The organism is Sphingopyxis sp. Root1497 (assembly GCF_001427085.1).
In the GTDB taxonomy this organism is placed as follows: Bacteria; Pseudomonadota; Alphaproteobacteria; order Sphingomonadales; family Sphingomonadaceae; genus Sphingopyxis.
On the sequence record NZ_LMGF01000005.1, the window covers coordinates 1389832 to 1445945 of the forward strand.

Genomic DNA, 56114 nt, shown 5'->3' on the forward strand with positions numbered 1-56114 from the left:
GGTGGGGCAGGCGGGGCATGGCGCGCGGATCGTCATCGGCGACCGATTCGGCGATACGGCCGACAGCTGGTTGGTCGACACGGTAGTCACCGCAGCCGAGCGGCTGGGCGTTCCGGTGTCGCGCAACCAGCCCTATGCCGGCGGACATATCATTCGCAGCCACGGCCGTCCCGATCGCGGCGTACACGCCGTGCAGATCGAGATCGACCGCAGCCTCTATCTGTGCCGCGACCGGTCGCCCGACGCCGACAAGCTGGGTCCGTTAAGCGACTGGTTTTACGGGTTGTTAGGCGATGTGGCGCGGGCCTGGCCGGGCGCCGGGGCGCTGCCCCAAGCTGCCGAATAACGACTGCCCAATAAAAAACCACCTCGTACCGGAGTACGAGGTGGCCAGGGTCCAGGGAGGACGCGCCCGCACCTTTCGGTGGGACACTGCGCCGCGATGGAAAGGGGGAAAACCACAGCGGCGTAACACCAATCTAGGGTGTATGCCGTCAGGTTACAAGGGGGTGATGATTGCAAAAGAAACTGGTCGGGGAGAGAGGATTCGAACCTCCGGCCCCTGCCTCCCGAAGACAGTGCTCTACCAGGCTGAGCTACTCCCCGACCGATCTTTGCGGACGGCCTGGGGCCGCCGCGAAGGCAGAGCGGTCCCCTAGACGTGCATCTTGCGAACTTCAAGCGCCAATCGGCATAGTCGCCATGATTGCGGCCCCTAAAGCAATCCGGCACGCCAAAAGCTGAAATGTCCATCGGCGGTAAAGATCATATGGTCCGACAGGGTGATACCGAGCAGCGCCAGGAAGCGCGCGGATTCGCGCGTCGTGGCGAGGTCGGCGTCGCTCGGGCGCGCGAGTCCCGACGGATGGTTGTGCGCCATCACGATCTGCGCGGGTTTCGCATCGAGCGCAGCACGCCAGACCGGCGGCGGCACGATACAGCGCCCAGCGCGGTCGCTTTCGGCGCGTTCGAGGCACAGCAACCGGTCGAACGCGTCGAATCCGGCGATCAGCAATATTTCGCCGTCGACCGGAAAGCAGGGGCGCAGCAGCAGCCGCGGCAACTCTTCTTCGTCGTCGCGCGGCACAAAGCCGGGCGACGCCGGCTGCGCGCCCGGCGCCTCGATGGTTTCATATCGTGTCATGACGCGCCTTCATGCGCCACCGCCGGGCAAAGCCCAAGGCAGGATTGGCCCGCAATGGAGGATCGGGGGCGAGTCTTGCCGCCTCGTCGCATGAAGCCTAGCAATGACGAGAAGCCGGGAGCGAATCTTGCCTGAGTCCATCCATTATGAACTGCAATATCTCGACCTGATGCGCCGCATCTGGGTCGAGGGCGACGAGCGCGTCGACCGCACCGGCGTCGGCACGCGCTCGCTGTTCGGCGAGACGATGCGTTTCTCGCTTGCGGACGATGCTATCCCGCTGCTGACGACGAAGCGCGTCTATTGGAAAACCGCGCTGCGCGAGCTTTTGTGGTTCCTCACCGGCGACACCAATATCCGGTCGCTGGTGGCGCAGGGGGTGAAAATCTGGACCGATTGGCCGCTTGAAAAATATCGCAAGGCGACCGGCGACGACATCAACGCCGCCGATTTCGAGGCGCGGATCATCGCGGACGACGGCTTCGCCGCGCAATGGGGCGACCTCGGCCCGGTCTATGGCCACCAGTGGGTCAACTGGCCGCGCTACGAGTCGGCGGGTGAGGGGCTGTTCCGCCGTTCGGAGCAGGGGCACAACCAGATCGCGGCGCTCATCGAATCGCTCCGGACCAATCCGGGGTCGCGGCGCCATATCTTCACCGGCTGGAACGTCGCCGATCTCGACCGCATGGCGCTGCCCCCGTGCCATATGACCTATCAGTTTCACGTCCGCAGCGATGGCGGGCTATCGTGCCTGCTCTTCCAGCGCTCGTGCGACCTCGGCCTCGGTTTCGCGTTCAACGTCTTCGAAGCCGCATTGCTGACGCGCATGGTCGCCGAGCAGGCGGGGCTGCACGCGCACGAACTGGTGTGGACCGGGGGCGACGTGCATTTGTACCTCAATCACGCCGGCCTGGTCGAACAGCAGATGTCGCGCATTCCCGGCGGGGCGCCGAAACTGCGCATCCTTCGCCGGCCTCCGAGCATTTTCGACTATAAATTCGAGGATTTCGCGGTCGAAGCCTATGCCCCGCAAACGCATATTTCAGCGCCGGTGGCGGTCTGACGCCGGCGTTGCAATCCTGTGGAGACGGTAATAATATGTCGCCACGTTGAAATATAACTAGGCGCGTCGATTCGCGCCAAAAGGGAAGAAGATATGCCCGAGACGCCTCGGATGCCGGCGAGCAACCTGCCGCCGCTGTCGCTCCATATCCCCGAGCCGCGCTATCGTCCGGGCGACACCCCCGACTTCGGCGATATCGCGGTGCCCTCCGTCGATGCGACCCCGCGCCCCAGCGAAGACACCAAACCCGATGCGATGCGCGAGCTGTGCTACGGCCTCGTCCGCGTGCTCGATTTCGACGGGGTGGCGAAGGGGCCGTGGGATCCGAAGATCGCGCCCGAGCGTCTCCGCGCGATGCTGCGCACCATGATGCTCGTACGCGCCTTCGACGATCGCATGTTCCGCGCCCAGCGCCAGGGCAAGACCAGCTTCTACATGAAATGTACCGGCGAAGAGGCGACCTCGGTCGCCTCGACCATGGCGCTCGACCGGTCGGACATGTGCTTCCCCAGCTATCGCCAGCAGGGCATATTGATCACGCGCGACTATCCGCTGATCCAGATGATGAACCAGATCTACTCGAACCGCGGCGACCATCTGATGGGCCGCCAGCTGCCGATCATGTATTCGGCACCCGAGCACGGTTTCTTCAGCGTCTCGGGCAATTTGGCGACCCAATATCCGCAGGCGGTGGGCTGGGCGATGGCCTCGGCATCGAAGGGCGACAGCCGGATCGCGACCGTCTGGTGCGGCGAAGGTTCATCGGCCGAGGGCGATTTCCACTCGGCGTTGACTTTTGCGACCGTCTACAACGCGCCGGTGATCTTCAACGTCGTCAACAACCAGTGGGCGATTTCGAGCTTCTCGGGCTTCGCTGGCGGCGAGCGCACGACCTTTGCCGCGCGTGCGGTTGGTTATGGCATTGCCGGGCTGCGCATCGACGGCAATGACCCGCTCGCGGTTTACGCCGCGACGCAATGGGCGGCGGATCGCGCACGCACCAACAATGGCCCGACCTTGATCGAGCATTTCACCTATCGCAGCGAAGGCCACAGCACTTCCGACGACCCGAGCGCCTATCGCCCGTCCGATGAGCCGACGATCTGGCCGTTCGGTGACCCGATCGCGCGGCTGAAGCAGCATCTGATCATTCTCGGCGAATGGGATGAAGACCGTCACGCGGCGCAGCGCACCGAACTCGACGATCTGGTCAAGACGACCCAGAAGCAATCGGAAAAGCTCGGTATTCTTGGCCACGGCATGCATCAGCCGTTCGAGACCATGTTCGAGGACGTGTTTGAGGAGATGCCTTGGCACCTCAAGGAACAATGCGATCAGATGCTCGCCGAGCAAGAGGCCAAATTCGGCCCCAATTGGAAGCCCGAATGATGGCCCCCGAGACTCAAGCGACCACCAAGACCATGAACATGATCGAGGCGATCAACAGCGCCATGGACGTCATGCTCGAACGCGACCCCAACACCGTGGTGATGGGCGAAGATGTCGGCTATTTCGGCGGCGTGTTCCGCGCCACCGCGGGCCTGCAGAAAAAGCATGGCAAGACCCGCGTCTTCGACACCCCGATCAACGAATGCGGCATCATCGGCGTCGCGGTCGGCATGGGCGCCTATGGCCTGCGCCCGGTCCCCGAAATCCAGTTCGCCGATTACATCTATCCGGGGCTCGACCAACTGGTCAGCGAGGCCGCACGGCTGCGCTATCGCTCGGCGGCCGACTTCATCTGCCCGATGACGGTGCGCACCCCCTTCGGCGGCGGCATCTTCGGTGGTCAGACCCACAGCCAGTCGCCCGAGAGCATCATGACGCATATCTGCGGCGTGAAGACGGTCATCCCGTCGAACCCCTATGATGCCAAGGGCCTGCTGATCGCGGCGATCGAGGATAACGACCCCGTCGTTTTTCTCGAACCCAAGCGCATCTATAACGGCCCGTTCAGCGGCTATTACGACCGCCCGGTCGAGCCTTGGTCGAAGCATGAAGCGAGCGCGGTTCCCGAGGGTCATTACCGCATCGAACTCGGCAAGGCCGCGACGGTTCGCGCCGGCGAAGCGCTGACCATCCTCGTCTATGGCACGATGGTGCATGTCACCAAGACGATCGTCGAGGAGATGGGCATCGATGCCGAGATCATCGACCTGCGCACGCTGCTACCGCTCGATATCGGGGCGATCGAGGCGTCGGTGCAAAAGACCGGGCGCTGCCTGATCATCCACGAGGCGACGCGCACCTCGGGCTTTGGTGCCGAGCTTGTGGCGCTCGTCCAGGAACGCTGCTTCTACCATCTCGAGGCGCCGGTCGAACGCGTCACCGGTTTCGACACGCCCTATCCGCACAGCCTCGAATGGGCCTATTTTCCCGGCCCGGTGCGTATCGCGACTGCGCTCACCAAGATTTTGAAGGACTGACGTCATGGCCCGCTATTCATTCCGTCTGCCCGATATCGGCGAAGGCATCGCCGAAGCCGAAATCGTCGCCTGGCATGTGAAGGTCGGCGAGCGCGTTGAGGAAGACGCCCAGCTTGCCGACATGATGACCGACAAGGCGACCGTCGAAATGGAATCGCCCGTGTCGGGTGTGGTCGTCGAACTGGCGGGCGAGGTTGGCGACCTGATCCCGATCGGGTCGACTCTCGCGGTGATCGAGACCGACGGCGATGGCGAGATCGAAGCGCCGCCCGCCGACACGCCGGTCGAGAAAGAAATCGTCGCGGAAACGCCGGGTGCCGAGGAAGCGTCGGTCGCCGAAGTCGCTGCGCCGGTTCCCGCTGCGACGCCTGCGCCGGCTCCTGCACCTGTGTTGGCCTCGTTAGCCGCGCCCGCACACGACCGTCAGGTCCTCGCGTCTCCCGCTGTCCGCGCGCGCGCCAAGGATCTTGGCGTCGATCTCGGCCAGATCCACGCCGAGGGCGACCGCATCCGCCATGCCGACCTCGACGCCTTTCTCCGCTACAGCGGCGGGCAGGGCTATCATGCCCCCGGCGCGAGCCGCGCGCGCGCCGACGAGCCGATCAAGGTCATAGGCATGCGCCGCAAGATCGCCGAGAATATGGCGGCGTCGAAACGCGCGATCCCGCACTTCACTTATGTCGAGGAAATGGACGTCACGGCGCTGGAGGATATGCGCGCCGACCTCAACGCCAATCGCGGCGGCCGTCCCAAGCTGACAATGCTGCCCTTCCTGATCGTCGCAATCTGCCGCACCATCCCGCAATTCCCGATGATCAATGCGCGCTACGACGACGAGGGCGGCGTGGTGACGCGTTATGGCGCGGTGCACCTCGGCATGGCGACGCAGACCGACGCCGGACTGATGGTCCCGGTGATCCGCGACGCGCAGGACAAGAATGTCTGGCAACTCGCGAGCGAAATCACGCGCTTGGCCGAAGCGGCGCGCACCGGCAAGGCGAAGGTCGAGGAACTGACCGGCGGCACGCTGACCGTGACCTCGCTCGGTCCGCTCGGCGGTATCGCGACGACCCCGGTGATCAACCGGCCGGAGGTCGCGATCATCGGCCCGAACAAGATCGTCGAGCGGCCCGTGTTCGACGGCGACGAGATTCGCCGCGCGAAGCTGATGAATCTGTCGATCAGCTGCGACCACCGCGTCGTCGATGGCTGGGACGCCGCGAGCTATGTCCAGGCGCTCAAGAAGCTGGTCGAGACGCCGGTTCTGCTGTTCGCGGACTAACCGCTTCCTATTTTCGTCATGCCGGACTTGATCCGGCATCCCGCTTTGCGAAACCGATCAGCGGGACCCCGGATCAAGTCCGGGGTGACGAAAGGTAAGGGGCGGCGTCGATTTACAACCCCAGCCCCTGAAAGCTCGTCTGGTCGAACTTCAGCTTGAAGGTCACATAGGCGCCCGACCGCGAATAGCGGCTGTCCTCGAAATCGCGGTCGTGGAAGCCCGAGAAGTTGTAACCCAATGTGATATTGGCGTTCTTCATCGGCGCCAGCGTGACCGTCGGCCCGCCCGCCCAGCTGACCGTGTCGCCGCCAGTGCCGACACGCACGGTGCCCGACGCGCCGACATCGATATGTTCGCCGAGGTTGAAACGGAAATCGGCGCCGAGCAGGTTCGACCAGCCCTTGACGTCGTCGGCGCCGAACTTGTCGAAATTATAGCGCGTGCCCCAGAAGAAGCCGAACTCGCCGCGCTCATACCACATCCGGTCGTCGCTGCGGCGGCCGTCCAGATCGCGATTGCCCATCGGGGTCCAGTTCACCGACAGGCTGTTGAGTGCGCGGCGGCTCGTCGCGTCGCCGTCGATGGTCAGCGCGCCGCCGCCGATCGGGCCCGGCTGGCCGGCAATGGCATCGCGGACCTTGTCCGAACGAAATTCGCTTTTGTTGAGCCATGACACGCGCGATTCGGCGGGGCGGTGCGCCCAGCTCATCTCGAAGCTCATGACCTCGGTGGTCGGCACGGTGCCGACACCGCTCGCCTTGGCGTAAGTGAAGAGCGCGCCGAGCGCACGGCCTTCGCCGAGCTGGCGGAGGCCGCCGAGCGTCAACCCGTAACGGTTCGCAAGCTCGCCATCGCGATATTCGGCGCGCCCGGTCAGCGTCCAGCGCTCGGTACGATACGTCGCGCCGGTGCTGATTGCGAGGAAGTCCTCGGTCAGCGTACCGTTTCCGCCCAGGAAACCACCCGAGGCGACCGGCTGGTCGACGTTGAGCACGTCGCCGGCGCGGATGCCGCCGAGCGTGCGATTGCCATCGACCGAAATATCGACCGTCAGCTTCTTGCCGAGCTGGAGCGATTGCGAGAGGCCATAGGCCGCGAAGCTACGCGGGCCATATTCGCCGATTTCCTGCTGGTTCGCGGTCGCGAGCAAGCGGGCACCAGCCCAAGGCGCCAGATCGAAACCGAGCCGCGCGGTGCGCGCCTTGATCGTGTCGCCGTCGGCGATCTCGTAGCTGCCGACGAGGTTGACGTCGCGGGTTACCGCGAAACGCGCGCCCAAACGGTGGCGGGTCGGGAAATCGACGCTCGCATCCTTGCCGCCGAGCGCGAACTCGGTCTGCGCGTCGAGTTCGAGGCGCTTTTCGAACAGGCGCTGGGTCGCGCCGAACTGCACGATGTTGGAGGTGTTGCCGGTGCCGTCCGACAGCCGGTCGTCGGCGTGGGTCAGCCCGGCGCGGGCGACGGTGGTGCCATTGTCATACTCGACCAGCGCGCGCGCAGCGCGACGGCGCGACCCGATGTCGAGATAATCTTCCTGCCAGGCGCTGCCGGTAACCGACAGCGTACGGGTGGCGCGCAGCCGGGCATCGACGCCGAACTTGCGCGTGCCGTCCTCGCCGCGGTTGAGCTGGCCGGCGCCGAAGCCGGTTTCGTGTTCGCGGACATAGGCGAGCACATCCATCGTGCTGCTGTGATGCTCGGCCTCGATCAGCCAGGCGGTGGCGCGCCCGGCAGCGGCGACCGCGCTGCCGGCCTTGGCCGAGGCATCGCTGACCGCCAGCTCGGCGCGGATTTCGGTGTCGATGTTCGGGCGATAGCGCGCATCGACACCGCCGAGGTTGGTCTTGGCGTTGCTGTCTTCGTCGTGGATCAGCGTCGCGCCGACGCGCAGTTTCTCGTCGTTCGACTGATAGCTGACGCGGCCGCCGGCGTTGAGCACACGCTCGCCGATGCCGTCGACCTCATATTCGGCGACGATGAACTGCGGGTCGAGCCCGGACGAGCGGCTGAGCACCGGCTCGCGGAAGCGCAATGTGCCGGCGAAATAATCGATGTCGTAATCGATATGCCGCGTCAGGCTGCGCGTATCGATAATCCGCTCGCTATGCAGCCGGTCGCGCGTCTCGATGACGATCCGCTCGCTGTTCGGCAGGATATCCTTGGCGCCCAGCTGATACGGACCGGTCAGGCCATTGCCCTGGATCTCGTCTCGGCGGAAGCGGTAGGGCGTGTCGGCGGCGAAGGCGGTCGCAGCGACGTTCGGGCCGCGATACTCGGCCTTGCCGCCGTTGAGCGCGCGCTGGTAGCGCGCGAGCTGCGGTTCCGAAATGCCGGTCTCGAAATCGCCGAACATCGCATAGAATTGCGGGCGTTCGAGCCGCAGATAGAGCTTGCGCACCGAGGCGGCGTCGTAGCGCGTCTCGTTGCGGTCGGCGTAGATGGTGTAATAGGCGCGCGGGTCGATCACGCCGCCGAAACGGGCGTCGTCCTTGTCCTTGTCGCTGTCATAAGCCAGCGTCATCAGCCACTTACCGCGCACCCGGCCCTTGGCATAGAGCGCGAGGCGCGCGTCGCCGTTGAGATCGTCGAGCGTTTCGGCCACCGGCTCCATGCGGTCGTCGAGCGTGTTGTAGCCGATCGTCCCTGCGGCGAAACCGACGACGGTCCACGGGCGATCGCCGGGATCGAGCCAGGTTTCGATCGTCTGGTTGCGCGTTACCTTGTCGTCGCGGAACGCGAAATCGATCGTCAGCGTGCCCGACGCGGTCGTCGGCTCGAGTTCGATATAGGCGATGCCGTCGTCGCCATCGATCTTCCACACCGGCCGCGCGCGCTCGAGTCCCGACAGCTGGCGCGCCTGCTGCGCATCGGCTTCGACCGCGGGGTAATAAGGGGCGGGAACGCTGAAATCGCCGGTCAGGCCGCTGCGAATGGGCTTGCCGTCGCGGTCGGTCAAGCGGACCGCAAGCACCGGGCGCGTCACGCCGTCGGCGACCAGCACCGATTTTTCGCGGATCAGCGCCGCACGCATCGGGGTGATCGAATAATGGACGCGGCGTTCGAGCGTTTCGACCGTCACGCCGTTCGCATCCTTGACCGTCGCGACCAGGCTGTTCTCGCCTTCGCGGATTTCGATGCCGCGCCACAGGCTGACCGCGACCTGGCCGTCGGCGGACTTGCTCGTGCCTTCGAAGCTCAGCGGATCGACCGGCTTGCCGTTGATCGTCAGTGCGACGCTCTGGCCCGGCGAATGCTTGATCGCGGCACGCACGGCCTTGGAGCGCGGATTATGGTCGGGGGCGGGGAACAGCCAGGCGATGCCGGGGGTCTGCCCGGTCAGCCAGTCGCGATTGGCGCCCGCAGCTTCGGGATCGCTGAGCACCACGGGCGCTTCGACGGTCTGGAGATTGGGCGCAGCGCGCGGGGCGCTGGCGATGGCGCGGAAATCGGCGCGCTTCAGCGAACCGCCGCGGCCCTGCACAAAGTGCGAGATCGCGCTGCCCGCGCTTGCCGTCGAGCGCGCGCAATCGACGGGTTCGCGGTCGAGCGGCAGCGTCGACGGGTCGATTTGCACGACATGCAGGCCCGGGCGCACGCCCTCGAAATGATAGCGGCCGTCCTGGTCGGTGACGGCATAGCTCCCGTCCTGCAGCATCACGCGCACGCCGCCGATTCCCGCGGCCTTGCCGGGGTTCACGCCGCAGCCGCCGTCGGTGATCCGCCCGATGATCGTCATCCGGTCGCCGAGTTGGTCGCGCTTGATCGACACCGTCGCCTCGGACACGTTGCTCGTCGCGCCGCGATTGTCGGTCGCGGTGGCGCGGTTGAGCGCATTTCCGGGCTGTGCCGAGACGATGACTTCGGCCAGATAGGTGATCAGTACCCGCTGAGCCGGCGCAAGCGCGGGCAGGGTGATGCTGAACTCACGACCGTTTCCGGCCACGACGGGATCGATACGCGCACCATCGGCGCGCACAGTGTCGAGGCGCAGGCGCATCCCCTTGGGCAGCGCGTCGCGCACCGTCACCACACCGGTGGCGCGTCGCGCGTCGCGGTTCGACACTTCGATCCGGTACTGGATCACGTCGCCGGGCACCGCGACCTGCGTCGAGGTGGTCTTGCGCAGGACGAGTTCGCCCCCGGGCTGGTCGACCGGGATATCGATGCGCACCGGCGCCGGATCGCTGAGCGTGAACGCCGCGCCGTAGCTGCCGGTCGTGATCGTATAGGGCAAACCGTCGTCGGGACGACGGAAACCGGCCAGAGCGGAGGGGTCGGCGGTCGATGGCGCGGTGAAGGGGGCCGGTGGCTCGACGATCAGGCGATAAGTACCGGGCGCGACAAAGGGGAAGCGATAGTCGCCGGGCGGGAAATTGTAGACGGTGCCGCCGCTGTCGGTGACGCTCTGGCCGGTGATGACGCTCGACGGATAGCTCGACACGCCATCGTCGCCGAACACGCGCGCTGGCTGGCCGGTCGCGGCGTCGACGATCGTCACGCGGCTGCCCGCGACCGGGGCGCCGTCGCCGCTGTCGAAGACGATGCCGAACGGATCGACGAGGAAGCTGATCTCGGCGGTCGCGACCAGGTCGGCCTGAACGGCGTCGCTGACGCGCATGGTAACGGTCGAGTCCGGCGCGACCGACAGGCGGCAGTCGCCCGCGACCAGCGCCGGCGGAATGCTGATCGTGTTGATGATGCCGACGAATTCGCCGCTGTTTACAGCGGTTTCGGACAAGGTGATGCGCTCGCGATCGCCATTTTCAAGCTCAAGCGTCACGTCGAGCGTGTCGCGCGCATTGGGATCGCTGTTGGCGGCGGCCAACGTCACGCCGACCACGAGCACTTCACCGGCGTGAAAACGTCCGGTCGGCTCGAGCGAGGCGGGATCGGTCGGCAAGGCGGCGAAGGCGCCGGCGGGCTCGATCAGGCTGGTTCCGCTATTGCCCTGGCAGCGGGTCGGGACGACCGGCGCGGACACCGAACCGAGGTTGTTGGTCAGACGATAGGTGCGGATCGTCGGCCGCTCGGGCGGGCGCGGTGTCACCGTCACATCGACGCGGTTCGACAGCGCCTGGCTGGTCCGGCCGCTCGCGGTCCATTCGGCCGACGCGGTATTGGAAATCGTCTGGGCGCGTCCCGTCGCCGCGGGCAGCGTCACTGCCGCGACCAGCGCGGTCGCGAATGCCAGGCATTTCGGGAAAAGGGTCATGGGCGCTCAGGCAAGGGGGGAGCGCCGCCGGAACCAGTCCGGCGTCGCTGCCCTTTCCTTTTTCCGCGATCAGTTGACGGTTGCGCGGAAGACCAGCGTGCGCGTCGCGCCCGCCGCCACCGTGGCGATCGTCCCCGATACGACGGGCGCGGCATAGCTGCCCCCCGCCGCACCATCGGCGTTACACGTCCCCGACGTGACCGTCCCGTTGAGCAGGATCGTGCTGGCGGTAAACGTCAACTGCGTCGGCACGCTATCGCTGATCGACACGCTCGTCGCATCGGCGCTGCCGCTATTGGCCACCGCGATGCAATATTCGACCGTCGCGCCCGGGATCATTTTCGGGTTTGAGGTCAGGTTGAACGGATCGGAGATGACGCGGCTGGTCTTGGTGACCGTCAGTGTCGCCGTCTGCACCGTATAATCGTCGTCGTCGCTGTGCGACGCGTCGCGATTGGCGTCGTTGACGCCGATGCCGTCGGCAAAGACCGTATCCTTGGCCGCCGTATTGGCCCCCGCCGTCTGGCTGACCGCCGCACCCTGCGTACCGACAACACCGCCTTCACGGGCCGTGGCGCGCAGTTGCACACCCGCAACCGAGCCGTTGGCGAGACCGGTGGGGATGTCCGCGAGCACAAAGAGACGCGTGATCGCATCAGCGGCCAGTTCGTCGACATAGGTGACAAGGGCGTCGCCCGCGTCCCAACTGCCGACCGTGCCTGTCGTCGGATTGTCGCGATAAATCCGGATATTGCTCGCGTTGAAGCTGTCGGTGCCGCCATGCGCCGCCGTGCCGCCGGTGATCTGGGTGGCCGCGAGCAGGAAGTCGAGCCCTTCGTTCGACTGGTTGGTCAACTGGAAGGTCGTGATCGCGTTGGTCTGCCCCGGAACGACGTTGGTCGTTACGGTGCCGACTTCCTCGACGAGCAGGTTGATTTTGCGGTCGACCACGAAAGTGTCCGACGCGCTTTGCTGAACCTGGCTCACACCACCGACCTGGAAATCGACGGTGGCGGTATTCGTGATCGAGGCACCAGCGGTCGTGCCGGCGGCGAACGCCGGCGCGGAGGCGAAAGTTGCAATCGCCGCCAGACCCAAGGTGCCCATATTCGTCAGCTTGGTCATCAGCTGAACTCCTGGGCTTTGGTTGGTTGCCTTTCCCCACCGCCGGCAACCGTTAGGCGGCTTATTTCAAACGCTTATTTGACAACTCCACGGAACATCAGCTTGCCCGTTCCGCCCGCCGGGATCGGCTTCTGGAACGCCCAGCGGATGTGCGTGACGTCGCCCGGCTGCGCCGCACGCACCGTCCCGTCGGCCTGCCGCACGGTCATTTCGGGAAGCAGACCCCACGTCTTGCCTCCGTCGATCGAAACGAACGGCCGCGTGTCGCCGGCGTCGGCGAAACGGACCGCCGCGGGCAGCGGGTTGGTGATCACGAACTTGTCCGCCGGCTGCGCGCTCGCGTTGCGATAGTTGAGCACGAACACCAGGCGGTCGCCGGGAACGACGACCTTCGGCTCTTCGAGCAGCACGCGCTGCTTGCCGGTGGCGTCGGTCGAGACGCGTTCGACGAACACATTGTTGTCGAGCGCGACCTGATTGGCCGCCAGAGCCTGACCGGGCAGGATTGCCGCGGCGAACGCTAGGAAAAACAGGCGCATGTTCTGCTCCATCAATCGATCTTGGTTCGGAAGGTGACAGTACGGGTCTGGCCGCCGGCAACCGTGCCGAGCGCGACATTGACCCGCGTGCCGTTGTAATCGCCGGCGTCGGCATCGGCCGCGTCGGTCAGTCCGGTACCGCCGAGGGTAATCGAACTCGCGATATAGCTGGTGTCGGCGGGAATATTGTCGGTGATGGCGAGGCCGTTCACCGCGCCGCTCCCGGCGACCGTCGCGACGATGGTATAGGTGATCGTTGCGCCGGGAACCGGCTCGCTGCCGCCGAACGGATCGACGATGACCGCCGATTTGACGAGCGAAACCGTCGCAGCCGAGACGACATAGGCGCCCTGGTCCTGGCCGTCGGCACCGGTCGAGCCGACGACGGCGTCGCCGCCGCCGTCGCCTTGGCCGGCGAAGCTGGTGCCGGGCGCGCCGGTGCCCGTCTTCGCCGCGGCAACCAGGCTTACCGTGCCGCGATTGCCGTCGCTGACGCCGCCCGGCGTGGTCGAAAGCACGAAGATCGTGACGCTTTTGTCGGGATCGAGCGTCGGGTCGTTGGCGCCAGGCGTATAAAGCGTGTCGGTGTTGGCATCGAAGACGCCGTCGCCGTTATCGATGTAGATTTGCGTGACCGTCGGGTCGTAATCATCGCCGCCGCCATTGGCGATCGTCGAAAGCGCGAAGCTTTCTTCGCCATTGCCGTTGTTGGTGACCGAAAAGGTGAGCAATTGCGCGGTCGCGCCGGGCGTCGTCGGGACGTCGGCGGGGTCGCTCGAATCGACCGTGACGTCGAGCAGTTCGTCGACGCGCAGGTCGACCTTGTTCGAATCGATCGTCTGGGTGCCTCCGCCGGCGTCATAGCTGGCGCTGGCGGTGTTGCTGATCGTCGAACCCGCGCGGGTGCCGGCGGCCTGGGCCTGCATCGGCAGGGCGAGCGCAATAGCGAGCGCTAAAATTGAAATGGCAGGGATGCGATACTGATGCAGCGCGCCCCCCACAGGCGCATTCACCATGATCTTTGACTCCGATTGGCTGGTCCGTGACCCCTCAATCGGCGAAAAAGGAAAATTTCTGGTTAAGCCCCCGTTAGAAAGTGCGATTCTGGCCCAGAGTTGGACAGAAGTCCGTTTGGGCCGGCCGATGCGAGCCGTCTGGCGCCGGTCGTGAAGCTGGCGTAGGAAGGACGGGTTAACAGGGAGATATGGCGCGTGGCCGAGGATCGGGGGGATAAGGATGCACGCGCGCCGCGCATCAATCCGCTGCAACAGATCGAGATCGACGATTTTCGCCGCGATCGCCTGCTCGCGGCGCTGACGCTGATCATTGGCGCGGCGTTCTGCCTCGCTTTTCCCTTTGCGCTCAAGGCGGGGGCCGAATTCTTCCTGCCGCTGACCGCCGCGATCGTCATCGCGATCGCGTTGGTGCCGCTGCTCGAATGGCTCGAGCGGCGCGGGGTCCCGTCGGCGCTGGCGTCGTTCCTCGCGCTTTCAAGCTTCCTGATGCTGGTCAATGCGGCGCTGGCGATCATCGTCGTCCCCGCGACCGGCTGGTTCGCGCGGCTTCCCGAGTCGATTCCGCGTATCCAGAGCAATCTCGCGCCGCTGATCGATTTCTATTCGACGCTGCAGAAATTCGTCGACCGCACCTTGATGTCGGTGGCGAGCGGGACCGAGGCCACGGCGCAGGCGGTCGCGGCGCAGGCGCCGTCGTCGGTCGTCGACTATTTCATCACCTCGGCCCCGACCGCGGCGATCCAGCTGTTCTTCGCGGTGCTGGTGATCTTTTTCTTCCTCGCCGGCTGGACCCGGCTGCGAAAGGGCACGATTCGGCGGCGCGGCAGCTTCGACGGCGCGATGCAGACCGCGCGGGTGATCCAGAATGTCGTCGATGCGACCGCCGACTATCTCGCGACGATCACGATGATCAACGCGATCCTCGGGCTGCTGGTGTCGTTGTTGCTGTGGGCGCTCGGCATGCCGTCGCCTTTCATGTGGGGCGGCATCGTGTCTTTGTGCAATTTCGTGCCCTATCTGGGGCCGATCGTCGCCGCGACGCTGCTCGGGCTCGGCGGGCTGATGACCTTCGACGCGGTGGGCATCGCGCTGCTGCCAGCGCTAATCTTCATCGGGGTGCATACGATCGAGGCGAATCTGATCACCCCGCTGGTGCTCGGACGGCGGCTGACGATCAATCCATTGCTGATTCTGGTGTCCTTGAGCTTCTGGGGCTGGGTGTGGGGGGCGCCGGGCGCGCTGCTCGCGGTGCCCTTGCTGCTCATCCTCCAGACCGTGCTGCAGTCGACCGGAACGCCCGATCTGGCCGGTTTCCTGTTCGAGCGCGGCACGCTCACCACGGTCGACGACATGCACGACCGATTAAATCGCACCCACCCCGAAAGCGACGGTTGACAGGGTGGAGCGCGGCGCATATTGGCGCTGCTCCCAAGCACACGCGGGTGTAGCTCAGTTGGTTAGAGTGCCGGCCTGTCACGCCGGAGGTCGCGGGTTCGAGCCCCGTCACTCGCGCCATTCCTTCCATTTTTGGACGGAATGGCCACCGCGTCTTGGGAAGCTTTACGAAGCGAAAACTGTGGATTGGCGCGGCTGTATCAGCCGCGCCACCGCCCCAGTTCCATCCAGCGCAGCAGCCGCTTCAGCGGCAGGATCCATATCCAGGCGATCCCTGCGGTCAGGTAGAACAAGGCCTGGACCAGCACCGGCCACTCCCCGACCCAGGGCGACAGGCTGGCGACCAGCCCCGCCCACACGATGATCAGCACCATGATCAGGAACATGCCGGCGGGTTTGCGCCAGCTGGGCTGCGGCTGAGGGGTCACAAACGGTCTCCGGTCACGATAAATTCCTGTTCGGTCAGCACGGCGTCGAGCGCCATGTCGGTGGGTTCTATCGGCGTCGCGTCGATTTCCTGCACCGACCAGCCGACGCCGATGCGCAAGGCGTCGGGATGCGCGGCGAACCAGCGGTCGTAGTGGCCGCCGCCCTGGCCGATGCGGCCACCGCTGCGGTCGAATCCGACCAGCGGGCAGAAGATCAGGGCCGGCGTCGCCGAATCGCTGCTGCTCGCGGGTTGGCGCGTTCCCCAAGGTCCCTTCGCAAGCGGGTCGGCGGGGCGCCAGCGGCGAAAGGTCATCATCTCCACCCGGCCGGCGTGATGGGGAAGGGCGATCCCGTGGGCCTCGGCCTTGTCCGCGAGCATCGGCAGGATATCGGGCTCGTCGCCCCAAGCCGCATAGGCGCCGGTCACGGCATGCGCGGCCACCAGCGCCTCCAGCGGCGCGGGCGGCGCCCGAAAGGCGGCAAAGCGTGTGAACTCGTCGAGATTGGCGACGAAATGGCGCCGCCGAAAGCGCAGTTTCTCGCGCAAATGCTGCTTTTGGCTCGGCAGGTCGGCGGACGGATCGGTCATCGCCTTCTCTCTGCCTTCATCAAGTGGTTGGCGGGACCACCGTGGGTCGTTTGCTGGAAGATCCTCTGACGCCAGTAACGTCAGGTGGGGACCATATACGTCGGACCAGGGTCCGGGCAGGGACAGCCCCCTAGGATGATGTATCGCCTCAGGGATTTTCGCAAAAGCTCGTGCCGGGCAGTACCCGCCGCCCCCTATGTAGGGGGGGGGGCGCGCTTCCTCAAGGGATTTGCTCGACTTTCGTCGCCAGCGCTTCGATGCGGTCGGCAATCTGGCCAAGCGCGCGTCCGTGCACGGGCGCTGCCGGCGCGGGGACGACGGGGGCGCCCTGACGCAGCTTTTCGAGTTCATCCAGCGCCGCTCGCTCGCAGTCCGCGGCTTTTTTCGCTTCGGCGAGCGCTGCCGACTCGCGCGAGATTGCGGCGCGCAGCTCGTCGCGTGCTGCCGTTTCGCGGCTCTCGGCGAGCGCGATCGCGGCGCGCAGCGAATCGAGCTGCGGTTCGGCACTGCCCGCCTTGGTCTGCGCGTCCTGCGTCTCGTCGGCGAGCATCAGCGCCGCGAACAGCAATTGGCGCACTTCGGTGCCGCCCTGGATGCCGCGCGCCTTGGCATCGACGATGCTCGCAAGCTGGATCAGCTGGGCTTCCTGCCCGTCGGCGCAATGCACGTCATAGGGGCGTCCGGCGATGGTGAGTTTGACGTCAGCCACGGTCGGCCTCCGCGATCAGCCGGTCGAGTTCGCCGATCACCGCCGCGACTTCGGCCTTGAGCGCCGACTGTTCGGCAGGGGGCAAGGGGGTTGCCGAAACGGCGGGGGCGGCGGCCGGGCGGGCGGCGCGATCGGTCAGCGCCTTTTCCATCCGGCTGAGCGCCCGCTCGATACGGCCGATGGCGAGACTGGCTTCGTCGAGTTCCATGATGCATGGCGTAGCAGCGCAATATTGCGCCCTCAAGCGCGCATTTCTTGCCCACAGCGGTTGACTCTGCGGCATCCCCCCGCAAAGGGCTGTCCCCACCGAATCCCGCCAACTGCCTATCCTTTTCCGGGGGACTTATGACACTGCCCGAACGTCAGCTCGCCAACGCGATCCGCGCGCTTGCGATGGACGCCGTCCAGGCCGCGAACAGCGGCCATCCGGGGATGCCGATGGGCATGGCCGATGTCGCGACGGTCCTGTATTCGGATTATCTGCGCTTCGACCCGACCGATCCGCACTGGCCCGACCGCGACCGATTCGTCCTGTCGGCGGGGCATGGTTCGATGCTCGCCTATGCGACGCTGCACCTTGCGGGCTATGCGCGCCCGACGATCGAGGACATCCGCAATTTTCGCCAGCTGAGCAGCCCGTGTGCCGGTCATCCGGAGAATTTTGAGCTCGAAGGCGTCGAGACGACCACCGGTCCGCTGGGGCAGGGACTCGCCACGGCGGTCGGTATGGCGATCGCCGAACGCCACCTCAACAGCCTCTATGGCGACGACCTCGTCGATCACCGCATCTGGGTGATCGCCGGCGACGGCTGCCTGATGGAGGGCATCAACCACGAAGCGATCGGGCTGGCCGGCCATCTGCAGCTCGGCCGCATGACCGTATTGTGGGACGACAACAAGATCACCATCGACGGATCGACCGACCTGTCGACCAGCGAGGATATCGCCGCGCGCTACGCCGCGACCGGCTGGCATGTCGAAAGCTGCGACGGCCATGATCCCGCCGACATCCGCCGCGCGATCGACGCCGCGCTCGCCGATCCGCGCCCGTCGCTGATCGCGTGCCGCACGATCATCGGCTTCGGTGCGCCGAACAAGCAGGGCACGTCGGCGACTCACGGCGCGCCGCTCGGCGCCGACGAAATCGCCGCGGCGCGCGAGACGCTCGGTTGGACCGCCGCGCCGTTCGAAGTCCCCGCCGATGTCGCGCAAGCCTGGGCCGCCTTCGGCGAAGTCGGCAAGAAGCGTCATTCGCTGTGGAAGCTTCGCCTCACAAATGACGAAAAGAAGGACGAATTTTCGGCACGCATCGCGGGCAACGTGACCCCCGGCGCGGCGTTCGACGCCTATCTGAACGGCCTCGTCGCCGAACCGCCGAAGGTGGCGACGCGCAAGGCGTCGGAAAACACGCTCGGCGCGCTGACCGCCGATATCGCCGCGATGATCGGCGGCAGCGCCGACCTCACCGGTTCGAACAACACCAAAACATCGTCGACCAAGCCGTTGACCAAGGACGATTATTCGGGTCGCTATATCTATTATGGCATCCGCGAATTCGGCATGGCCGCCGCGATGAACGGCATGGCGCTGCACGGCGGCGTGATCCCTTATGGCGGCACCTTCCTAGTGTTCGCCGACTATTGCCGCGCCGCGATCCGCCTGTCGGCGCTGCAGCAGCAGCGAGTCGTCTATGTGATGACGCACGACAGCATCGGGCTCGGCGAGGACGGCCCGACGCACCAGCCGATCGAGCATCTCCAGTCGCTGCGCGCGATGCCGAACCTGCTCGTGATGCGTCCCGCCGATGCGGTCGAGACCGCCGAATGCTGGGCCTTGGCGCTGGCGCAGACGGATCGGCCGTCGCTGCTCGCACTGACCCGCCAGAACCTGCCGCCGCTGCGTCATGACGTCACCGAAAATCTTTGCGCGAAAGGCGGTTACCGTCTCCGCGAAGCTTCGGCTGCGCGCAAGATCGTACTCGTCGCAACCGGGTCCGAAGTGTCGCTGGCGATCGATATCGCCGACAAGCTCGAAGCCGCCGGCCATGGCGCCGACGTCGTCTCGATGGTCTCGACCGAATTGTTCGATGAACAGGACGGCGCCTATCAGGACGCGATCCTGCCGCGCGACACGCTGATCGTCTCGATCGAGGCGGGCACGACCTTTGGCTGGGAACGCTACACCGGCCGCGACGGCTTGCGGTTCGGCATCGACAGCTTCGGCGCCTCGGCACCGATCGACGATCTCTACGCGCATTTCGGCCTGACGGTCGATGCGATCACCCCGCAAATTCTGGCAAAGCTCGGCAATTAAGGACCGGGTCGCCCCACGCAGAAAGGACTTTTCGACATGGCAGTGAAGGTTGCAATCAACGGTTTCGGACGCATCGGCCGCAATGTGGCGCGCGCGATTCTGGAACGGACCGACCATGATCTCGAACTGGTGTCGATCAACGACCTCGGCGATGCCAAGGCCAACGCCCGCCTGCTCCGCCATGACTCGGTCCACGGCGCCTTCAACGGCACCGTCGAAGTCGACGGCAACGACCTGATCATCAACGGCAAGCGCATCCAGGTGACCGCCGAGCGCGACCCCGCCGCGCTGCCGCATGCCGCGAACGGCATCGACATCGTGATGGAATGCACCGGCTTCTTCACCAACAAGGCCGGCGGCCAGAAGCATCTCGATGCCGGCGCGAAGCGCGTGCTGATCTCGGCCCCCGCCAAGGAAGTCGACCTGACCGTCGTTTATGGCGTCAACGACGACAAGATCACCGCCGACCACCTGATCATTTCGAACGCGTCGTGCACGACCAACTGCCTCGCGCCCTTCGCCAAGGTGCTGCACGAGGCGATCGGGATCGAGCGCGGCCTGATGACGACGATCCACGCTTACACCAACGACCAGAAGATCCTCGACCAGATCCACGACGACCCGCGCCGTGCGCGCGCCGCCGCGATGTCGATGATCCCGACTTCGACCGGTGCCGCCGTGGCCGTCGGCCTCGTCCTGCCCGAACTCAAAGGCAAGCTCGACGGCTCGTCGATCCGCGTCCCGACCCCGAATGTGTCGGTCGTCGACCTGACCTTCACCCCGCTGCGCGAGACGACCAAGGAAGAAGTCAACGCGGTGCTCAAGGCCGCCGCCGAAGGCCCGCTCAAGGGCGTGCTCGGCTATACCGAGGAGCCGCTGGTCTCGATCGACTTCAACCACAATGCCGACAGCTCGACGATCGACAGCCTCGAAACCGCGGTCATCGACGGCAAGCTGGTGCGCGTGCTCAGCTGGTACGACAATGAATGGGGCTTCTCGAACCGCATGATCGACACCGCGGGCGTGATCGCCAAGTTCCTCTGAACCGAAGGGAAAAAGCGATGGCCGCGTTCAAGACCCTCGACGACATCGGCGACGTCACCGGCAAGAAGGTGCTGGTGCGCGTCGACCTCAATGTCCCGATGATCGACGGCGCGGTCGGCGACCGGACGCGGATCGAGGCGGCGATGCCGACGATCCGCGAACTGTCGGACAAGGGCGCGATCGTGCTGTTGCTTGCGCATTTCGGGCGGCCGAAGGGCGCGAAAAACCCGACTCAATCGCTGAGCCTCGTCATGGGCGGACTCGAGGATGTGCTCGGCCATTCGGTGATGTTCATCCCCGAATGCGTCGGCGAAGGCGCCAAGGCGGGCATCGCCGTGCTCGCCGCGGGCGACGTCGCGGTGATGGAGAATACGCGCTTCAACCCCGGCGAAGAAGCCAATGACCCGGCCTTTGCCGATGCGCTCGCCGAGGTCGGCGACCTCTATGTCAATGACGCCTTTTCGGCGGCGCACCGCGCGCATGGCTCGACCGAGGGCATTGCCCACCGGCTGCCCTCCTATGCCGGCCGTGCGATGGAGGCCGAACTCAACGCGCTCGACGCGGCGCTCGGCAATCCGGCGCATCCCGTCGCGGCGGTCGTCGGCGGCGCCAAGGTGTCGTCTAAGATCGACGTGCTGCGCAATCTGGTCGGTCAGGTCGATCATCTGATCATCGGCGGCGGCATGGCGAACACCTTTCTCGCCGCGCGCGGGGTCGATGTCGGCAAATCGCTGTGCGAACATGATCTGGTCGAGACCGCCAACGCGATCTTCGACGCCGCCGACAAGGCGGGCTGCACCATCCATCTGCCCTATGACGTCGTGGTGGCGAAGCAGTTCGCCCCCAATCCGCCAACGCGCACGGTCAATGTCCATGAGGTTGCCGCCGACGAGATGATTCTCGACATCGGCCCCGCCGCGACCGAGGCGCTCGCCGACGTGCTGAAGAATTGCCGTACCCTCGTGTGGAACGGCCCGCTCGGCGCGTTCGAAACCCCGCCGTTCGACACGGCGACCGTCGCGCTGGCGAAAACCGCCGCGGCGTTGACCCGCGGGGGCACGCTGATTTCGGTCGCGGGCGGCGGCGACACCGTCGCGGCGCTCAATCACGCCGGGGCGGCCGCCGACTTCACCTTCGTCTCGACCGCCGGCGGCGCCTTCCTCGAATGGATGGAAGGCAAGCCGCTGCCCGGGGTCGACGCGCTCAAAGCCTGATTTCGCGCGCGCATTTGCATCCCGCCAGCGGGGTGGCTATGCGCGCCATCGCATACCTATGCAAAGCCACGGAGATGTTATGACCACCGCCAATGCCGCCATGCTGGACCAGATCAAATCGGGGCAGGGCTTTATCGCCGCGCTCGACCAGAGCGGCGGTTCGACGCCCAAGGCGCTGAAGGGCTATGGCATCGAGGCCGATGCTTTCGCGAACGACGAGGAAATGTTCGGGCTGATCCACGACATGCGCAGCCGCATCGTTACCGCGCCCTGCTTCAATGGCGAGAAGGTGATCGGCGCGATCCTGTTCGAACGCACGATGGACGGCGACGCGGACGGCAAGCCCGTCCCGGCGCTGCTCTGGGAGCGCGGCGTGGTGCCGTTCCTGAAGGTCGACAAGGGGCTCGAAGACGAAGCCGATGGCGTCCAGCTGATGAAGGCCAACCCCGGTCTCGACGAGTTGTGCGCGCGTGCCGTCGCCAAGGGCGTGTTCGGCACCAAGATGCGCAGCGTCGTCAACCTCGCCAATGAAGCGGGCGTCAAGGCGATCGTCGAACAGCAGTTCGCCGAAGCGGCGCGTATCGCGGCACATGGCCTCGTCCCGATCATCGAACCCGAAGTGAACATCAAGAGCGCCGAGCGCGACGCCGCCGATCGCCTGCTGCTCGCCGCGACGCTCGCCGCGCTCGACGCCTGGGACGGCGAACCGGTGATGCTCAAACTGTCGCTGCCGACCGAAGCCGGGCTTTTCCAGCCGCTGGTCGACCATCCCAAGGTGCTCCGCGTCGTTGCGCTGTCGGGCGGCTTCGCGCGTCCCGAAGCCTGTGTCGAACTGGCGAAGAACCCCGGCATCATCGCGAGCTTCAGCCGCGCGCTGCTGGAAGACCTGCGCCACCAGATGAGCGACGACGACTTCAACGCGTCGCTGGGCGGCGCGATCGACGAAATTCACGCGGCCTCGGTGGCCTGATGTGATGGGAGAGAGGTGGCAAGCCGTCGACGATTATATCGCTGACAAATTGCTCGGCGCCGACGACGCGCTTGCCGCCACCCTCTCCAACAATGAAAAACAGGGCCTGCCGCCGATCGACGTGTCGGCGGCGCAGGGCAAGATGCTGTTCCTGCTCGCCCAGATCGCCGGCGCGAACCGCATCCTCGAAGTCGGCACGCTCGGCGGTTATTCGACGATCTGGCTGGCGCGCGCGCTGCCCGATGACGGACGGCTGGTGACGCTCGAACTTGAACCGCATCATGCCCGGGTCGCGCGCGAGAATCTGGAGCGCGCCGGGGTATCGGACAAGGTCGATATCCGGATCGGCTCCGCCGCCGATAGCCTCGGCGCGATGGCGAAGGGCGACCCGTTCGATTTCGTCTTCATCGACGCCGACAAGCAGAGCAACGCGCACTATGTCGCCGAAGCGATCCGGCTGGGGCGCAGCGGCACGACGATCGTCGTCGACAATGTCGTGCGCGAGGGCGGGGTGCTTGAGGCGGACAGCGACGACGAACGCATCGTTGGGACGCGGGCCTTGTTCGACATGCTGAGCGCCGATCCGCGCCTCGACGCGACCGCGGTGCAGACGGTCGGCGCGAAGAAATGGGACGGCTTCGTGCTGGCGCGGGTGCGCTAAATCCCTCCCGTCATTGCGAGCGAAGCGAAGCAATCTCCAGCCATCGACCTTGCGTACAGTCGATGTCTTGAGATTGCCGCGTCGCCTTCGGCTCCTCGCAATGACGAGGTGGGTTAAATCCCGCCGTCGAACCGGAAACTGAACCGGTAATCCTCGGGCTTCCGCGTCACGTCGGTCCTTTTCTCGGGCCGCACCGACTCCAGCCGGATCGCGCCGTCCGCCAGCGGGGTCGAGTCGCCGAGCGTCACCTCGAACGGTTGCTTTTCGCCGTTGCCGCGCCACCAGACCATCTTCACCCGCACCCGGCCTGCCCAGACGCAGCGCGCGTTCATCGGGCAGCGGCTGTCTTCCAGTACCTCGACCGGCTGGACGATCGGGCCGTCGACATAGGCGCGCTGGCCGAGCGCGACGTCGCTGCCGTCGGGGAGGGGCGTCGCGGCGCCGGTCGCCGCGCACGCCGACAGGGCGAGGGCGGCAAGCATGATCGGGGCGGCAAGACAGGCTGTTTTCATCATTTGCCCGCACCTAAGCGCGTCGCTATGAACCCGCCATGACCCAAGTGACCCGCACCCCGTGCCAGCTTTATCTCATCTCGCCGCTCGACGTCGGCGGCGATTTTCCTAGCCGTCTGGAGGAGGCGCTGGCCGCCGCGCCGGTCGCGGCGTTCCAGTTTCGCGTCAAGGGCATCGAGCAGCATGAGGCGGCGCGGCTTGCCGAACCGTTACAGGCGATCTGCGCCGCGCACGACACCGCCTTCATCGTCAACGACGATGTCGCGCTGGCGAAGCGGCTCGGCGCCGACGGGCTGCATCTGGGGCAGGACGATGGCGATCCCCGCGAGGCGCGTCGCATCCTCGGTCCCGACGCGCAGATCGGGGTGACCTGCCACGGCAGTCGCCACCTCGCGATGGAAGCGGGCGATGCCGGCGCCGACTATGTCGCGTTCGGCGCGTTCCATCCGACGACGACCAAGGCGGTCGAGCATATGGCCGACCCCGAAATCCTGACCTGGTGGCAAAGCATGTTCGAACTGCCGTGCGTCGCGATCGGCGGCATCACCCTCGACAATGCCCGGGCATTGATCGACGCCGGCGCCGATTTCATCGCAGTGTCGGGGGCGGTCTGGTCGCACCCCGAGGGCGCGGCGGCGGCGGTGAAACAGTTCGACGCGTTACTGGCGGGGTGAAAAGCGCGGCGGTCCGCGCTGCGATTGCGATGCTCGCATTGGGCGTCGCAGCGGCAGCGAGCGGACGCGGCGCACCGGACATCGCCATCGTCATTCCGGTCGAGGGGATCAAGCCCTCCGAGCTGGTCGACAGCTGGGCCAGCGCGCGCGCCGGCGGGCGCTTGCACCATGCGATCGACATTCCGGCACCCGTCGGCACGCCGGTGCTCGCCGCGATGGACGGGCGGATCGAGAAGCTCTTCGCCTCCGACCGCGGCGGCCTCACCATCTACCAGCGCTCCGACGACGGTCGATTGATGCTCTATTACGCGCATCTGCAGGGCTATCGCCGCGGCCTCGCCGAAGGGGACCGGGTCAAACGGGGGCAGGTGATCGCGACCGTCGGGGCGAGCGGCAATGCCGATCCGGCCTTTCCGCACCTGCATTTCCAGATGCTGACCACCGTGCCGGGTAGCGCCTGGACGGCGGGCGAGCCGATCAATCCCTATCCGCTGCTCACCGGACGGCGCGGCCGCCGCTGACGGGTCAGCCGGCGGGGTAGTCGGGACCGGGCTTCTTGCCGGGGTCGTCATCGCGGCTACGGGGCGGGGCGCCATCCTTTCGCCAGCCGAACAAGCCGGCACAGGGGGTGGGGCGCCGGGGGAGGGCGTTGCCGCCGCGGCGGGGGCGGCGCATATCGTCGGAGAGGTTGCAGGTCATCATGGGGGCGCTTCTGCCAGCGCCGGGCGCATTCCTATTGGATCGTTGCGTCAAAAGGATTTCGGTCCGTCGCATTTGGCGCTTCGGTCCAATAGCGCCCACGCCTTTTCGCTTGCGCATCGCGCGGCACCTCGCAACACAGCGGGCGGGGAGACCGAGTATGACCGAAGCCACCACGCCAACCACCGGGGCGAAAGCCGGCGTCCGCGAACTGACGCTGCGCGCCGTCCTGCTCGGCGGCGTCCTGACGTTGATGTTCACCGCCGCGAACGTCTATCTGGGGCTGAAGGTCGGGCTGACCTTCGCGACCTCGATTCCCGCCGCGGTGATTTCGATGGCGCTGCTGCGCTTCATGACCGGCGCGACGATCCTCGAGAATAATATCGTCCAGACGATCGCGAGCGCCGCGGGCACGCTCGCCGCGATCATCTTCGTGCTGCCCGGCCTCGTCATGGTCGGCTACTGGCAGGGCTTTCCGCTGCTCGAAACCACCGCGATCACGATGCTCGGCGGCCTGTTGGGCGTGCTCTTCTCGGTACCGCTGCGCCGCGCGCTCGTCGTCGATTCGGACCTGCCCTATCCCGAAGGGCGCGCCGCCGCCGAAGTGCTGCAGGTCGGCGCCGCGAGCGCCGAGGGCGCGGCGGAGAATAAGGCGGGCCTGTCGGCGTTGCTGTGGAACAGCCTCGTCGCCGCCGGTTTTACCCTGCTCACCCAGATGAAGGTCGCGGCGGGCGAAGTGTCGAAATGGTTCTCGGTCGGGGCGGGCGCGACCGGTATCGCCGGCGGCCTCGGCTTCGCGCTGTTCGGCGTTGGTCATCTCGTCGGCCTGTCGGTCGGTCTGGCGCAGCTTGTCGGGCTGGTCACCGGCTGGTGGATATTGTTGCCGATCCTGACGCAAGGCGTCGCCGGCCCCGATGCCGAAACGATCGCGAACACGGTGTTCCGCGCCGATGTGCGTTTCTTCGGCGCCGGGGTGATCGCGGTCGCGGCACTCTGGACGCTGCTCAAGATCGCGCGCCCGGTGATCGGCGGCATCCGCTCGGCGATGGCGGCGAGCAAGGCGCGTCACGCGGGCACGGTGCTGGCGGTCGGCGAGCAGGATATTCCGATCGGCTGGGTGTTCGGCGGGTCGCTGCTGGTGCTGATCCCGATCGCCTGGCTGCTGTGGTCGATCCTCGCGGGCGGGCCGCTGGCGGGGTCGGCGGTGATTCTCGTGGCGGGCGCGCTCGTCTTCGTCGTCGTGATCGGACTGATGATCGCCTCGGTCACCGGCTATATGGCGGGGCTGATCGGCGCGTCGAACTCGCCGGTATCGGGCATCGGCATCCTCGCGATCATCGCCTCGTCGTTGTTGCTCGTGGGGCTGCTCGGGCGCGGCGGCGGCGAAGAGGCGAGCGCGGCGATGGTCGCCTATGCGCTGATCGTCACCGGCGTGGTGTTCGGCATCGCGACGATCTCGAACGACAATCTCCAGGACCTCAAGACCGGCCAGCTCGTCGGCGCGACGCCGTGGAAGCAACAGGTCGCGCTGATGATCGGCGTGTTCTTCGGTTCGCTTGTGGTGCCGCCGGTGCTCAACGTGCTCAACGAGACGCTCGGCTTCGTCGGCGTTCCCGGCGCGGGTCCGAATGCGCTCGCCGCGCCGCAGGCCGGGCTGATCTCCTCGCTGGCCAAGGGCGTGCTCGGCGGCGATCTCAACTGGACGATGCTCGGCTATGGCGCGCTCGCGGGCGTCGGCTTTATCCTCGTCGACGAATTGCTCGGCCGCGCGGGCAAGCTGCGGCTGCCGCCGCTCGCCATCGGCATCGGTATCTACCTGCCGATGGCGGTGATCCTGCCCGTCGTGATCGGCGCTGTTGGGGGCTGGTTCTATGATCGCTGGGCCGAACGCCGCGCCAACGCCGCCTTCGCGCACCGCATGGGCGTGCTGACCGCGACCGGAATGATCGTCGGTGAGAGCCTGTTCGGGGTCTTTTATGCGGGCCTCGTCTACGCGACCGACAGCGATGCGCCGCTCGCGGTGGTCGGCGACGGCTTCCATGTGCCGTCGATCTTCATCGGGCTCGGCCTGTTCGTCGCGCTGATCTCGCTCAGCTATGCGCGGACGCGCAAAGCGGTCGAGACCACGGCCTGAACGAACGCGCGCTTGCCCTTCGCCGCCTTCGCGGCTAAGGGCGCGCTCCTGTATCCGGTGCGTCGCGACGCGTCGGCGGCTCTTTCCATCCTTGAACCAGCGAGTGTGCGCGATGAAAATCACCGGCGTTGAAATCCGTCCCGGCAATATTATCGAATATGAAAAGGGGATCTGGAAGGTCACCAAGATCCAGCACACCCAGCCGGGCAAGGGCGGCGCCTATATGCAGGTCGAGGCCAAGAACCTGATCGACGGACGCAAGCTGAACAACCGCTTCCGCAGCGCCGACACGGTCGAAAAGGTCCGCCTCGACACCAAGGATTTCCAGTTCCTCTATGCCGAGGGCGACGATCTGGTGTTCATGGACAAGGACACGTTCGAACAGATCACCATCGCAAAGGACGTCGTCGGCGAAGCGCATGAATTCCTGCAGGACGGCATGGATGTCGTTCTGGAACTGTGGGAAGAGCGTCCGATCTCGGTCGAACTGCCCGAACATATCGAAGCGACGATCGTCGAGGCCGACGCGGTGGTGAAGGGCCAGACCGCCTCCTCGTCGTACAAGCCCGCAATCCTCGATAATGGCGTGCGCGTGATGGTGCCGCCGCATATCACCAGCGGCACCCGCATCGTCGTGCATGTGTACGACCGCGAATATGTCCGCCGCGCGGACTGATTAAGTTCCCCTCCCGCTTGCGGGAGGGGTTAGGGGAGGGCCTGTTCGGGGAGCAGGTTTTTGTCCCGAATACATTCCCTCCCCCCNAAGCGGGAGGGGGGAGATTCGAAATGGCCGTATCGGGCATCATCACCGTCATGGAACGCGCCGCGCGCAAGGCGGGCACCAAGCTGCGCCGCGACTTCGGCGAGATCGAGCATCTGCAGGTCTCGCAAAAGGGGCCCGCAGACTTCGTCTCGAAGGCCGACCAGGCCGCCGAGCGTACGCTCTATGACGAACTCGGCCGCGATCGTCCGGGCTGGGGCTTCGTGCTCGAAGAGGGCGGCGTGATCGAGGGCGATCCCGGCAAGCCGCGTTTCATCATCGATCCGCTCGACGGCACCTCGAACTTCCTCCACGCGATCCCGCATTTTGCGATCTCGATCGCGGTCCAGGAACCCAAGCTCGGCGGCGGCTGGGGCGATATCACATCGTGCCTCATCTACCACCCGGTGACCGACGAAAGCTATTGGGCCGAGCGCGGGCGCGGCGCCTGGCTGCATGACCGCCGCCTGCGCGTGTCGTCGCGCCGCCATCTCAACGAATGCCTGATCGCCACCGGCATCCCCTTCATGGGCCATGGCAATATGGCGCAGTGGAGCCGCGTGTTCGGCGCGGTCGCGCCCGAAGTCGCCGGCATCCGCCGCTTCGGCGCCGCCAGCCTCGACCTCGCGTGGGTCGCGGCGGGCCGTTATGATGGTTTCTGGGAAAGCGACCTCAAGATCTGGGACGTCGCCGCCGGCATATTGCTGGTGCGCGAAGCCGGCGGGTTCGTCAGCGATTTCCGCGGCGGCGACCGCGCGATCGAACGCAGCGAATTCATCGCCGGCAGCGCCGCAGTGCATTCGAAGCTGCAAAAGCTGGTCGCGGGCGCGCTGCGCAACGCCTGATTTCGCGCGCGACGATCAGGGACGCAGCGCGTCCCTGAGAAACCCCACGACCTGCGGCCAGGCATCGCCGCGCGCCTTGGCGTTGGCGTCGGGACTGCCGCCGCCGCGGGGATCGTCGCGGGCCTCGGTCGACCCGCCCGCCAGGTCATGCCCGGCATCGGGGTAGAGCAGCGCGGTGGTCTTCAACCCTGCCGCGTCGCGCGTTGCGACGATGTTGCGCGCCATCCGGCCCGAATTCCACAGCTGGTCCTTGTCGCCCGCGATCAGCATCAGTTTGCCGCGATAGGCGTCGACCGGAATGCGCGCGGCGGTTTCGCGATCGCTATGGTCGGCGCGGCCATTCTCGTGGATCGCGCGCAAATCGGCCTTGTCGCCGGCCATCAGCCCTTCGACAAAACCGCGATAGGGCATGAAGGGCAGGGGCTTGCCATCGAAGGCGAAGGAAGATCGCGTGCCCTCGGCCTCGACCATCTCGAGCCCCCAGCCCTCCCACACCAGATCGGACGGCGCATAAGCGACGACGCCGGCGATCCATGGATAGCGGCTCGCGGCGATCAGCGCGAATTCGGAACCCTTCGATCCGGCGAACAGGCCGAACCGGCTGGTGTCGACGCCCGGCATCGTCGCGAGTTGGGCCTTCAGTCCGGCGATCTGGTCGACGCGAATGTCGATGAAGCTGCCCGGCAGGTCGGCATATTCGGGCGGCGGCCCAAAGCTGCCCCAGTTCGGCGAATAATAGGGCAGGCTGACCGCGGCATAGCCAAGCCGGGCGAGGATCGGCCCGAAACGCTTTCCGGCCCCGTCACCACCCTCGGCGCCGGCGAGGATGACGACGACCGGCCGCTGCCGGGGTCCGGCAAGCCGGTAGAGCCTGGCATGCGGAAAACCCGCGATCGCCGTTTCCTCGATGGCCGCCGTTGCCGATTGTGGGGCCTCTTCGGCGCAGGCGATGGCCGGGCTGGCCAGTGCCAATATCGTTCCAACAAATATCGCCCGCAGCATCGTCGTCCTTTCCTGGGATTTCGATCTGCTGTTTTAGTTGCATAATACAGCAAGGCAAGGGCGTTGCGCGGACGATTCCCCATTTCTTTTTGCGGCGGTCGCCGGGCGCGACGTCCGTTGAGACATCGCGCCCGACGCTCCATCGCTATTTTTCGAAGACGAACGCCTGATAGGCGTCCATCAGCGCCGCCCAGGTGCTGAAGCTATCGCTCAGATTTTCGCGCGGAAGGCCCGCGAAGTCGAGGTCGACGTCCATTTCGAGCACCGGGTCGCCGCTATCGTCGCGATAGGCGCGCGCGAAGCGTTTCTCGCTGTTCCATTTGTTGAGTTGCTCAAGCGTCGTGCTCTTGGCGTCGTTGAAACCCATATAATATTGCAGCGTCTTGCAGTCCTTGCCCTCGTCGCAGTTCATGAACAGGACGAGGAACTTCAGGCCGTCGCGGCTGCTTTCGATATAAGGATTCTCACCCGGCTTGGTGACCAGCGTCGCAGGCCAGCCTTGCGACTCGACGATCGCCTTGATCGCCTGCGGATCCTTCGCGTTGACCAGTTGGGCCTGCGCGGGCGCCGCCGCGAACATTGCCGCCGCCACGACCAACCCGCCCGCTATCGAAAATTTACCCATGTTCTTCCCTCATTCCATACCATCCGCGATACGCGCGGCCGACCGACCCGACGGCGGCGTAACATGCCTCGCCAGGGGACAATATGCTTTTGGTCACATGGGCATGATTTTCCTGTCCGCAGCGCTTGCGAGTGGCGCTTTGCTGGCCTAAAGCGCCCGCAACAAAGGGTGACCAACACCCCAACAGACAACAGATGAACTGCGAGCTCCCATGGTCGACCTGACGCAATATCTGCCGATCCTGATTTTCCTGTTCGTGGCTGTCGGCCTGTCGGCCGCATTCGTGTTCCTGCCGATGGGCGTTTCCCGCCTGACCGGTGCGCACCAGCCCGATCCGGCGAAGCTGACCGAATATGAATGCGGCTTCCCCGCGTTCGAGGACGCGCGCAGCCAGTTCGACGTGCGCTTTTATCTCGTCGCCATTCTTTTCATCATCTTCGATCTCGAAGCGGCCTTCCTCTTTCCCTGGGCGGTGAGCCTCGAGGAAATCGGCTGGGCCGGCTGGGCGACGATGATGATTTTCCTCGCCGAACTCGCACTCGGCCTTGTTTATGCATGGAAGAAAGGGGCGCTGGATTGGGAATGAGCAATTCGAGCATCCTGATGCCCGGCCAGATGCCGGTGGCGCCCGGGACGAATCCCGATGCGGGCTTTTTCGACGACCTCAACAACGAGGTCGGCGACAAGGGCTTCCTCGTCACTTCGACCGAGGATCTGTTCAACTGGGCGCGCACCGGCTCGCTGTGGTGGATGACCTTCGGCCTCGCGTGCTGCGCGGTCGAGATGATCCACGTCAACATGCCGCGTTACGACATGGAACGCTTCGGCGCCGCGCCGCGCGCCTCGCCGCGCCAGTCGGACGTGATGATCGTCGCGGGCACGCTGTGCAACAAGATGGCGCCCGCGCTGCGCCGCGTGTACGACCAGATGTCGAACCCCAAATACGTCATCTCGATGGGCAGCTGCGCCAATGGCGGCGGCTATTATCACTATAGCTATTCGGTGGTGCGCGGCTGCGACCGCATCGTGCCCGTCGACATCTATGTCCCCGGTTGCCCGCCGACCGCCGAAGCCTTGCTCTATGGCGTGATGCAATTGCAGCGGAAGATCCGCCGCACCGGAACGATCGAACGCTGATGGGTCATCCTGCTCCTTTGGTCGCCCCGCAGTCGGGCCTTGCTGCTGCGCTCAAGGCGCTGCTTGGCAAGGATTTGCTCGCGCATGATTTTGCCGCCGACGAGGACAGCATCACGGTGGATCGCGACGCGATCGCCGCGGTGATGATCGCGCTGCGCGACAATCTCGACTATCAGCAGATGATGGAGATCGCCGGGGTCGACTATCCCGACCGGCCTGAGCGCTTCGAGGTCGTCTATCACCTGCTCAGCGTCACGAAGAACCACCGCCTGCGCGTCCGCGTCTCGACCGACGAGGCGACGCCGGTGCCGACGATCGTTCCCGTCTGGCCGAACGCCGGCTGGCTCGAGCGCGAGGTGTTCGACATGTACGGCGTGCTGTTCGCGGGCAACCCCGACCTGCGCCGCATCCTGACCGACTATGGGTTCCAGGGCCATCCGCAGCGCAAGGACTTCCCGCTGACCGGTTATACCGAGCTGCGCTACAGCGAAGAGGACAAGCGCGTCGTCTATGAACCCGTGCGGCTCGCGCAGGATTTCCGCAATTTCGACTTCATGTCGCCGTGGGAAGGCGCCGACTATGTGCTGCCCGGCGACGAAAAGGCCGGCGGTACGGGCGAGGCGCCCGGCAAGGGCGCGCCGACGCCGATGACCGCGAAAGAGGTCAAGGCGGCCGACGACAAGGCGAAGGCCCCGCCGCCGCCGACTCCCAAAACCACCGAAACCCCGGCGCAGACCGGCGCTGGCGCGAAGACCAATCTGAAGGCTGCGAAAACCAGCCGCGACGGCGCGAGCGCGAAGGCGGCGACCAAGCCCGCCAAGACGCCCGCGACGACCAAGGCGGAAAAGGCCCCGGCCAAGCCGCGCGCGCCGCGCAAGCCCAAAGCTGCCAAGACGGACGGAGGTGACGCATGACCGACTCTCCCTATGTGAAGCACCACGGCGGCGACATGTTCGAAGGCTATCCGGTAGATACCGCGAACACCGCGGGCGACCAGGTCGTCACGAACTACACGATCAACTTCGGGCCGCAGCATCCCGCGGCGCACGGCGTGTTGCGTCTTGTGCTCGAACTCGATGGCGAGATCATCGAGCGCGTCGATCCGCATGTCGGCTTGCTCCACCGCGGCACCGAAAAGCTGATCGAGTATAAGACCTATCTTCAGGCTTTGCCCTATTTCGACCGGCTCGACTATTGCTCGCCGCTCGCGATGGAGCATAGCTATGTGCTCGCGATCGAGAAATTGCTCGACCTCGAAGTACCGGCGCGCGCGCAATATCTGCGCGTCTTGTTCGCCGAGCTGACGCGCATCTGCAACCATATGCTCAACATCGGCAGCCACGTCATGGACGTCGGCGCGATGACCCCGAACCTGTGGGTGTTCGAACTGCGCGAGGATTGCCTCAACTTCTTCGAACGCGCGTCGGGCGCCCGCATGCACTCGGCGTGGTTCCGCCCCGGCGGCGTGCATCAGGATGTCCCCGAAAAGCTGCTCGTCGACATCGGCGAATGGGTCGAAAAGCGCCTGCCCGAATTGTTCGGCGACGCGATGAGCCTCGTCATCGACAACCGCATCTTCAAGCAGCGCAACGTCGACATCGCGACGGTGAGCAAGGAAGACGCGCTGGCCTGGGGCTTCTCGGGCCCGATGATCCGCGGCAGCGGCATCGCCTGGGACCTGCGCAAGTCGCAGCCTTATGACGCCTATGCCCAGATGGATTTCGACATTCCGGTCGGCACCCGCGGCGACTGCTACGACCGCTTCATGGTCCGCGTCGAGGAAGTCTATCAGTCGGCGAAGATCATCAAGCAGTGCCTGCGCGACATGCCCACCGGCCCGATCGCCAGCCTCGACCGCAAGGTCGTGCCGCCGAAGCGCGGCGAGATGAAGCAGTCGATGGAATCGCTGATCCATCACTTCAAGCTCTACACCGAGGGCTTCCACGTCCCCGCGGGCGAAGTTTATGTGGCGACCGAAAGCCCCAAGGGCGAATTTGGCGTCTACCTCGTCAGCGACGGCAGCAACAAGCCGTACCGCTGCAAGATCCGCCCGACGGCGTTCTCGCACCTGCAGGCGATGGATATGATGTCGAAGGGCCATATGCTCGCCGACACCACCGCGATCATCGGCGCGATCGACGTCGTGTTCGGGGAGTGCGACCGGTGAGCAAGCTGGACATCGCCGAGACGATGATCGCGCATTACAATGCGCAGGATGCCGACGCCTATGTCGCGCTGATGACCGACGACGCGGCCGAGGCCGGCTATCGCGGTGCGGTCGTTCGCGACGGCAGGGAAGGCGTGCGCGACGGGCTGAAGGCGATGTTCGCCGAATTTCCGCAGAACCGCGCCGAAATCCTCTCGGGCTACACGCTGGGCGATTTCGTCGTCCTGCACGAAAAGGTCGCTCGCTCGCCGGAGGCCGACCCGTTCGAGGTCATGTCCATCTATAGTTTCGAAGGCGACAAGGTGTCGCGTGTGGAGTTTGTCCGCTAATGGCCGACGCCCCCCAAATCCCCGATGAGGCCGAAGTTCGCGCGCGCTGGGGCGCGTTCGTCTGGACCGCCGAAAATGCTGAAAAGGCGAAGGGCATCATCGCGCGCTATCCTGCGGGGCGCCAGCGCTCGGCGGTGATGCCTTTGCTCGACCTCGCGCAGCGTCAGGTCGGCGCCGAGACGCAGACGCAGGGCTGGCTGCCCGTGCCGGTGATCGAATATGTCGCGAGCCAGCTCGAAATGCCCTTCATCCGCGCCTATGAGGTCGCGACCTTCTACACCATGTACAATATGGCCCCCGTCGGCCGCTATCATGTCCAGGTGTGCGGGACGACGCCGTGCCTGCTGCGCGGGTCGGACGATGTGATGGCTGCATGCAAGAACCGCGGCATGGTCAAGGGGAAGACCACGCCCGACGGCCTGTTCACGCTGACCGAGGTCGAGTGCATGGGCACCTGCACCAACGCGCCGATGGTCCAGATCAACGACGACAATTACGAAGACCTCGATTTCGACCGCACCGCCGCGATCCTCGATGCGCTGGCGGCGGGCGAGACGCCGAAGGCGGGAACCCAGCTCGCCGATCGCCACACCAGCGAGCCGCAGGGCGGCCCGACGACGCTGGTCGAGATGGTCAAGGCCAACCACGACTATCGGAAGGCCTGGTAATGCAAGTGCAAAAGCTCATCCAACTGATCGTCCTGCTGATCTTCGTGATTGTGGCGTGCGTGCTGCTTTCGCTGGCGGCCAAGGTGGCGATCAATCTGGCGCAGATCGCGATCGTCGTCGCGGTCATCCTCGTCATCTATTTCCTCGCCGAACGGCTTTTCGGAAAGCGCCGCTAATGCTCGCCGACAAGGATCGCATCTTCACCAACATCTACGGTTTCCAGCCGTGGAACCTCAAATCCGCGCAGATGCGCGGGGATTGGGACAAGACGAAAGACCTGATGAAGCGCGGCCAGGACGCGATCATCGAGGAGATCAAGGCGTCGGGCCTGCGCGGCCGCGGCGGTGCGGGCTTCCCGACCGGCCTGAAATGGTCGTTCATGCCAAAGGAGCCGCGCGCCGACCGCCCGAGCTTCCTCGTCATCAACGCCGACGAATCCGAGCCGGGGTCGTGCAAGGATCGCGAGATCATTCGCCACGATCCGCACAAGCTGATCGAAGGCGCGCTGATCGCCGGCTTCGCGATGCGCGCGCGCGCTGCCTATATCTACATCCGCGGCGAGTTCATCCGCGAGGCCGAGACGCTCTTCGCCGCGGTGCAGGAGGCTTATGACGCCGGCCTGCTCGGCAAGAACGCCGCCAAGTCGGGTTACGACTTCGACGTCTTCGTTCATCGCGGCGCCGGCGCCTATATCTGCGGCGAAGAAACAGCGATGATCGAAAGCCTCGAGGGCAAGAAGGGCCAGCCGCGCCTGAAACCGCCGTTCCCGGCGGGTGCTGGTCTCTATGGCTGTCCGACGACGGTCAACAATGTCGAGAGCATCGCGGTCGTCCCGACGATCCTGCGCCGCGGCGCGTCGTGGTTCTCAAGCTTCGGGCGCGAGAACAACAAGGGCACCAAGCTCTTCCAGATCTCGGGCCATGTCGAGCGCCCGTGCGTCGTCGAGGAAGAGATGAGCATTCCCTTCCGCGAGCTGATCGACAAGCATTGCGGCGGCATCCGCGGCGGCTGGGACAATCTGCTCGCCGTGATCCCCGGCGGTTCGTCGGTCCCGCTGGTTCCGGCGGCTGAAATCATGGACTGCCCGATGGATTTCGACGGGCTGAAGGCGGTCGGATCGGGTCTCGGCACCGCCGCCGCCATCGTCATGGACAAGTCGACCGACGTCGTCCAGGCGATCAGCCGCATCAGTTACTTCTACAAGCATGAAAGCTGCGGCCAGTGCACGCCGTGCCGCGAAGGCACCGGCTGGATGTGGCGCGTGATGGAACGGCTGCGCACCGGCGACGCCGACATCAGCGAAATCGACATGCTGTTTGACGTGACCAAGCAGGTCGAAGGCCACACCATCTGCGCGCTCGGCGACGCCGCGGCCTGGCCGATCCAGGGCCTGATCAAGCACTTCCGCCCCGAACTCGAACGCCGTATTCGCGACAATGGCGGTGCGTTGGAGGCGGCGGAGTGAAGCCTATCGTCCAATATTTCCAACCGGTTGTCGAAGTGGGAGCTACGCAATGATCGCGCTTGCATTCGCTCTTCTTGCCGCAGCGCAGGCGCCCGAACGGGCGCCGCAAGTCGACAATACGCCGGCGCCGTGGCCCGACCCCGAGCGCGAGCAGAATGGCGCGATCAGCAAGGCCGATCCCGATGCGCGTCAGACGCTCGCGCGCTATGCCGTGTGCGTCGCCGAAAAAAGTCCCGATAAGGTCGCCGACCTGCTGACGCAGGATTTTCGCCAGACCTCCTACGGCAACGGTCTGCGCAACCTCGTCCGCACGAACGAGCTGTGCGCGCGGCAGGTCGGCACGCGCGGCGAACGGCTGCGCGGGCAGAACCTGCCCTTCGCCGCCGCGCTCGCCGAAGCGATGATGGCGCGCGAGGCTACACCGCTCAAGGCGCGGCTGGCCAAGGCCGCGACGGGCAAGGAAGCCGCGACTTTTGCGCCGTCGGACAAGGTCGCGATGTGCGTCGCGCGCTCGACCCCCGACGAAGTCGCCGCGCTGTTCGCGACCGAAGTCGGATCCGACGGCGAAACGCAGGCCGCGACCAAATTGCTGCCCGTCGTCAAACTCTGTGCGCAGGACGTGAAGCTCGAAACGAGCGTCGCGGGCCTCCGCTCGATCGTCGCCACCGCGAGTTTCCGCCTGCTCAAAGCGCAAGAGAGCTGATGCTGCGCGCCGCCGCCTCGACCTTGGCCATGCTGGGTGCGCTGCATTTCGCGGTGCCCGCGCAGGCGTGCGTCAAGGTGACGCCGACCGTGCGCGCCTGGGCGCAGTGCAGCTACAAGGTCGCGTCGGCGACGGGCGACCACAAGTTCATGGTCAATTTTGCCAAGGCGAAATTCCGAAAACGCCCGCTGCTCAAGACCGCGCAACCGCGATGGGACAAGCTCGAACCGCGCATCGTTTCAAAATGTGGAACCTTCGCGGCGGCGGCGGCGGCGGACGAGAAAGAGTTAAAGGTGCTGCGGAAGAAACTGGGTGCGGTTTACGTCCCGGACGATCAGTTCATGGCGATCTCCGACACGGGGAACATTACGATTTTGGTGGAAAACGATGCCTAAAGTAACCGTAGACGGCGTAGAACTCGACGTCCCGCAGGGCGCAACCGTCCTGCAGGCGTGCGAGCTGGCGGGGAAGGAAATCCCGCGCTTTTGCTATCACGAACGCCTGTCGATCGCCGGCAATTGCCGCATGTGCCTCGTCGAGGTTGCGCCCGGTCCGCCGAAGCCGCAGGCCAGCTGCGCGCTGCCCGCTGCCGAAGGGCAGGTGATCAAGACCGACAGCCCGATGGTCAAGAAGGCGCGCGAAGGGGTGATGGAGTTCCTGCTTATCAACCACCCGCTCGACTGCCCGATCTGCGACCAGGGCGGCGAATGCGACTTGCAGGACCAGTCGGTCGCCTATGGCCGCGGCGCGACGCGTTACGACGAGAACAAGCGCGCGGTCACCGAAAAATATATGGGCCCCATCGTCAAGACGGTGATGACCCGCTGCATCCAGTGCACGCGCTGCGTCCGTTTTGCCGAGGAAGTCGCGGGGGTCGAGGATATCGGCGCGATCTATCGCGGCGAGAATATGCAGATCACCAGCTACCTTGAAAATGCGGTGCAGAGTGAGTTGTCGGGCAATGTCGTCGACCTCTGCCCGGTCGGCGCGCTCACCAGCAAGCCCTATGCGTTCGAGGCGCGTCCGTGGGAGCTGACCAAGACGCTCGGCATCGACATGATGGACGCGGTCGGCACCAATGTCCGCATCGACGCCCGCGGGCGTCAGGTGCTGCGGGTTTTGCCGCGGGTCAACGACGATGTGAACGAGGAATGGGCGAACGACAAGACGCGCCACCATGTCGACGGCCTCGTCCGCCGGCGCCTCGATCAGCCTTATGTTCGGGTGAATGGCGCGCTCCAGCCCGCCAGCTGGGCCGAGGCGTTCGCGGCGATCAAGGCGGTCAACGCCGGATCGTCGGTCGCCGCGATCGCGGGCGACCTCGCCGATTGCGAGACGATGTTCGCGGCGAAATCGCTGGTCAACGCGCTCGGCGGCACGCTGCTCGAAGGGCGCCAGACCGGGCTCGATTACGACGTCACCAGCCTGTCGGCGGTCAATTTCAACACCACGATCGCCGAGGCGGAGAACGCCGACGTGATCCTGCTCGTCGGCACGAACCTGCGCTGGGAAGCGCCGCTGATCAACACGCGCGTCCGCAAGGCGGTGTGGAAGAAGGGCGCCAAGGTCTTCGCGATCGGCCCCGAAACCGACCTCACCTACAAGACCGAATGGCTCGGCGACGACGCCGCGCTGGTCGCGAAGCTGCCGAAGCCTGTCACCGATGCGCTGAAGGGCGCCGAACGGCCGATGTTGATCTTCGGCGGCGGCGCGCTGTCGGTGCCCGGCGTCCATGGTGCCGGCCTCGCGCTCGCCAAGGCGGTGAACGCGGTCAAGGACGGCTGGAACGGCTTCAACGTCGTCCATTTCTCGGCCGCGCGCATGGGCGCGCTGATGCTCGGCTACGGCCTGCCCGGCGGAATCAAGGACGTGATCGCGGCGAAGCCGAAGCTCGCCTTCTTCCTCGGCGCCGACGAGGTCGATTTCACCGCCTTCGCCGACACGCTGAAAGTCTATGTCGGCCATCATGGCGACAAGGGCGCGCACGCCGCCGATATCATCCTGCCCGCCGCGGCATGGACCGAAAAGGACTTCACCACGGTCAACACCGAGGGCCGCGTCCAGCGCAGCGACAAGGCGGTGTTCGCCCCCGGCGATGCGCGCGAGGACTGGAGCATTTTCAGGGCTTTGGCTGACGCGCTCGGCGTCAACGTCGGCTTCGACAGCTTTGCCGAATGCCGCGCCGCGATGATCGCCGCGGTGCCCGCGCTGGGCGTCGAGGGGCTTGCCGACTATGGCTGGACGGTTCCCAAGCTGCCGACCAAGCCCGAGGCCCGTGCGATCCCGTCGCCGGTCAAGGATTTCTATCTCACCAACGCCATCTGCCGCGCGTCGCCGACGATGCAGCGCTGCTCGGAAGAGCTGGTCCATGGCGTCACCTTTGCGGAGGCCGCGGAATGACCCCGGTGCATATCATCGCCAGCACCCTGCTTGTCGGCATGGGCTACGCCGTCTGGCGCGGTTTCAACGCGCCCAAGAGTGAGAAGCCCGGCCCGCATAATGGTTGGAAAAACCAGGACGGCGCGAAGAAATGACCGATACCTTCATCTCGTGGGGCATGGACCCGACCTGGGCGTGGGGTGTCGCGACGATCGCCGGCATCCTGCTCATCGCGCTGCCGCTGATGCTCAGCGTCGCGATGATCATTTATGCCGACCGCAAGATCTGGGCGGCGATCGCGCTGCGCCGCGGCCCGAACGTTGTCGGCCCCTTCGGCCTGCTCCAGTCGTTCGCCGACGGGCTGAAAGTGTTCCTGCAGGAAACGATCATCCCGACCGGTGCGAACCGCGGGCTGTTCCTGAGCGCGCCGATCATCACCTTCACCGTCGCGCTGATGGCGTGGGCGGTGATCCCGTTCAATGCGGGCGCGGTGCTCGCCGACATCAACGTCGGGCTGCTCTACATCCTCGCGATCTCGTCGCTCGGCGTCTATGGCGTGATCCTGTCGGGCTGGGCGTCGAACTCGAAATATCCTTTCTTTTCCGCGATGCGCGCCTCGGCGCAGATGATCAGCTATGAAGTCTCCATCGGGTTCATCCTGATCGGGGTCGTGCTCTATGCCGACAGCTTCAACCTGAACGAGATTATCAAGGCGCAGGAAGGCTTCGGGCTCGGCTTCGTCAACGCCTTCGGCTTCAACCTGCTGCTCTTCCCGCTCGCGGTGATGTTCCTGATCTCGTCGCTCGCCGAAACCGCGCGCGCGCCGTTCGACCTGACCGAAGCGGAATCGGAACTCGTCGCGGGCTATCAGACCGAATATTCGTCGATGGCCTTCGCGCTCTTCTGGCTCGGCGAATATGCCAACGTCCTGCTGATGTGCACGCTCAACGCGGTGCTGTTCTGGGGCGGCTGGTTGCCGCCGCTCAACATCGACCTGATCCCCTGGTTCGACATTCCGGGCTGGGTGTGGCTGTTCGGCAAGATCCTCTTCTTCTTCTTCGTGTTCAGCTGGGTCAAGGCGACCGTCCCGCGCTACCGCTACGACCAGCTGATGCGGCTGGGGTGGAAGGTCTTCCTGCCGATCTCGCTGATCTGGATCTTCCTGATCTCGGGCTGGCTGATGCTGACGAGGTATGCGGCGTGATCGCGAGCTTGACGCTTCCGCTGCTGCTGCAGGCTGCTGCTCGGGAACCGATATTCGTTCCGCCGCCGCCGCCCGCGCCGACCAGTGGGACGATCCGGTGCGAGTTGAAGGATGAGAAGGGCGAAGCGACTCATCTGCAAGGCGAGCTAACGCAGACAGATGTCGTTGAAGGCAAACGATACCCGAGGGTCAACTTCAAATCCGATAAAAGGGACACTTTTTCCGGTACGTTCAGCGCTACTTGGACAGTAGGAAGAGGTGAGTTCGTTGACGTGTCGGGAGATGGTAAAATTATAACGTCCATGACACTTGTAACGCCGACTTATAAATCGGGACCGGGCGCAATGGCTGCGGAGGTTACCGATCATGGGCACTGGCGGAATATACCAAAATACTACGTCGGCTTTTGCCAGTTTAACAATTCTAACGCTGTCGGGAACTGATTCCCATGACCACCATCACCCATCTCGTCAAAAGCTTCACCTTGTGGGAATTCGTGAAGGCGCACGCCCTCACGCTCAAATATTTCTTCAAGCCCAAGGCGACGATCAACTATCCGTTCGAGAAGAACCCGCTCAGCCCGCGCTTCCGCGGCGAGCATGCGCTGCGCCGTTATCCGAATGGCGAGGAACGCTGCATCGCGTGCAAGCTGTGCGAAGCGGTGTGCCCGGCGCAGGCGATCACGATCGAGGCCGAACCGCGCGACGACGGCTCGCGCCGCACGACGCGCTACGACATCGACATGACCAAGTGCATCTATTGCGGCTTCTGCCAGGAAGCGTGCCCGGTCGATGCGGTGGTCGAGGGGCCGAACTTCGAATTCGCGACCGAAACGCGCGAGGAACTGCTCTATGACAAGGCCAAGCTGCTCGCCAATGGCGACAAATGGGAACGCGCGATCGCGGCGAATCTTGCCGCCGACGCGCCCTACCGGTAAGGGCGCGCGCACATGATCCAGCTCTTCGCCTTCTACCTGTTCGCCACGCTCGTCATCGCGTCCGCCGCGATGGTGATTTTCGCGCGCAATCCGGTCCACAGCGTGATGTGGCTGATTCTCGCCTTCTTCAACGCGGCGGGTCTCATGCTGCTCGCGGGGGCCGAGTTCATCGCGATGCTGCTCGTCATCGTCTATGTCGGCGCGGTCGCGGTGCTGTTCCTGTTCGTCGTGATGATGCTCGACATCGATTTCGCCGAATTGCGCGCCGGCTTTGTGCGCTATCTGCCGCTCGGCGCGCTCGTCGCGATCATCCTCGCCGCCGAACTGATCTTCGCGGTCGGCGCGTGGAGCGCGGGCGGGATCGATCTCGCGGCGCGCGCCGCGCCCGCGGTCGCCGACAAGAGCAATATCCAGCAGATCGGCGAACTGCTCTACACGAAGTATATCTTCCTGTTCGAGGCGGCGGGCATCGTGCTGCTGGTGGCCATGATCGGTGCGATCGTGCTGACCCACCGCCAGCGCGGCGGCGCGCGCACCCAGAATATTTCGTTGCAGAACCAGCGCCGTCCCGAGGATGCCACGCGCCTCGTCGACCCGGGCGTCGGGCAGGGGGTTGAGCTGTGATCTCGGTTGGCCATTATCTCGCGGTCAGTGCCGTGCTGTTCACGCTCGGCGTGCTCGGCATCTTCATCAACCGCAAAAATATCATCGTCATCCTGATGGCGATCGAGCTGATCCTGCTCGCGGTGAACATCAACCTCGTCGCGTTCAGCGCCGCGCTCGGCGATCTCGTCGGACAGGTGTTCGCGATGTTCGTGCTGACCGTCGCTGCCGGCGAGGCCGCGATCGGGCTCGCCATTCTCGTGATCTATTTCCGCGGCCGCGGCACCATTGCGGTCGATGACGCCAACCGGATGAAGGGGTAAGCCGGTGATTCAGGCGATCGTATTCCTGCCGCTGCTCGCGGCGCTTGTCGCAGGCCTCGGCCAGCGGGCCATCGGCCCGTTCGCGTCGAAGCTGGTCACCACCGGTGCGCTGTTCACCAGCTGCGCCTTGAGCTGGCCGATCTTCCTGTCCTTCGTGTGGGGCAATGGCACGGCCGAGGTCGTCACCGTGCTGCACTGGGTCAGTTCGGGCGCGCTCCAGTTCAACTGGGAGCTGCGCGTCGACACGCTGACCGCGGTGATGCTCGTCGTCATCACGACGGTCTCGGCGCTCGTCCACCTCTATAGCTGGGGCTATATGGAGGAGGATCCGGACCAGCCGCGCTTCTTCGCCTATCTCTCGCTCTTCACCTTCGCGATGCTGATGCTGGTGACCGCGAACAACCTCGTCCAGATGTTCTTCGGCTGGGAAGGCGTCGGTCTCGCCTCCTATCTGCTGATCGGTTTCTGGTACAAGAAACCGAGCGCCAATGCCGCGGCGATCAAGGCGTTCGTCGTCAACCGCGTCGGCGATCTCGGCTTCATGCTCGGCATCTTCGGCACCTTCCTGGTGTTCGGCACCGTGTCGATCCCCGACATCCTCAATGCCGCGCCGGGCATGGCGGGCAGCAGCATCACCTTCCTCGGCATGCGTCTCGACACGATGACGATCCTCTGCCTGCTGCTGTTCATCGGCGCGATGGGCAAGTCGGCGCAGCTTGGCCTGCACACCTGGCTTCCCGACGCGATGGAGGGTCCGACCCCGGTGTCGGCGCTGATCCACGCCGCGACGATGGTCACCGCGGGCGTCTTCATGGTCTGCCGCCTGTCACCGATGTTCGAGACCGCGCCGGTCGCGCAGGGCGTCGTGATGTTCGTCGGCGCCGCGACCTGCTTCTTCGCGGCGACCGTCGCGACGACCCAATGGGACATCAAGCGCGTCATCGCTTATTCGACCTGTTCGCAGCTCGGCTACATGTTCTTCGCAGCGGGCGCGGGCGCTTATGGCGCCGCGATGTTCCACCTGTTCACGCACGCCTTCTTCAAGGCTTTGCTGTTCCTCGGCGCCGGTTCGGTGATCCATGCGATGCACCATGAACAGGATATGCGCTATTACGGCAATCTGCGGAAACAGATCCCGATCACCTATTGGGCGATGATGCTCGGCACGCTGGCGATCACCGGCGTCGGCATCGCGGGCGTCGTGGGTTTTGCCGGCTTCTATTCGAAGGACGGCATTCTCGAGGCGGCATTCGCCAGCGGTGGCGGCGGCGTGGTGGCTTTCTGGGTCGGCATCTTCGTGGCGTTCCTCACCAGCTTCTATTCGTGGCGCCTCGTCTTCCTGACCTTCTATGGCAAGGCGCGCTGGGAGCAGAGCGAGCATATCCAGCATGCGGTCCACGACGCGCATGGCCACGGCCATGACGATCATGCGCATGACGATCATCATCACGACGCGCACCATGGCGTTTCGGGCGACGGCACCGCGGGTTATCACCCGCACGAAAGCCCGATCACGATGCTGATCCCGCTCATCCTGCTGTCGATCGGCGCCGTGTTCGCCGGCATCGCCTTCCACCATCAGTTCATCTATCCGGAGGAAGGCACTGCCTTCTGGCAGGGCAGCATGCTGGCGTTCGACGCGCATCTGATGCACGCCGCGCACGAAGTGCCTCTGTGGGTCAAATGGACGCCGTTCACGGTGATGGCGATCGGGCTGTTCCTCGCGTGGAACAGCTATATCCGCAACACCAGTCTGCCCGCGCGCTTCGTCGCGCAGTTCGGGCTGCTGCACAATTTCCTCTACCGCAAATGGTATTTCGACGAGCTGTACGACATCGTCTTCGTCAAGCCCGCGTTCGCGATCGGCCGCTTCTTCTGGAAGCGCGGCGATGAACAGACCATCGACCGTTTCGGTCCCGATGGTGCGGCGGCGCTCGTCCAGGGCGGCACGCGGCTCGCGGTGCGGCTGCAATCGGGTTATGTTTATGGATATGCGTTCGTGATGCTGCTCGGCCTTGTCGGTCTGGCCAGCTGGGCCATGGTGAAGTTCCTGTGAGCGGCTTTCCCATTCTTTCGCTGCTGCTCGCGGTTCCCGCGGTCGCCGCCATCGCTTGCCTCTTCGTCGGCGATCAACAGGCACGCTGGGTCGCGCTCGGTGCGACGCTGGTCAACCTCGCGCTCGGCGTCCTGCTATGGGCGCAGTTCGACATCGGCGGTGCCCAGTGGCAGTTCACCGAAAGCGCCGACCTGTTCGGTCAGGCTTTCGCGTGGAAACTCGGTATCGACGGCCTCGCGCTGATGCTCATCCTGCTCAGCACCTTCCTGATGCCCTTGTGCATTCTCGCCAGCTGGGAAGCGATCACCAAGCGCGTCGGCCTCTACATGGCGATGTTCCTGATCATGGAAGTCGTCATGATCGGCGTCTTTGCGGCGCAGGATCTGCTGCTCTTCTACATCTTCTTCGAAGCCGGCTTGATCCCGATGTATTTCATCATCGGCATCTGGGGCGGCGCGAACCGCAAATATGCGGCGTTCAAATTCTTCCTCTACACGCTGCTCGGATCGGTGCTGATGCTGATCGCGATGATCGCGATGATCGCTGAAGCCGGAACGAGCGACATCCCGACGCTGATGAACTACAACTTCCCGGTCGAAATGCAGACCTGGCTGTGGCTCGCCTTCTTCGCCAGCCTCGCGGTCAAGATGCCGATGTGGCCCGTCCACACCTGGCTTCCCGACGCGCACGTCCAGGCGCCGACCGCGGGTTCGATGATCCTCGCGGGCGTGCTGCTCAAGATGGGCGGTTACGGTTTCATCCGCTTTATGATGCCGATGTTCCCCGACGCCTCGGCGCAGCTGATGTGGATCGTCTTCGCGCTGTCGATGGTCGCGGTGGTCTACACCAGCCTCGTCGCGCTGGTGCAGAGCGACATGAAGAAGCTGATCGCTTATTCGTCGGTCGCCCACATGGCGATCGTCACCGCCGGCCTGTTCGCCTTCAACCAGCAGGGCATCGAGGGCGCGATGATCGTCATGCTCAGCCATGGCGTCGTCTCGGCCGCGCTCTTCTTCTGTGTCGGGGTGATCTATGACCGGCTCCACACGCGCGAGATCGACCGTTACGGCGGGCTCGCGGTGAACATGCCGGCCTATGGGCTGTTCTTCATGCTGTTCACCATGGCGTCGATCGGCCTGCCGGGCACCAGCGGTTTCGTCGGCGAATTCCTCAGCATCGCGGGCATCTATGAATCGTCGAGCTGGGTTGCCTTCGTCTGCACCACCGGCATCATCCTCGGCGCCGCGTACATGCTCTATCTCTACCGCCGGATCGTGTTCGGCGCACTCACCAAGGACGATGTGAAGGCGATGCCCGATCTCAACCCCCGCGAATGGGCGATCATGGTGCCGCTGGCCGCCGTGGCGCTGTGGATGGGCGTCTATCCCGAAAGCTTCCTCGCGCCGATGCGCGGCGACGTGACCACCGTGGTCGCGCGCCTCGCCCCGGCCAAGCCCGCCGGTGACGCGCATGTCAGCGCCGGCAAGCCCAAGGCCGCCGCCGACCATGGCAAGGCCGCCGCCGGCGAAGCGCATCATGCGGGAGGCGTCCAATGACCGCCGATCTCATGCTCGTCTGGCCCGAACTGATCCTGACGATCGGCGGGCTGATCACGCTGATGCTCGGCACCTTCCTCGGCGATCGCCAGGTCGGGCTGTACCAGCTCGCCGCGCTGCTGACGCTCGCCGCCGCGACGGTCGCGGTGGTCGCGCTGTTCGGGGTCAACGCCTCGGTCTTCTCGGGCACGCTGTCGGTCGATGCGTTCGGCGGGTTCGCCAAGCTGATCATCTATGGCGCCAGCGCCGTGTCGATCCTCATCGCGCCGCGTTTCTTCGCGGGCGGTATGCGCGCCGAATACCCGGTGCTGATCCTGTTCGCCGCGCTCGGCATGGGGATCATGGCCTCGTCGCGCGACCTGATGACGCTGTATGTCGGGCTCGAACTCAACAGCCTCGCCGCCTATGTGCTCGCCAGCTTCATGCGCAACGACGAGCGGTCGAGCGAGGCCGGGCTCAAATATTTCGTCCTCGGCGCGCTCGCGTCGGGCATGCTGCTCTATGGCATCTCCTTGCTCTACGGATTCAGCGGCACCACCGATTTCGCCGGCATCGCCACCGCGATGGGCGGTCAGCTCAACGCCGGGCTGATCTTCGGCATCGTCTTCGTGCTCGCGGGCCTCGCGTTCAAGATCAGCGCCGTGCCGTTCCATATGTGGACCCCCGACGTCTATGAAGGCGCGCCGACCCCGGTCACCGCCTTCTTTGCCAGCGCGCCGAAAGTGGCGGCGATGGCACTGATGACGCGCGTCGTCATCGACGCGATGGGCCCCGCGGTCGGTGCCTGGCAACAGATCGTCATCTTCCTCGCGCTCGCCTCGATCATCCTCGGCGCGGTCGGCGCGATCGGGCAGAAGAATATCAAGCGCCTGCTTGCCTATTCGTCGATCAACAACGTCGGCTTCATGCTCATCGGTCTCGCCGCGGGAACGCAGGCGGGGGTCGAGGGCGTGCTGACCTATTTGGTGGTTTACGTGGTGACCACGCTCGGCGCTTTCCTCGTCGTGCTGCAGCTGCGCGATACGGACGGCAATGCCGTCGAGAGCATCCCCGCGATGGCGGGCCTCGCCAGCAAGCGCGGCTGGCTCGCCGCCGCGATGTCGGTGTTCCTGCTCAGCCTCGCGGGCATCCCGCCGCTGTTCGGCTTCTGGCCCAAATTGCTGGTGTTCCAGGCCGCGGTGAACGCCAACCTCGTGCCGCTCGCGGTCGCCGGCATCGTCGCGTCCGTCATCGGAGCGTATTATTATATCATGGTCATCAAGACGATGGTGTTCGACGACCCCTCCGACACCGAATTCGCGGCCCCGGCCGCGCCGGTCGAACGGGTGCTGATGACGGTCAGCGCGCTGTGGCTGTCGGTGATCGGCTATCTCTTCATTCCGCTGCTGGCCATCGCATCGGCCAGCGCCGCGTCGGTGCTGTTCTGATTCCGCCGATAGAGCGGATCGCCGAGACAGGTTCGACCAACGCCGACCTGCTGGCGCGGCTGGCCAGCGGCGAGCATGTGGGCGAGGGGCATTGGCTCGTCGCCGACCGCCAGACCGCGGGTCGCGGTCGCCTGGGGCGCGGGTGGAACGACGGGCAGGGCAATTTCATGGGCTCGACCGTGGTCCATCTGACCGCCGGCGACCCGTCGCCCGCGACGCTGGCGCTCGTCGCCGGGGTGGCGCTGGCGAAAGCCGTCGCGGCGCTCGCACCCGGTCTTGGCGCACAGCTCAAATGGCCGAACGACCTGCTGGTTGACGGCGCCAAATGCGCGGGCATATTGATGGAGCGCACCGGCAACAGCATCGTGATCGGCATCGGGGTGAACCTCGTCGCCGCGCCCGAACTGCCCGATCGCCCGACCGCGACGCTCAGCGACAAGGGTGCCAGCCTCGATCGCGACCGCTTCGCCGACGCGCTCGCGATCGCGATGACCGACGCGCTGTGGACCTGGCGACAGGAAGGCATCGGTCGCATCATTGCCGCCTGGCTGCCGCAGGCGCATCGCGTCGGCACCCCGCTGCGCGTGTCCGAACAGGGGATCGACGGTGTTTTCGACGGCCTGGCTCCCGACGGTGCGCTGCGCTTGCGCCGCGACGGCGGCGAGACCATGTTGGTCCATGCCGGCGACATCGAACTGCGCCGACCGCTCGAAGAGGGGAAATAGCCGTGCTGCTCGCGATCGATGTCGGCAACACCAACGCCAAATTCGCGCTGTTCCGGGGAACCGAGCTGCTCGCGCGCTGGCGCATCGCGACCGACGATCGCCGCACCGCCGACGAATATATGGTCTGGCTCGACCAGTTGCTGCGTATCGAGGGGCACGACCGCAGCCAGGTCGATGCCGTGATCATCTCGACCGTCGTCCCGCGCGCGCTCCACAATCTGCAATTGCTCGCGCATAAATATTTCGGCGTCGACGCGCTCGTCGCGGGCCGCGAGCCGGTGACCTGGGGCATCGCGCTCAAGGTCGACGAGCCGCGCTCGGTTGGTGCCGACCGCGCGGTCAACGCGATTTCGGCGCAGGCGCTCGAGCCGGGCAAGGACAAGCTGGTCATCAGCTTCGGCACCGCGACGACGCTCGACCATATCGGTCCCGACGGCGCCTATCTCGGCGGCATCATCGCGCCGGGCGTCAATCTGTCGCTTGAAGCGCTGGTCGCTGCCGCCGCCAAACTCCCGCGCATCGCGATCGAGGCGCCCGCCAGCCCGAGCGTCATCGGCCGCACCACCGAAAGCCAGATGCTGATCGGCGTCTATTGGGGCTATGTCTCGATGATGGAGGGTCTGATCGCGCGCCTGAAGGCCGAAATCGGCAAACCGCTCACCGTGATCGCGACCGGCGGCCTCGCCACTCTGTTCGACGAGCAGGCGCACCTGTTCGACCGCATCGACCCCGACCTCACTCTCAATGGATTAATGCATTTGTACAATCAACGGAACGCGGCATGACCAAACCCGGCAAGGAACTGCTTTTCCTCGCGCTCGGCGGCTCGGGCGAGATCGGCATGAACGCCAATCTCTACGGCTGCGACGGCAAATGGATCATGCTCGACCTCGGCGTGACCTTCGGCACCCATGATTATCCGGGCATCGACATCATCATGCCCGACCTCGAATTTATCGAGGACCGCAAAAAGGACCTGCTCGGCATCGTCCTGACCCACGGGCACGAGGATCATATCGGCGCCTTGCCCTATCTCGCCGCCGACCTCGGCGTGCCGCTCTATGCCAACCGCTTCACCGCGGGGCTGATCTCGGGCAAGCTGATCGAGGAAGGGCTGGAAAAGCAGGTCAAGGTCCATGTCGTCGACATCGACGCCCAATTCCAGCTCGGCCCCTTCGGGATCCGCTTCGTGCCGCTCGCCCACTCGATCCTCGAGATGAGCGCGGCGGTGATCGACACGCCCTATGGCCGCGTCTTTCACACCGGCGACTGGAAACTCGACGACGACCCGGTGCTGGGCAAGCCCTCGTCGGCCGCCGCGCTCACCAAGCTCGGCGACGAGGGCATCGACGTGCTCGTCGGCGATTCGACCAACGCCTTCAATCCCGAGGCGTCGGGCAGCGAGGGCGGACTGTTCGACGGGCTGTCGACCGCGGTCGGTGCGGCGAAGGGCCGGGTGATCGTCACCACCTTCGCTTCCAACGCGGCGCGGCTCAAGACGCTGGGCGAGGTCGCCCGGGCGACGGGGCGCACTTTGTGCGTCGCGGGCCGCTCGCTCGACCGCATCCTCGGCGTCGCGCGCTCGGTCGGCTATCTCAAGGATTTCCCGCCGACGGTCGATTTCGACGAGGCGATGCGCCTGCCGCGAAACAAGGTGATGGTGATCGCCACCGGCGGGCAGGGCGAACCGCGCGCCGCGCTCGCGCGCATGGCGTCCGACAGCCATCAGATCAAGCTCGAGGCCGGCGACACCGTCGTTTTCTCGTCGAAGCAGATCCCGGGCAACGAAGTCGCGATCGGGCGGATCATGAACCAGCTCGCCGCCAAGGACGTGCTGACCGTGACCGAGAAGCAGGCGCATATCCATGTCAGCGGCCACCCCGGCCAGCCCGAACTCGCCGCGCTCTATGGCTGGCTCCGCCCCAGGCTCGTGGTGCCCGTGCATGGCGAGATCCGTCACATGCACGAACAGGCGCGCTTTGCGCTCGAACGCGGCGTGCCCGACGCGCTGATCCAGGAAAATGGCGACCTTGTCCGCCTGGCGCCCGGTCCGGCGAAGATCGTCGAGCGCGTTCACTCGGGGCGCCTGATCCTCGACGGCGATGTCATCCTGCCCGCCGACGGCGAGACGATCAACGAACGGCGCAAGCTGTCGGTCAACGGCCATATCACCGTCGCGGCGATCTTCACCAAGGGCAAGTTCACCGAAAGTGCGGTCAGCTATCGCGGCGTCCCGGTCGAGGACGATCGCGAGGCGTTCGTGGACGAGATGCGCGAGGCCGCCGCGATGGCGGCGCGCGCACCCTCCAAGGATCGCGACAAGCAGCGCGAGGCGATCCGCCTCGGCGTCCGCCGCATCGCGACCGACTGGACCGGCAAGAAACCGGTGGTCGACGTCATGCTGGTCGACCTGTAAGGAGCGGCACCATGAAATGGACCTCCGCGCTCGCGATCTTCACTCTCTTCTGGGTGTTCAGCGCCTTTTTCGTGCTGCCCTTCCATGGTCGCCGGGCCGAGGACGAGGCCGCGCCGCTGATCGCGGGGCAGGATCGCGGCGCCCCCGCGACCTTCCGCCCGAAGCGCGTCCTCGCCCAGATGACGATCGCGGCGGCGATCTGCTTCGCCATCTATTATGTGGCCTATGTGAACGGCTGGGCCGACCCCAATGTGCTGAGCGGGCGCGCCTAAATCACCCCGTCATTGCGGGGAGGCGCAGGCGACGCGACAATCCGGAGTCTGCGGCAACCGCTCTGGATTGCTTCGCTTCGCTCGCAACGACGCGTTCTAGCCCCGCAACCGGTCGATCGCCTGCGCCAGCGCGACATAGAGCTTGCCGATATCCGACGACAGCAGGGTGACGCTGATCGCCGACCCGTCGCGCGCACCCATCAACAGCCGCAGCATCGCCTCGAAATCGTGGATGAACTGGTTCACCGAGGCGTGGAAGGCGTCGTCGTTCTGATAGACGCGCAGGATTTCCTTCGCCTCGCTATTCTCGACCAGCTTGACCGCGCGCCGTGCGAACACCCCGCGGTCGCCCTTGAGATAGGCGTCCCATGCGGTGTCGCTGACTTCGCTCGACAGGATCTTGGTGACGTCGATCGCGGTCGATTTCAGCGATTCGGTGAGCAGGCCGACCTGCTTCGCCAGCGAATCGCGGTCCGACGCCGCGATCGCCTGTTCGGCCTCGGCGGCGCGCGCCTCGACATTGGCGCTGGTGTCCATGATCGTGATCAGCTGGCGCATCAGCCGGTCGGTGGCGTTGTTCGCCGCTGCGACCGCGCGTTCGGACGCTTCGCCGATCGCGTCGAGCTGGCTCATGATCTCGGTGCGGAACGCGGCGTCGATCGCCTCGGTGGCGGTCGACTGCATCGCCTCGCGCGCGCCCGCGACGAGCGCTTCGAGCGTCTGCTGCGCCTGGCTCGCGGCCGACTCGGCGGTCTCGCGCACCGCGCCCAGCGTCGCGATCATCCTGGCGCCGCCCTGTTCGGCGAACTGGTCGGCCCCGTCGCGCAGCCTGGCGAGCGCGGTATCGGCCTCGGCGAGCGACGCGTTGATCCGTTCGACCAGCGCCTGCTGGCTTTCCGCATGACCCGTCATCTGGGTTTCGTTCGACGCGAGCGTCGCCTGCACCGCGTTGACATGCGACAGCGTCGATTGCGCGACAAGTTCGGAGGCTTCGAGCATCGGGCGCAGGTCGCCGAGCGTCGTGCGGGTCACCTTGCCGTGCGACGCGATGCGTTCCAGCGCGTGCGGCAGCGATTCGTCGAGTTCGCGCGTCACCGCGTCGAGCGCGAGCAGCAGCGATTCGGCGTGGGTGATCAACTGGTGCGCGGTGCCGTTGCCGGCCTCGGCCTGTTGCATGAAAGCCGCGAGCTGCGACTTGGTGTCGTCGATGGCGCGTCCGATCACGCCGGCGCTCGCCGAAACGCTGACGTCGAGGAACTCCAGCCGATCGCCGATTTCGGCGACGTGCCCGGTGACCTGCGCGGCCAATTGCTCGCTCGCCTCGCCATGCGCCGCCAGGCGCGCGCCGATAGCGTCGCTCGCATCGCGCGCGACCGCGAGCCGGTCGTCGAGCTGACCGGCGGAGGTCGCGACGCCGTCGCGGAACTGCTGCCAGGTCTCGCCCAGCCGCGCGCCCATCGCATCGACGGTCGAGGTCAGTTCGTGGTGCAGCGCGGTCGCGACCTGCGTGATCTGTGCCAGCGTCGTTTCATGCGCGCCGGTCACCTGCGCCGATACGGCGAGCAGGTCGGTTTCGGCCTGCCGGGTCCGCGCTTCGAGCGATCCGATCGCATCGTTCAGCGTCGCCGCCGACGTTTCGCCGGTCTGCGCGGCCTTGACCGCTTCCTCGGCGAGCGCGGCGAGCTTCGCCTCGAGGCTCGCGCCCTGCTGGTGCGCGACGAGGCCCGCCTCGCGGAAATTGCCCGCGAGCCGCTGCGCGACATCGTCGATGCGCGGCAGGCCGGCGAGCAGACCGTCCATCCGCTGCATCGCGACATCGCTCGACCGTGCGAGCTGGTCGTGAGCGTTGGCGATCACCGAGGCATTGGTGGCGAGCTTGTCGCTGCTTTCGGTCAGCCGCGCGACGGTATCGAGTCCGAGCTGCTGGACGGTCGTCGCCTGTTCGGCAAGCTGGCGCTGTGCATCGGCAAGATGGAGCCCGAGCGAGTGCATCGACTGGTTGAGCGCCGCATTCTCGTCGCGCAGCGCGGTCGCGACGCGCGCGAAACGTGCCTGTTCGGATCGGCTCGACCGCAACAGTGCCATCCACAGCACCGCGAGCAAGGTCAGCGGCATCGCGATAGTGGCGACCAGCGCCGGCCATTCGGCCATCGCCGGCGCGCGCGCGAAGCTGTCGGTTGCCGCCGCAGCGGCGAAAACGGTCCAGACGAGGCCGAGCAGGATCAGCAGGGCGGGGGCGATGCGGTCGCGCCAGACCGACGGACTTGCCGTCGCGTCCTCGACGTCCGCTTCGCCGGCGAGCGCCGACATGTCGAGCCAGTCGCGTTCGGCGGGCGCGGGCGCCTCTGCCTCGGGCACGACCGCGCCCGCTGCCACCGGCTCCGCCGCCTGGCTGTCCGTATCCGGATTTGCCGCGGATTCCCGCCACAAACCGACGATTTTTTTATCCCCCGTCATAGTCGCATCTTAGCAGCAAATGCCCGCCATGAAACGGAAACTTAACCATGGACTGTCAAGGCTGTGGAATGTCGTTCGATAGCGGCCCTCTTGATCGGTATCTGAACGCGGCGGTCGGCGACGATCCCGCGATGACGCTCGACCTGCGCAACGCGTTCACCGGCAGCGCGCGCGACCTCAGCGACCTGATGCGCCGCGCCCGCTGCGACGCCAACTGGAACGTCGCGGCGCTTCGCCTGAAGGGGCTCGCCGCCACCTTCGGCATCATCCCGCTGATCCAGCTCGCCGAAGCCGCGATGGCCGGCGCCCCCGGCGATCCGGCGGTCCTGCGCGAAATCAACCAGGCGATCGACGCGATCGCCTGAACCTTATCGACGAACGGGGTTCAATCGCCGTTCAGCCGCCCCCGGTCATTGCAAAATCAACCGGGCCTGTCTTGCCATGGCAACGTCGGAGGTTTAGCCGCGTTTAGAGCGCGGTCGAACCTGCGCGTGCCTATGCGCGCGGCGGCCGAATCGAAGGAGAGATTTCAGATGTTCACCCGTTTCCGCTCGATGCCCGCGACGGCCATGGCCGCTGTGCTGGGCTGCGCGCTGATGGCGATGTCGGCCACCCCCGCGGCTGCGCAGGACAAGCCCAAGAAGGAAAAGAAGAAGGGCAAGGAAGAAGAGGCCAAGAAGGGCGCGACCATCGCAGCGAGCAAGGCGTTCGGCCCCTCGGTCAAAAAGATGATGGACGCGACCAACGCCAAGGATTCGGCGGCGCTTCAGGCCGCGCTGGCCGAGGGGCAGGGCACCGCATCGACCCCCGAGGACAAATATTGGATCGCCTTCTACACGCTGCAGCTCGGTATCCTGACCAAGGATAAGGCAACGCAGGGCAAGGGGCTCGACGAGATGCTGGCGTCGGGCATCACGCCCGCCGAAAGCGTTGCGACCTATAATTTCTTCTCGGGTCAGTTCGCCTATCAGGACAAGGACTATGCGAAGGCGATCCAGCGGCTCGAGGCCGCCAAGGCCGCCGGCTCCAAGGAACCCGCGATAGACCTGTTCGTGGTCGACAGCCTTTTGCAGACCAATCAGCTCGACAGGGCGGTTGAGTTGGCGAAAGCCTCGATCGAGGCCACACGCGCCGCTGGCCAGCGGCCGTCGGACGAGCTCTATGTCCGCCCGATCCAGAAGCTGCAGGCGGCGAAGCGCCACGATGAGGTCGTCGACCTGATGACGTTGCGTCTGCGCGACTACAGCCAGCCCGAAGTGTGGCGCCAGACGCTGTTCATCCTGTTGCAGCAGTCAGGCGACAACAAGGAAATCGGACTCGACACGCTGCGCCTGATGCGCGCGACTGGGGCGATGCTCCAGCGCCCCGAATATCTGGAATATGCGGCGCTTGCGACCGAAGCCGCGCTGCCGGGCGAAGCCGTCGCGGTCATCAAATATGGCAAGGACCGCAAGGTTATCCAGGCGACCGACGCCAAGCTCGACGAAGTCCTCAAGACCCAGAGCGAACGCATCGGCGACGAGGAATCGACGCTGACCGCTTACGCCGCGAAACCTTCGACGCTTTCGGTCGCCAAGACCGCGGGCGCGACCGGCGATGCGATGGTCGGCTACGGTCGCTATGCCGATTCGATCCCGCTGTACAAGGCGGCACTCGCGGCGGGCGGCGACAAGGAATTGTGGACCTATCGCATGGGCGTTGCGCAGGCGCTGGCCGGCGACGCCGCCGGCGCCAAGGCGAGCTTTGCATCGGTGGTCGGCCCGCGCAAGCGCCTCGCCCAGCTGTGGACGGTGAAGATCGACACGCCGGCGGCGGCTCCCGCGGCGGCAGCTCCGGCTCCGGCGCCGACCAACTAAGGGGCTCCGTACCCAAACGAAAAGGGCGCCATCCCGGCGGGTGGCGCCCTTTTTCATGTCCGGTTCGAAACCGTCAGGGTTCGACGGGGATTCCCGCGAGTTGCTTTGCGGTGCGGATCGTGAGCGAGGTCTTGACGCTCGTTACATTGGGCGCCGAGGTCAGATGGGCGGTCAGGAACGACTGGAAGCTCTGCAGGTCGCGTGCGACGACCTTGAGCAGGAAGTCGATCTCGCCGTTGAGCATATAGCATTCGCGCACCTCGGCGAGCGCGCCGACATAGTCCTCGAATGCCTTCAAATCGGATTCGGCCTGGCTGCGCAGGCTGACCATCGCGAACACCGTGATGCCATAGCCGAGCTTGGCGGCGTCGAGGTCGGCATGATAGCTGCGGATCACCCCCGATTCCTCGAGCGCGCGCACGCGGCGCAGGCATGGCGGGGCGGTCAATCCGACCAGTTGGGCGAGTTCGACATTGGTCATCCGCCCGTCCTTCTGCAGTTCGTGCAGGATTTGCAGGTCGATCTGATCGAATTTCTGGCTCGCCATATTGTAACTTCCGCTTCCCTCTGGAGGCGCTGACCATAATAATATTTCAGGCGATTGCAATTGTCCCACAATGCGACGCGGTTGGTTAAGGCGCTTTCATGACCGGATGATTCACGCTAGCCGGTAAATATCTGCTAACCAACCAACGGGGTGGGGGCCCGCACCGCGTGACAGCCGACACGATGATCGCGACCATATTGCGTCAGGCGCCGGCCGACCGGCGAACCTGTGTCGCGGCCTGGCGTCAACTCTCCGATATTCTCGCGCAGCGCGGCAATCAACTGGCCGATGACGATATTCGCCGCTCGCTCCACGCGCTCGCGGTCTTGCGCCCGCAAATTCCCGAAAATGTCCGCCGTGACTGCGCCAGGTCGATCGCGCGCCACAGCCGGTTCGCGCCGATCGTCGCGCTCTACGCCAACGACGTGCCCGCGGTGTCGCTCGCGATGCTGCGCGACGCGCAACTGGCCGAGGCCGACTGGCTCGCACTGTTGCCCGCGACCGG

General features: G+C 65.4%; 56 protein-coding genes and 2 tRNA genes (2 of these 58 only partly in view). 43 read left to right on the plus strand and 15 right to left on the minus strand.

What is annotated here, in order from left to right:
* Positions 1-346: the final stretch of an N-formylglutamate amidohydrolase gene (locus ASD67_RS21060; protein WP_235535772.1), read on the plus strand. It extends 533 nt beyond the left edge of the window; the window shows 346 of its 879 coding nt (coding positions 534-879); its start codon lies beyond the left edge, outside the window; the stop codon is at positions 344-346.
* A gap of 183 nt (positions 347-529) precedes the next feature.
* On the opposite strand, the gene ASD67_RS21065 is transcribed toward ASD67_RS21060, so the two are convergent.
* A tRNA-Pro gene (locus tag ASD67_RS21065) sits at positions 530-606 on the minus strand.
* Between the two features lie 109 nt (positions 607-715).
* Positions 716-1144 (minus strand): JAB domain-containing protein, encoded by a 429-nt coding sequence (locus ASD67_RS21070; RefSeq protein ID WP_056351242.1) that lies wholly within the window; start codon positions 1142-1144, stop codon positions 716-718.
* A 103-nt stretch (positions 1145-1247) separates the two neighbouring features.
* On the opposite strand from ASD67_RS21070, the gene thyA reads away from it, so the two are divergent.
* The 4 genes from thyA to ASD67_RS21090 all read left to right on the plus strand — a co-directional run bounded on the left by thyA (position 1248) and on the right by ASD67_RS21090 (position 5915).
* Positions 1248-2207, plus strand: coding sequence for a thymidylate synthase (thyA, locus tag ASD67_RS21075; protein ID WP_056351244.1), 960 nt, complete (start codon positions 1248-1250; stop codon positions 2205-2207).
* A gap of 93 nt (positions 2208-2300) precedes the next feature.
* The gene (locus ASD67_RS21080; RefSeq protein ID WP_056351246.1) at positions 2301-3596 is read left to right on the plus strand and encodes a thiamine pyrophosphate-dependent enzyme; all 1296 of its coding nucleotides are present in this window, start codon (positions 2301-2303) and stop codon (positions 3594-3596) included.
* A 32-nt stretch (positions 3597-3628) separates the two neighbouring features.
* A complete protein-coding gene (locus ASD67_RS21085; RefSeq protein ID WP_235535773.1) occupies positions 3629-4633 on the plus strand; it encodes an alpha-ketoacid dehydrogenase subunit beta in 1005 nt (334 codons plus the stop codon).
* Between the two features lie 4 nt (positions 4634-4637).
* Entirely contained in the window at positions 4638-5915 is a 1278-nt protein-coding gene (locus ASD67_RS21090; RefSeq protein ID WP_056351250.1) for a dihydrolipoamide acetyltransferase family protein, read from the plus strand.
* 112 nt (positions 5916-6027) lie between these two features.
* Here ASD67_RS21090 and ASD67_RS21095 read toward each other — a convergent pair whose 3' ends face one another.
* The 4 genes from ASD67_RS21095 to ASD67_RS21110 form a co-directional block, all read right to left on the minus strand.
* Positions 6028-11127, minus strand: coding sequence for a DUF11 domain-containing protein (locus tag ASD67_RS21095; RefSeq protein ID WP_056351251.1), 5100 nt, complete (start codon positions 11125-11127; stop codon positions 6028-6030).
* Positions 11128-11196: 69 nt separating this feature from the next.
* Complete coding sequence (locus ASD67_RS21100) at positions 11197-12252, minus strand: DUF11 domain-containing protein (protein WP_235535774.1); 1056 nt, start codon at positions 12250-12252, stop codon at positions 11197-11199.
* Positions 12253-12326: 74 nt separating this feature from the next.
* The gene (locus tag ASD67_RS21105) at positions 12327-12791 is read right to left on the minus strand and encodes a DUF11 domain-containing protein (RefSeq protein ID WP_082545286.1); all 465 of its coding nucleotides are present in this window, start codon (positions 12789-12791) and stop codon (positions 12327-12329) included.
* An 11-nt stretch (positions 12792-12802) separates the two neighbouring features.
* Complete coding sequence (locus ASD67_RS21110) at positions 12803-13717, minus strand: DUF11 domain-containing protein (protein ID WP_235535775.1); 915 nt, start codon at positions 13715-13717, stop codon at positions 12803-12805.
* 327 nt (positions 13718-14044) lie between these two features.
* On the opposite strand from ASD67_RS21110, the gene ASD67_RS21115 reads away from it, so the two are divergent.
* Both ASD67_RS21115 and ASD67_RS21120 read left to right on the plus strand, forming a co-directional pair.
* Positions 14045-15202: an AI-2E family transporter gene (locus ASD67_RS21115; protein WP_056352283.1), complete on the plus strand. Its 1158-nt coding sequence runs from the start codon at positions 14045-14047 to the stop codon at positions 15200-15202.
* 43 nt (positions 15203-15245) lie between these two features.
* Positions 15246-15322 (plus strand) — tRNA-Asp (locus ASD67_RS21120).
* 80 nt (positions 15323-15402) lie between these two features.
* Here the strand turns inward: ASD67_RS21120 and ASD67_RS21125 are convergent.
* From ASD67_RS21125 to ASD67_RS21140, 4 genes are all read right to left on the minus strand, one after another.
* Entirely contained in the window at positions 15403-15630 is a 228-nt protein-coding gene (locus ASD67_RS21125; RefSeq protein ID WP_268799292.1) for a DUF2842 domain-containing protein, read from the minus strand.
* A complete protein-coding gene (locus tag ASD67_RS21130; protein WP_056351259.1) occupies positions 15627-16220 on the minus strand; it encodes a 5-formyltetrahydrofolate cyclo-ligase in 594 nt (197 codons plus the stop codon). The genes ASD67_RS21125 and ASD67_RS21130 overlap by 4 nt, the downstream gene beginning before the upstream one ends.
* Positions 16221-16440: 220 nt before the next feature.
* A complete protein-coding gene (locus tag ASD67_RS21135; protein WP_056351260.1) occupies positions 16441-16929 on the minus strand; it encodes a cell division protein ZapA in 489 nt (162 codons plus the stop codon).
* The gene (locus tag ASD67_RS21140; RefSeq protein ID WP_056351262.1) at positions 16922-17137 is read right to left on the minus strand and encodes a hypothetical protein; all 216 of its coding nucleotides are present in this window, start codon (positions 17135-17137) and stop codon (positions 16922-16924) included. The genes ASD67_RS21135 and ASD67_RS21140 overlap by 8 nt, the downstream gene beginning before the upstream one ends.
* Positions 17138-17274: 137 nt before the next feature.
* Here ASD67_RS21140 and tkt point away from each other — a divergent pair, with 137 nt between their 5' ends.
* From tkt to ASD67_RS21165, 5 genes are all read left to right on the plus strand, one after another.
* Positions 17275-19242, plus strand: a complete 1968-nt coding sequence (gene tkt, locus ASD67_RS21145; protein ID WP_056351264.1) for a transketolase — start codon at positions 17275-17277, stop codon at positions 19240-19242.
* Between the two features lie 36 nt (positions 19243-19278).
* Entirely contained in the window at positions 19279-20286 is a 1008-nt protein-coding gene (gap, locus tag ASD67_RS21150) for a type I glyceraldehyde-3-phosphate dehydrogenase (protein WP_056351266.1), read from the plus strand.
* 17 nt (positions 20287-20303) lie between these two features.
* Positions 20304-21500 carry a phosphoglycerate kinase gene (locus ASD67_RS21155; protein ID WP_056351267.1) on the plus strand — a complete coding sequence of 399 codons (1197 nt, stop codon included), beginning with the start codon at positions 20304-20306 and terminating at the stop codon, positions 21498-21500.
* Positions 21501-21600: 100 nt separating this feature from the next.
* Positions 21601-22470, plus strand: coding sequence for a fructose bisphosphate aldolase (locus ASD67_RS21160; RefSeq protein WP_200938101.1), 870 nt, complete (start codon positions 21601-21603; stop codon positions 22468-22470).
* 4 nt (positions 22471-22474) lie between these two features.
* Positions 22475-23131: an O-methyltransferase gene (locus ASD67_RS21165; RefSeq protein WP_056351271.1), complete on the plus strand. Its 657-nt coding sequence runs from the start codon at positions 22475-22477 to the stop codon at positions 23129-23131.
* A 113-nt stretch (positions 23132-23244) separates the two neighbouring features.
* Here the strand turns inward: ASD67_RS21165 and ASD67_RS21170 are convergent, their stop codons facing one another.
* Positions 23245-23646 (minus strand): hypothetical protein, encoded by a 402-nt coding sequence (locus tag ASD67_RS21170; protein ID WP_235535776.1) that lies wholly within the window; start codon positions 23644-23646, stop codon positions 23245-23247.
* Between the two features lie 35 nt (positions 23647-23681).
* Here ASD67_RS21170 and thiE point away from each other — a divergent pair, with 35 nt between their 5' ends.
* The 5 genes from thiE (at position 23682) to ASD67_RS21195 (ending at position 28755) form a co-directional block, all read left to right on the plus strand.
* Positions 23682-24317, plus strand: coding sequence for a thiamine phosphate synthase (gene thiE / locus ASD67_RS21175; protein WP_056351274.1), 636 nt, complete (start codon positions 23682-23684; stop codon positions 24315-24317).
* Positions 24314-24838 carry a M23 family metallopeptidase gene (locus tag ASD67_RS21180; protein ID WP_056351276.1) on the plus strand — a complete coding sequence of 175 codons (525 nt, stop codon included), beginning with the start codon at positions 24314-24316 and terminating at the stop codon, positions 24836-24838. Before thiE ends, ASD67_RS21180 begins: the two co-directional genes overlap by 4 nt.
* Before the next feature lie 338 nt (positions 24839-25176).
* The gene (locus ASD67_RS21185; RefSeq protein ID WP_056351278.1) at positions 25177-27150 is read left to right on the plus strand and encodes an OPT family oligopeptide transporter; all 1974 of its coding nucleotides are present in this window, start codon (positions 25177-25179) and stop codon (positions 27148-27150) included.
* Positions 27151-27262: 112 nt separating this feature from the next.
* Positions 27263-27826 carry an elongation factor P gene (efp, locus tag ASD67_RS21190; RefSeq protein WP_056351280.1) on the plus strand — a complete coding sequence of 188 codons (564 nt, stop codon included), beginning with the start codon at positions 27263-27265 and terminating at the stop codon, positions 27824-27826.
* Between the two features lie 110 nt (positions 27827-27936).
* Entirely contained in the window at positions 27937-28755 is an 819-nt protein-coding gene (locus ASD67_RS21195) for an inositol monophosphatase family protein (RefSeq protein WP_056351281.1), read from the plus strand.
* Positions 28756-28770: 15 nt separating this feature from the next.
* Here the strand turns inward: ASD67_RS21195 and ASD67_RS21200 are convergent, their stop codons facing one another.
* Complete coding sequence (locus ASD67_RS21200) at positions 28771-29757, minus strand: acyl-CoA thioester hydrolase/BAAT C-terminal domain-containing protein (protein ID WP_056351284.1); 987 nt, start codon at positions 29755-29757, stop codon at positions 28771-28773.
* Between the two features lie 145 nt (positions 29758-29902).
* Positions 29903-30382 (minus strand): YbjN domain-containing protein, encoded by a 480-nt coding sequence (locus tag ASD67_RS21205; RefSeq protein WP_056351286.1) that lies wholly within the window; start codon positions 30380-30382, stop codon positions 29903-29905.
* A gap of 211 nt (positions 30383-30593) precedes the next feature.
* On the opposite strand from ASD67_RS21205, the gene ASD67_RS21210 reads away from it, so the two are divergent.
* From ASD67_RS21210 to ASD67_RS21310, 23 genes are all read left to right on the plus strand, one after another.
* Entirely contained in the window at positions 30594-30968 is a 375-nt protein-coding gene (locus ASD67_RS21210) for an NADH-quinone oxidoreductase subunit A (RefSeq protein ID WP_056351288.1), read from the plus strand.
* Entirely contained in the window at positions 30965-31519 is a 555-nt protein-coding gene (locus tag ASD67_RS21215; RefSeq protein ID WP_156377814.1) for a NuoB/complex I 20 kDa subunit family protein, read from the plus strand. Before ASD67_RS21210 ends, ASD67_RS21215 begins: the two co-directional genes overlap by 4 nt.
* On the plus strand, positions 31519-32433 hold the full coding sequence (locus ASD67_RS21220; protein WP_056351291.1) for an NADH-quinone oxidoreductase subunit C: 915 nt from the start codon (positions 31519-31521) through the stop codon (positions 32431-32433). Before ASD67_RS21215 ends, ASD67_RS21220 begins: the two co-directional genes overlap by 1 nt.
* Positions 32434-32468: 35 nt before the next feature.
* The gene (locus ASD67_RS21225; RefSeq protein WP_200938102.1) at positions 32469-33686 is read left to right on the plus strand and encodes an NADH-quinone oxidoreductase subunit D; all 1218 of its coding nucleotides are present in this window, start codon (positions 32469-32471) and stop codon (positions 33684-33686) included.
* 23 nt (positions 33687-33709) lie between these two features.
* Positions 33710-34015 (plus strand): nuclear transport factor 2 family protein, encoded by a 306-nt coding sequence (locus tag ASD67_RS21230; RefSeq protein WP_056352291.1) that lies wholly within the window; start codon positions 33710-33712, stop codon positions 34013-34015.
* Positions 34015-34683 (plus strand): complex I 24 kDa subunit family protein, encoded by a 669-nt coding sequence (locus ASD67_RS21235; protein ID WP_056351295.1) that lies wholly within the window; start codon positions 34015-34017, stop codon positions 34681-34683. The genes ASD67_RS21230 and ASD67_RS21235 overlap by 1 nt, the downstream gene beginning before the upstream one ends.
* A gap of 5 nt (positions 34684-34688) precedes the next feature.
* Complete coding sequence (locus tag ASD67_RS23275; protein WP_156377815.1) at positions 34689-34859, plus strand: hypothetical protein; 171 nt, start codon at positions 34689-34691, stop codon at positions 34857-34859.
* Positions 34859-36148 (plus strand): NADH-quinone oxidoreductase subunit NuoF, encoded by a 1290-nt coding sequence (nuoF, locus tag ASD67_RS21240; RefSeq protein WP_056351297.1) that lies wholly within the window; start codon positions 34859-34861, stop codon positions 36146-36148. The genes ASD67_RS23275 and nuoF overlap by 1 nt, the downstream gene beginning before the upstream one ends.
* A 49-nt stretch (positions 36149-36197) precedes the next feature.
* A complete protein-coding gene (locus ASD67_RS21245) occupies positions 36198-36851 on the plus strand; it encodes a hypothetical protein (RefSeq protein WP_056351299.1) in 654 nt (217 codons plus the stop codon).
* Positions 36851-37246 (plus strand): hypothetical protein, encoded by a 396-nt coding sequence (locus tag ASD67_RS21250; RefSeq protein WP_056351301.1) that lies wholly within the window; start codon positions 36851-36853, stop codon positions 37244-37246. Before ASD67_RS21245 ends, ASD67_RS21250 begins: the two co-directional genes overlap by 1 nt.
* Positions 37239-39251: an NADH-quinone oxidoreductase subunit NuoG gene (nuoG, locus tag ASD67_RS21255; protein WP_056351302.1), complete on the plus strand. Its 2013-nt coding sequence runs from the start codon at positions 37239-37241 to the stop codon at positions 39249-39251. Before ASD67_RS21250 ends, nuoG begins: the two co-directional genes overlap by 8 nt.
* Positions 39248-39385: a hypothetical protein gene (locus ASD67_RS23280; protein WP_156377816.1), complete on the plus strand. Its 138-nt coding sequence runs from the start codon at positions 39248-39250 to the stop codon at positions 39383-39385. The genes nuoG and ASD67_RS23280 overlap by 4 nt, the downstream gene beginning before the upstream one ends.
* Positions 39382-40434 carry an NADH-quinone oxidoreductase subunit NuoH gene (gene nuoH, locus ASD67_RS21260; RefSeq protein WP_056351304.1) on the plus strand — a complete coding sequence of 351 codons (1053 nt, stop codon included), beginning with the start codon at positions 39382-39384 and terminating at the stop codon, positions 40432-40434. Before ASD67_RS23280 ends, nuoH begins: the two co-directional genes overlap by 4 nt.
* Before the next feature lie 448 nt (positions 40435-40882).
* A complete protein-coding gene (gene nuoI, locus ASD67_RS21265) occupies positions 40883-41371 on the plus strand; it encodes an NADH-quinone oxidoreductase subunit NuoI (RefSeq protein ID WP_056351306.1) in 489 nt (162 codons plus the stop codon).
* Positions 41372-41383: 12 nt separating this feature from the next.
* On the plus strand, positions 41384-41995 hold the full coding sequence (locus ASD67_RS21270; protein ID WP_056351307.1) for an NADH-quinone oxidoreductase subunit J: 612 nt from the start codon (positions 41384-41386) through the stop codon (positions 41993-41995).
* Positions 41992-42297 (plus strand): NADH-quinone oxidoreductase subunit NuoK, encoded by a 306-nt coding sequence (nuoK, locus tag ASD67_RS21275; RefSeq protein WP_053554267.1) that lies wholly within the window; start codon positions 41992-41994, stop codon positions 42295-42297. The genes ASD67_RS21270 and nuoK overlap by 4 nt, the downstream gene beginning before the upstream one ends.
* 4 nt (positions 42298-42301) lie before the next feature.
* On the plus strand, positions 42302-44353 hold the full coding sequence (gene nuoL / locus ASD67_RS21280) for an NADH-quinone oxidoreductase subunit L (RefSeq protein WP_056351309.1): 2052 nt from the start codon (positions 42302-42304) through the stop codon (positions 44351-44353).
* On the plus strand, positions 44350-45909 hold the full coding sequence (locus ASD67_RS21285; protein WP_056351312.1) for an NADH-quinone oxidoreductase subunit M: 1560 nt from the start codon (positions 44350-44352) through the stop codon (positions 45907-45909). Before nuoL ends, ASD67_RS21285 begins: the two co-directional genes overlap by 4 nt.
* Positions 45906-47336: an NADH-quinone oxidoreductase subunit NuoN gene (gene nuoN / locus ASD67_RS21290; RefSeq protein ID WP_056351314.1), complete on the plus strand. Its 1431-nt coding sequence runs from the start codon at positions 45906-45908 to the stop codon at positions 47334-47336. Before ASD67_RS21285 ends, nuoN begins: the two co-directional genes overlap by 4 nt.
* A complete protein-coding gene (locus tag ASD67_RS21295; protein ID WP_082545229.1) occupies positions 47258-48061 on the plus strand; it encodes a biotin--[acetyl-CoA-carboxylase] ligase in 804 nt (267 codons plus the stop codon). The genes nuoN and ASD67_RS21295 overlap by 79 nt, the downstream gene beginning before the upstream one ends.
* 2 nt (positions 48062-48063) lie before the next feature.
* A complete protein-coding gene (locus ASD67_RS21300) occupies positions 48064-48846 on the plus strand; it encodes a type III pantothenate kinase (protein ID WP_056351317.1) in 783 nt (260 codons plus the stop codon).
* Positions 48843-50477 carry a ribonuclease J gene (locus tag ASD67_RS21305; RefSeq protein WP_056351321.1) on the plus strand — a complete coding sequence of 545 codons (1635 nt, stop codon included), beginning with the start codon at positions 48843-48845 and terminating at the stop codon, positions 50475-50477. The genes ASD67_RS21300 and ASD67_RS21305 overlap by 4 nt, the downstream gene beginning before the upstream one ends.
* A gap of 11 nt (positions 50478-50488) precedes the next feature.
* Positions 50489-50749, plus strand: a complete 261-nt coding sequence (locus ASD67_RS21310; RefSeq protein ID WP_056351325.1) for a DUF1467 family protein — start codon at positions 50489-50491, stop codon at positions 50747-50749.
* Positions 50750-50845: 96 nt separating this feature from the next.
* Here ASD67_RS21310 and ASD67_RS21315 read toward each other — a convergent pair whose 3' ends face one another.
* Positions 50846-53125 (minus strand): hypothetical protein, encoded by a 2280-nt coding sequence (locus ASD67_RS21315; RefSeq protein WP_235535777.1) that lies wholly within the window; start codon positions 53123-53125, stop codon positions 50846-50848.
* A 149-nt stretch (positions 53126-53274) separates the two neighbouring features.
* Here ASD67_RS21315 and ASD67_RS21320 point away from each other — a divergent pair, with 149 nt between their 5' ends.
* Together ASD67_RS21320 and ASD67_RS21325 are read left to right on the plus strand one after the other, a co-directional pair.
* Positions 53275-53571, plus strand: a complete 297-nt coding sequence (locus ASD67_RS21320; RefSeq protein ID WP_056351331.1) for a hypothetical protein — start codon at positions 53275-53277, stop codon at positions 53569-53571.
* A gap of 168 nt (positions 53572-53739) precedes the next feature.
* Positions 53740-55062, plus strand: coding sequence for a hypothetical protein (locus ASD67_RS21325; protein WP_056351333.1), 1323 nt, complete (start codon positions 53740-53742; stop codon positions 55060-55062).
* Positions 55063-55135: 73 nt separating this feature from the next.
* Here the strand turns inward: ASD67_RS21325 and ASD67_RS21330 are convergent, their stop codons facing one another.
* Complete coding sequence (locus ASD67_RS21330; RefSeq protein ID WP_056351336.1) at positions 55136-55609, minus strand: Lrp/AsnC family transcriptional regulator; 474 nt, start codon at positions 55607-55609, stop codon at positions 55136-55138.
* 167 nt (positions 55610-55776) lie between these two features.
* Here ASD67_RS21330 and ASD67_RS21335 point away from each other — a divergent pair, with 167 nt between their 5' ends.
* Positions 55777-56114: the 5' end (the start) of a histidine kinase dimerization/phospho-acceptor domain-containing protein gene (locus ASD67_RS21335; RefSeq protein WP_235535778.1), read on the plus strand. Its footprint extends 1324 nt past the window's final position; the window shows 338 of its 1662 coding nt (coding positions 1-338); it begins with the start codon at positions 55777-55779; its stop codon lies off the right edge, out of view.

What these genes read in the sequence shown, in the direction of transcription:
- ASD67_RS21215 (WP_156377814.1), top strand. Translation starts at nt 30,965, where the DNA reads ATGAGCAATTCGAGCATCCTGATGCCCGGCCAGATGCCGGTGGCGCCC.
- ASD67_RS21305 (WP_056351321.1), top strand. Translation starts at nt 48,843, where the DNA reads ATGACCAAACCCGGCAAGGAACTGCTTTTCCTCGCGCTCGGCGGCTCG.
- ASD67_RS21330 (WP_056351336.1), bottom strand. Translation starts at nt 55,609, where the DNA reads ATGGCGAGCCAGAAATTCGATCAGATCGACCTGCAAATCCTGCACGAA.
- ASD67_RS21165 (WP_056351271.1), top strand. Translation starts at nt 22,475, where the DNA reads ATGGGAGAGAGGTGGCAAGCCGTCGACGATTATATCGCTGACAAATTG.
- ASD67_RS21080 (WP_056351246.1), top strand. Translation starts at nt 2,301, where the DNA reads ATGCCCGAGACGCCTCGGATGCCGGCGAGCAACCTGCCGCCGCTGTCG.
- ASD67_RS21320 (WP_056351331.1), top strand. Translation starts at nt 53,275, where the DNA reads ATGTCGTTCGATAGCGGCCCTCTTGATCGGTATCTGAACGCGGCGGTC.
- ASD67_RS21090 (WP_056351250.1), top strand. Translation starts at nt 4,638, where the DNA reads ATGGCCCGCTATTCATTCCGTCTGCCCGATATCGGCGAAGGCATCGCC.
- nuoG (WP_056351302.1), top strand. Translation starts at nt 37,239, where the DNA reads ATGCCTAAAGTAACCGTAGACGGCGTAGAACTCGACGTCCCGCAGGGC.
- nuoH (WP_056351304.1), top strand. Translation starts at nt 39,382, where the DNA reads ATGACCGATACCTTCATCTCGTGGGGCATGGACCCGACCTGGGCGTGG.
- ASD67_RS21070 (WP_056351242.1), bottom strand. Translation starts at nt 1,144, where the DNA reads ATGACACGATATGAAACCATCGAGGCGCCGGGCGCGCAGCCGGCGTCG.
- ASD67_RS21100 (WP_235535774.1), bottom strand. Translation starts at nt 12,252, where the DNA reads ATGACCAAGCTGACGAATATGGGCACCTTGGGTCTGGCGGCGATTGCA.
- ASD67_RS21325 (WP_056351333.1), top strand. Translation starts at nt 53,740, where the DNA reads ATGTTCACCCGTTTCCGCTCGATGCCCGCGACGGCCATGGCCGCTGTG.
- ASD67_RS21085 (WP_235535773.1), top strand. Translation starts at nt 3,629, where the DNA reads ATGAACATGATCGAGGCGATCAACAGCGCCATGGACGTCATGCTCGAA.
- ASD67_RS21225 (WP_200938102.1), top strand. Translation starts at nt 32,469, where the DNA reads ATGTTCGAAGGCTATCCGGTAGATACCGCGAACACCGCGGGCGACCAG.
- ASD67_RS21130 (WP_056351259.1), bottom strand. Translation starts at nt 16,220, where the DNA reads ATGACCGATCCGTCCGCCGACCTGCCGAGCCAAAAGCAGCATTTGCGC.
- ASD67_RS21140 (WP_056351262.1), bottom strand. Translation starts at nt 17,137, where the DNA reads ATGGAACTCGACGAAGCCAGTCTCGCCATCGGCCGTATCGAGCGGGCG.
- ASD67_RS21220 (WP_056351291.1), top strand. Translation starts at nt 31,519, where the DNA reads ATGGGTCATCCTGCTCCTTTGGTCGCCCCGCAGTCGGGCCTTGCTGCT.
- ASD67_RS21160 (WP_200938101.1), top strand. Translation starts at nt 21,601, where the DNA reads ATGCTGGACCAGATCAAATCGGGGCAGGGCTTTATCGCCGCGCTCGAC.
- thiE (WP_056351274.1), top strand. Translation starts at nt 23,682, where the DNA reads ATGACCCAAGTGACCCGCACCCCGTGCCAGCTTTATCTCATCTCGCCG.
- ASD67_RS21235 (WP_056351295.1), top strand. Translation starts at nt 34,015, where the DNA reads ATGGCCGACGCCCCCCAAATCCCCGATGAGGCCGAAGTTCGCGCGCGC.
- nuoI (WP_056351306.1), top strand. Translation starts at nt 40,883, where the DNA reads ATGACCACCATCACCCATCTCGTCAAAAGCTTCACCTTGTGGGAATTC.
- ASD67_RS21310 (WP_056351325.1), top strand. Translation starts at nt 50,489, where the DNA reads ATGAAATGGACCTCCGCGCTCGCGATCTTCACTCTCTTCTGGGTGTTC.
- ASD67_RS21270 (WP_056351307.1), top strand. Translation starts at nt 41,384, where the DNA reads ATGATCCAGCTCTTCGCCTTCTACCTGTTCGCCACGCTCGTCATCGCG.
- ASD67_RS23280 (WP_156377816.1), top strand. Translation starts at nt 39,248, where the DNA reads ATGACCCCGGTGCATATCATCGCCAGCACCCTGCTTGTCGGCATGGGC.
- ASD67_RS21095 (WP_056351251.1), bottom strand. Translation starts at nt 11,127, where the DNA reads ATGACCCTTTTCCCGAAATGCCTGGCATTCGCGACCGCGCTGGTCGCG.
- efp (WP_056351280.1), top strand. Translation starts at nt 27,263, where the DNA reads ATGAAAATCACCGGCGTTGAAATCCGTCCCGGCAATATTATCGAATAT.
- thyA (WP_056351244.1), top strand. Translation starts at nt 1,248, where the DNA reads ATGACGAGAAGCCGGGAGCGAATCTTGCCTGAGTCCATCCATTATGAA.
- ASD67_RS21230 (WP_056352291.1), top strand. Translation starts at nt 33,710, where the DNA reads ATGATCGCGCATTACAATGCGCAGGATGCCGACGCCTATGTCGCGCTG.
- ASD67_RS21245 (WP_056351299.1), top strand. Translation starts at nt 36,198, where the DNA reads ATGATCGCGCTTGCATTCGCTCTTCTTGCCGCAGCGCAGGCGCCCGAA.
- ASD67_RS21170 (WP_235535776.1), bottom strand. Translation starts at nt 23,646, where the DNA reads ATGATGAAAACAGCCTGTCTTGCCGCCCCGATCATGCTTGCCGCCCTC.
- ASD67_RS21155 (WP_056351267.1), top strand. Translation starts at nt 20,304, where the DNA reads ATGGCCGCGTTCAAGACCCTCGACGACATCGGCGACGTCACCGGCAAG.
- ASD67_RS21250 (WP_056351301.1), top strand. Translation starts at nt 36,851, where the DNA reads ATGCTGCGCGCCGCCGCCTCGACCTTGGCCATGCTGGGTGCGCTGCAT.
- ASD67_RS21195 (WP_056351281.1), top strand. Translation starts at nt 27,937, where the DNA reads ATGGCCGTATCGGGCATCATCACCGTCATGGAACGCGCCGCGCGCAAG.
- ASD67_RS21185 (WP_056351278.1), top strand. Translation starts at nt 25,177, where the DNA reads ATGACCGAAGCCACCACGCCAACCACCGGGGCGAAAGCCGGCGTCCGC.
- ASD67_RS21110 (WP_235535775.1), bottom strand. Translation starts at nt 13,717, where the DNA reads ATGCAGGCCCAGGCCGCCGGCACCCGCGCGGGTTCGACGATCAGCAAC.
- nuoN (WP_056351314.1), top strand. Translation starts at nt 45,906, where the DNA reads ATGACCGCCGATCTCATGCTCGTCTGGCCCGAACTGATCCTGACGATC.
- tkt (WP_056351264.1), top strand. Translation starts at nt 17,275, where the DNA reads ATGACACTGCCCGAACGTCAGCTCGCCAACGCGATCCGCGCGCTTGCG.
- ASD67_RS21105 (WP_082545286.1), bottom strand. Translation starts at nt 12,791, where the DNA reads ATGCGCCTGTTTTTCCTAGCGTTCGCCGCGGCAATCCTGCCCGGTCAG.
- ASD67_RS21210 (WP_056351288.1), top strand. Translation starts at nt 30,594, where the DNA reads ATGGTCGACCTGACGCAATATCTGCCGATCCTGATTTTCCTGTTCGTG.
- nuoF (WP_056351297.1), top strand. Translation starts at nt 34,859, where the DNA reads ATGCTCGCCGACAAGGATCGCATCTTCACCAACATCTACGGTTTCCAG.
- gap (WP_056351266.1), top strand. Translation starts at nt 19,279, where the DNA reads ATGGCAGTGAAGGTTGCAATCAACGGTTTCGGACGCATCGGCCGCAAT.
- ASD67_RS21200 (WP_056351284.1), bottom strand. Translation starts at nt 29,757, where the DNA reads ATGCTGCGGGCGATATTTGTTGGAACGATATTGGCACTGGCCAGCCCG.
- ASD67_RS21205 (WP_056351286.1), bottom strand. Translation starts at nt 30,382, where the DNA reads ATGGGTAAATTTTCGATAGCGGGCGGGTTGGTCGTGGCGGCGGCAATG.